Origin of the sequence: Kitasatospora sp. NPDC058063, from assembly GCF_042885395.1 — a bacterium.
GTDB lineage: Bacteria > Actinomycetota > Actinomycetes > Streptomycetales > Streptomycetaceae > Kitasatospora > Kitasatospora lactacystinica.
Genome location: NZ_JBHVSD010000013.1, coordinates 139,585 through 197,255 on the forward strand (window position 1 = coordinate 139,585; position 57,671 = coordinate 197,255).

The window sequence follows — 57,671 nt, forward strand, 5'->3', positions numbered from 1 at the left end:
CGACGGCGGCCGGGACCGGCTGCTGGCCTCACTGACCGAGGCGTGGGCGGCCGGCGGCGGTCCGGTGGACTGGTCGCCCTGGACGGGGGCCCCCGGGCCGGGCGGCCCGGCACCCGTCCTGCTGCCGACGTACCCCTTCCAGCGCGACCGGTACTGGCTGCCCACACCGGGCCGGACGGCCGCCGCGGCCACCACCGCGGCGCCGGCCGAGGAGACTCCGCAGACCGCAGGCGACGAGGACGGTACCCCCGCCGCACGACTGGCCGCCCGGCTGGCCCCACTGGACCGGCCGGCACGCCGTCAAGTGGTGCTCGACCTGGTCATCCGGCACGCGGCCGCGGTCCTCGGCCATTCCGGAACCGGTCCGGTGCGCCCGGAACGCGCCTTCTCCGAGATCGGCTTCGACTCGATGCTCGCGATGCGGTTCAGGAACGCGCTGTGCGAGGCCACCGGGCTGGCCGTCCCGCCGACGGTCGTCTTCGACCACCCGACGCCCGAAGTGCTCGCCGCCCACCTGGACGCGGAGCTGTCCGCCGCGCCCGAACCGCCCTCGCCGCTGCTGGCCGAGCTGGACCGGCTGGCCGCGCTCCTCGCGGCCGTCCCGCCCGGAGCGGCCGACACCGACGGGGTCGGCGAACGACTGAACGAACTGCTGCGCGGCTGGGGCCGGCGCGCCGGCGCACCGGGCGGCGAGGCACCACCGCCAGGACCGGTGGGCGACATCGCCACGGCGATGGAAACGGCGACAGCGGACGAGCTGTTCGCCCTGATCGACAACGACTTCGGCAACGCCTGAGAGAGAGCTGGCACTGATGTCCGACGACAAGAAGCTGCTCGACTACCTCAGGCGCGTCACCGCGGACCTCGGTGACGCCAGGAGGCAGCTGCGCGAGGCCGAGCAGGCCCGCCACGAACCGATCGCCATCGTCTCCATGGCCTGCCGCTATCCCGGCGGCACCGACACGCCCGAACTGCTGTGGGACCTGGTCTCCCGGGGCGCCGACGCGATCTCCGCCTGGCCGGTCAACCGCGGCTGGGACCTGGAGGGCCTCTACGACCCGGACCCCGAGCGGTCCGGCACCTCCTACACCCGCAACGGCGGCTTCCTGCACGACGCCGCCGAGTTCGACGCGGAGTTCTTCGGCATCTCGCCGCGCGAGGCCCTGGCCATGGACCCGCAGCAGCGGCTGGCCCTGGAGACCGCCTGGGAGGCGGTCGAGCGGGCCGCGATCGACCCCCGCACGCTGCGGCGCACCGGCACGGGTGTCTTCCTCGGGGCGATCGGCAACGGCTACGGCGCGGGTTCGCGCCACCTCCCCGAGGTCCAGGGCCTGCTGGACACCGGGACCGCGAGCAGCGTGGTCTCCGGCCGGATCGCCTACACCCTGGGCCTGGAAGGGCCCGCGGTGACCGTGGACACGGCCTGCTCCTCCTCTCTGGTCGCCCTGCACCTGGCGATCCGGGCCCTGCGGGCCGGCGACTGCACGCTTGCCCTGGCCGGCGGGGTGTCGGTGATGGCGACCCCCGACGCGTTCGTGGCGTTCAGCCGCCAACGCGCGCTGTCGGCCGACGGCCGCTGCAAGGCGTTCGGGGCCGACGCGGACGGAACCGGCTGGTCCGAGGGTGCCGGCGTCCTGGTGCTGGAGCGCTTGTCGGACGCGCGGCGCAACGGGCACCCGGTGCTGGCCGTCGTCCGGGGTTCGGCCACGAACCAGGACGGTGCGAGCAACGGACTGACCGCGCCGAGCGGTCCGTCGCAGCAGCGGGTGATCCGGGCGGCGCTCGCGGACGCGGGCCTGTCGGCGTCCGAGGTGGACGTGGTGGAGGCGCACGGCACCGGCACCACCCTCGGCGACCCGATCGAGGCGCAGGCCCTGCTGGCCACCTACGGCCAGGGGCGGCCCGCCGAACGGCCTTTGTGGCTGGGCTCGTTGAAGTCGAACATCGGCCACACCTCGGCGGCGGCCGGAGTGGGCGGCGTCATCAAGATGGTGCTGGCGATCGAGCACGGCGAGCTGCCCAGGACCCTGCACGCGGACCGGCCGACGCCCATGGTGGACTGGTCGTCGGGAGCCGTGGAAGTCCTCTCCGAGGCCCGCGCCTGGGACGACACCGGACGCCCGCGCCGGGCGGGCGTGTCCGCCTTCGGCGTCAGCGGCACCAACGCCCACCTGATCCTGGAACAGGCCCCGGCGGAGGAAGCCGAACCGGTGGCCGACACCGCGGCCGGCGGCGACGCGTACCCGCTGCCCTGGGTGCTGTCGGGGCGTACCGACGAGGCGCTGCGCGACCAGGCGGCCCGGCTGCTGGCGCACCTGAGCGCCGACCCCGCACCCCTGCGGGCCGCCGACACCGGCCGCGCCCTCGCCCTCACGCGGACCGCCTTCGAACGGCGCGCCGTGGTGGTGGGCACCGACCCGGACCGGCTGCTCGACGGCGTGAAGGCGCTGGCGGAGGGCCGCTCGGTGCCGGGGCTGGTACAGGGCGACGGTGTGTCCTCGGGCCGTTCGGTGCTGGTGTTCCCGGGTCAGGGTTCGCAGTGGGTGGGGATGGCCGCGGAACTGCTGGCCGGATCGGCTGTGTTCGCGGAACGGATGGCCGAGTGCGAGCGGGCTCTGGCGCCTTACGTGGACTGGTCGTTGGCGGAGGCGCTGGGTTCGGAGGCGCTGCTGGCGCGGGTCGATGTGGTGCAGCCGGTGCTGTGGGCGGTGATGGTGTCGCTGGCGGAGGTGTGGCGCGCGTTCGGCGTCGTTCCGGACGCGGTGGTCGGCCACTCCCAGGGCGAGATCGCCGCGGCCGTGGTGGCGGGCGGTCTGAGCCTGGACGACGGGGCGCGGGTGGTCGCGCTGCGTTCCCGTGCGGTGGGTGCGCTGGCGGGCCGTGGCGGGATGGCGTCGGTTCCCCTACCGGTGGAGACGGTGCGGGAGCGGATCACGGGCCGGTTGTCGGTGGCGGCGGTGAACGGTCCGTCGTCGACCGTGGTGTCGGGTGACGCGGACGCGGTGGCGGCACTGGTCGAGGACTTGGTCGGGGAGGGGGTGCGGGCGCGGTTGATCGAGGTCGACTACGCGTCGCACTCCGCGCACGTCGAGGAGGTCCGCGAGCAGCTGCTCTCCGACCTGGACGGCATCGCACCCCTGTCCGGCACGGTGCCGTTCCTCTCGACGGTGACGGGCGGCTGGCTGGACACGAAGTCCCTGGACGCCGAGTACTGGTACCGCAACCTGCGGGAGACCGTCGAGTTCGAGCAGGCCACGGCGGCGCTGCTGGGGGAGGGCTTCCGGTTCTTCGTCGAGTCCAGCCCGCACCCCGTGCTCACCTTCGGCGTCCAGCAGACCGCCGACGCGGCCGACACCGCCGGCTCCGCGCAGGGCCCCGCCGTGGTCGTGGGCACGCTGCGGCGCGGCGAGGGCGGCCCCGACCGCTTCCTGACGTCCCTGGGAGAGGCCCACGCGGGCGGCCTGTCGCCCGACTGGGACCGGGTGTTCGCCGGACACCGTCCGGACGGCATCTCCCTGCCCACCTACCCCTTCCAGCGTCGCCCGTACTGGCTGGAGGACACCGGCCCCGCGGCGGGCGGTCCTTCCGGAACGTCCTCGGACGGCGACGACTTCTGGGAGGCCCTGGGCGGAGGCGACCTGGACCGGTTCACCACGACCCTGGGGGTGACGCCCGAGGACCCGCTGAACGTGGTGCTCCCCGCGCTCGCCACCTGGCGCACCGAGCGCACCGAGCGTTCGGTGGTCGACTCCTGGCGCTACCGCGTGACCTGGCGAGCCCTGCCCGAGGGTCCCCCGGTCGCACTGGACGGCAACTGGCTCGTGCTGTCGTCGGACGGTTTGCCCGAGGACGGGGTGCGCCGATCGGAGACGACCGTCCAGGTCATGGAGCAGGCCGGGGCTTCGGTGGTCCACCTACGGATCGCCGAGGCGGAGGCCGACCGCGCCGTGCTGACCGACCGGGTCCGCGCGTCCCTCGACGCGCTGCCCGGCCCGGTGACGGGAGTGCTGTCGCTGCTGGGCCTCGACGAGCGCCCGCACTCGGCGCACCCCTCCGTCCCGCTGGGCGCCGCGCTCAACCTGGCCCTGGTGCAGGCCCTCGGAGACGCCGGGATCGACGCGCCCCTGTGGTGGGCGACCCGGGGTGCGGTGTCGGTCGGGGGCACGGACACCGGGAGCGCGGTCAGCGCCGCGCAGAACCTGCTCTGGGGTCTGGGCCGGGTCGCCGCGCTGGAGTTCCCGCAGCGCTGGGGCGGTCTGATCGACCTCCCGGAGGTCCTGGACACGGACACCGCCCCGCAGCTGTGCCGGGTGCTGGCCGGCGGCGCCGGGGACGAGGACCAGGTCGCCGTACGGGCCACCGGCTGCCACGGCCGGCGGCTGGTCCGGTCCGCCCTGGGCGACACCGCGCCGCGGCGCAGCTGGCGGCCCGGGGGCACCGTGTTGATCACCGGCGGCACCGGTGGGATCGGCGCGCAGATCGCGCGCTGGCTGGCCCGGCGGGGAGCCGGGCACCTGGTGCTGGTCAGCCGGCGCGGCACGGATGCGCCGGGTGCGCCGGAGCTCTCCGAGGAACTGGCCGCCCTCGGCACCCGGGTCACCCTGGCCGCGTGCGACGTCGCCGACCTGGAGGCCCTGCGCGAGCTCAAGGACGGCCTCGAACAGGACGGCCACCGGATCAGCACCGTCTTCCACGCCGCAGGGGCCGGGCTGCTGGTGCCACTGCCCGACACCGACGCGGACGAGTTCGCCGACACCTTCCACGCCAAGGTCGGCGGGGCCAGGAACCTGGACCTGCTCTTCGACCGGGACACGCTCGACGCGTTCGTGCTGTTCTCCTCCATCTCCGGGGTGTGGGGCAGCGCCGTCCACGGCGCCTACGCCGCCGCCAACGCCTACCTCGACGGCCTCGCCGAGGACCGCAGGAGCCGCGGCCTCGCCGCGACCTCCGTGGTGTGGGGCATCTGGAGCCCCGAGGGCGGGGCCGGCGGGATGGCGGCCGAACTGGCGGAGGAGACCCTGCGCGGCCACGGCGTGCTCTTCATGCCGCCCGCGGTCGCGATCACCGGGCTCCAGCAGGTCCTGGACCACGACGAGACGGTGGTCGTGGTCGCCGACATCGACTGGGACCGCTTCGCGACGGTCTTCACCTCGGCCCGCCCCAGCCCGTTGATCGGGGAACTCCCCGAGGTGCGCACCGCGCTGGCCGCCGAGCCGGAGACCGGCGGGACCGGGGCCCAGGGAACGCCCTCGGCGCTGCGCGACCGGCTGGAGCCGCTCCCGGCGGCCGAGCGGACCCGGGTGCTGGTCGACCTGGTCCGGACCCACGCGGCCGCCGTTCTCGGCCACGACTCGCCGGACGCGGTCGCCCCCGGCCGTGCCTTCCGCGACCTGGGCTTCGACTCCCTGACCGCCGTGGACATGCGCAACCGGCTCAACACCGCCACCGGCCTGCGGCTTCCGGTCACCGTCGTCTTCGACTACTCGTCGGCGACCGCGCTGGCCCGGCGCCTGGAGACCGGGCTGCTGGGCGCCGCCGAGGAGCCCGCCACCGTCCGGCCGCTCCCGTCGTCGGCACCCGCCGCGGACGACGACCCCGTCGTGATCGTCTCCATGAGCTGCCGCTACCCCGGCGGCGTCCGCAGCCCCGAGGACCTGTGGCGCCTGGTCGCCGACGGACGCGACGCCGTCTCCGGGCTGCCGTCCGACCGGGGCTGGGACCTCGACGCGCTGTACGACGCGGACCCCGACCGGCCCGGCCGGAGCTACGCCGCCGCGGGCGGATTCGTCACGGACGCGGACCGGTTCGACCCCGGGTTCTTCGGGATCTCGCCGCGCGAGGCCCTGGCCATGGACCCGCAGCAGCGACTGCTGCTCGAAACCTCCTGGGAGGCGATCGAGCGCGCCGGCATCGACCCGGCGTCCCTGCACGGCACCCCGACCGGCGTCTTCGCCGGCGCCTCCTACCAGGGCTACGGCGGCACCCTGCGCGACGTCCCCGAGGAACTGGAGGGCCTGTTCATCGCGGGCATCTCCACCAGCGTCCTGTCCGGGCGGGTCGCCTACCAACTCGGCCTCCAGGGGCCCGCGGTGACCGTGGACACGGCCTGCTCCTCGTCCCTGGTGGCGGTCCACCTCGCCGCGCAGTCGCTGCGCTCGGGCGAATGCGCGCTGGCCCTGGCGGGCGGCGCCACGGTGATGGGCACCCCGCTGTCGTTCACCGGCTTCAGCCGGCAGCGCGGGCTCGCCGAGGACGGGCGCTGCAAGTCCTTCGCCGCCTCGGCGGACGGCTTCGGCATGGCCGAGGGCGTGGGCCTGCTGCTCCTGGAACGGCTCTCGGACGCCCGCCGCAACGGCCACCCGGTGCTCGCGGTGCTGCGCGGCTCGGCGATCAACCAGGACGGTGCGAGCAACGGGCTGACCGCGCCCAGCGGCCTGGCCCAGCAGCGGGTGATCCGCGACGCGCTGGCGAACGCCGGGCTGACGGCCGCCGACGTGGACGCCGTCGAGGCGCACGGCACCGGCACCCGGCTGGGCGACCCGATCGAGGCCGACGCGCTGCTGGCCACCTACGGCCAGGACCGGCCGGCCGACCGGCCGGTGCGGCTCGGGTCGCTGAAGTCGAACATCGGGCACACCCAGGCCGCCGCCGGGGTCGGCGGCATCATCAAGATGGTGCTGGCGATGGGGCACGGCGAGCTGCCGCGGACCCTGCACATCGACCGGCCGTCCCCGAACGTCGACTGGACGGCGGGCGCCGTCGCCCTGCTGACCGAGGCCGCCCCCTGGCCGGAGACGGGACGGCCGCGCCGGGCGGGCGTGTCCTCGTTCGGCCTGAGCGGCACCAACGCCCACGTCGTCATCGAGCAGCCGCCCGCCGAGCCCGAGCCCGAGCCCGAGCTCGTACCCGTACCCGCGCCCGTACCCGGGGCGTCCGCCGTCCCGTGGGTCCTGTCCGGGCGGACCGCCGAGGCGGTGAAGGCCCAGGCGGAGCGGCTGCACGCGTACCTGACGGAGCACCCGGAGCTGTCGTCCGTCGACGTCGGCCACTCCCTGGCCACCACCAGGACCGCCTTCGAGCACCGCGCAGCCGTCGTCGGTGACGACCGCGCGGCCCTGCTGGGCGGCCTGGCCGCGCTGGCCGCGGGAGACCGCGCACCCGGCCTGGTCGAAGGCGCCGTCGCCCGATCGGCCCGGACCGTCTTCGTCTTCCCCGGCCAGGGATCGCAGTGGGCCGGCATGGCCCGGGAACTGCTCGACCACGCCCCGGTCTTCGCCGACCGGATCGCGGCCTGCGCACGCGCCCTCGCCCCGCACCTGGACTGGTCGCTGCTCGCCGTCCTGCGGGACGAGCCCGACGCGCCCCCGCTGGACCGGGTGGACGTGGTGCAGCCGGTGCTGTGGGCGGTGATGGTGTCGCTGGCCGAGCTGTGGCGGGCGCACGGGATCGTCCCGGACGCCGTGGTCGGACACTCCCAGGGGGAGATCGCCGCCGCCTGCGTGGCCGGCGCGCTCTCGCTGGACGACGCGGCCCGGATCGTCGCCCTGCGCAGCCGGGCCCTGCTGGCCCTGACCGGACGCGGCGGCATGCTGTTCGTGCCGCAGCCGGTCGAAGCCGTCCGCGAAGCACTGTCCGCCCACGACGGGGCACTCGACGTCGCCGCGGTCAACGGGCCGACGTCGGTGACGGTCTCCGGCGACCCGGCGGCACTGGAACGACTGCGCGAGCAGTACTCCGAGGCGGGCGTCCTGGCCTGGCCGGTCCCCGGCGTGGACTTCGCCGGGCACTCGCCCCAGGTGGAGGAGCTCCGGGAGGAACTGCTCACCCTCCTCGGCGGCACCGCGCCGCGGACGTCCGACATCCCGTTCTACTCCACGGTCAGCGGCGGCCCCGTGGACACCCTGGGCCTGGACGCCGCGTACTGGTACGAGAACCTGCGCCGGCCGGTCGAGTTCGGACGGGCGGTCGAGGCGCTCATCGCCGACGGACACCACACCTTCGTCGAGTGCAGCACCCACCCCGCGCTGACCGTCTGGCTCCAGGAGGCCGTCGAAGCGGCCGGAGCCGGCGACGGAGCCGTCGTCGGCACCCTGCGGCGCACCGAGGGCGGCCCCGGCCGCTTCCTCTCCGCGCTCACCGAACTCCACGTCCGCGGACTGCCGGTGGACTGGGGCACGGTGTTCGCCGGAACCGGCGCGCGCAAGCGGCCCCTGCCCACCTACGCCTTCCAGCAGCAGCGCTACTGGCTGGACACCACCCCCGGCCGCCCCGCCGACGCCCTGACCGGCGCCGACGCCACGACCGGCGCCGGCCCGGCCGACTCCGGCTTCTGGGAGGCGGTCGACCACGGGGACCTGGACGCTCTCGCCAGCACCCTGCGGGTCGAGGACGGGGAACTGAGGGCCTCCCTCGCCTCCCTGGTGCCCACCCTCGCCGAGTGGGCGCGCGGCCGGGCCGGCGACCGGACCGCCGACAGCTGGCGCTACCGGGTCGCCTGGAAGCCCCTTCCGGCACCCGAGCGGCCCCGGCTCACCGGCAGCTGGCTCGTCGTCGCCCCGGCCGGCGCCGCCGACGACCCGGCCGTCGCGTTCGCCGCGGACTCCCTGCGCGGACACGGCGCCACGCCCGTGCTGGTCGAGGCGGGCCCCGACGCGACCGACCGGACCCGGTTCGCCGCACTGCTCCGCGACGCCCACGACCACCCCGACGGGCCGCCCGCCGGAATCCTGTCACTGCTCGCCCTGGCCGAGGAACCGCACGGCGACGGATCGGCGCTTCCCCGCGGCCTCACCCTGACGGTCGCACTCCTCCAGGCCCTGGGCGACCTCGGCACCGACGCCCCGCTCTGGTGCGCCACCCGGGGCGCGGTGTCGGTCGGCCGCTCCGACCGGATCGACAGCACGCTCCAGGCCCTGGTCTGGGGCCTCGGCGGGGTCGCCGGTGTCGAGTACCCGCAGCGGTGGGCCGGCCTGGTCGACCTGCCGCGCCGGCTCGACGACCGGGCCGCGACCCGGCTCGCCGAAGCACTGACGAGCCCCGACGGCGAGGACCAGCTGGCGGTGCGCGCCACCGGCCTCTACGGCCGCAGGGTCGTCCACGCCGGACTCGGCGACACCGCCCCCGTACGCGACTGGACACCCGAGGGCACGGTCCTGATCACCGGCGGCACCGGCGGCCTCGGCGCCCAGATCGCCCGCTGGCTCGCCCGCACCGGCACCGCGCACCTGCTGCTCACCAGCCGGCGCGGCGCACAGGCCCCGGGCGCCGACGCCCTGCTGGCCGAACTGCGCGGACTCGGCGCCGCCGCCACCGCGGTGGCCTGCGACGTCGCGGACCGCGCCGCACTGTCCGAACTGCTCGCCGGCATTCCGGCCGAGCGCCCGCTGCGCGCCGTCCTGCACACCGCGGGCGTCCTCGACGACGGGGTGATCGACTCGATCACCCCCGAACGCGCGGCCGGCGTCCTGCGCCCCAAGCTCGACGGCGCACGCAACCTCGACGAGCTCACCCGTGAACTCGACCTGACCGCCTTCGTGCTGTTCTCCTCGCTCGCCGGCACGCTCGGCGGCACCGGCCAGGGCAGCTACGCCGCCGCCAACGCCTACCTCGACGCCCTGGCCCGGCAGCGCCGCGACCTCGGACTGCCCGGCACCTCGGTGGCCTGGGGCCTGTGGGGCGGCGACAGCCTCGCCTCCGGAGCGGTCGCCGAACGGCTGATCCGCGACGGCCTGCCCGCCATGGATCCCGCCACGGCCACGACCGCGCTGCGCCAGGCCCTCGACCACGACGAGACGGCGGTCCTCGTCGCCGACTTCGCCTGGGACCGCTTCACCCGGGCGTTCACCGCGCTCCGGCCCAGTGCCGCCCTCGGGGACCTGCCCGAGGTACGGGACGTGCTCGCCGCCGCGGGCGGGTCCCGGGGCACGGCCGACGGCGCCGAGCCGCCGGCCCTGCGGCTGGCCGCACTGCCCCCGGCGGAACGGGACCGGGCCCTGCTGGACCTGGTCCGCCGCGAGGTCGCCGCCGTGCTCGGCCACCCGGGGCCCGAGGCGGTGGGACCGGACCAGGCGTTCAAGGAGATCGGCTTCGACTCGCTGATCGCCGTCGAACTGCGCAACCGGCTCGCCGCAGTCACCGGCCTGCGCCTGTCGGTGACCCTGGCCTTCGACTACCCCACGGCCACGGTCCTGGCAGGACACCTGCGCACCGAACTGCCGGGGGCGCCCGCCACGGAGACGACCGACGCTCCCGGGCAGAGGCCCGCGGCCGCCGCGGTGCCCGAGGACGAGGCGATCGCCGTGGTCGGCATGAGCTGCCGCTACCCCGGCGGCGTCAGCACCCCCGAGGAGCTGTGGGAGCTCGTCGCGGGCGGACAGGACGCGATCACCGGCTTCCCCACCGGACGCGGCTGGGACCTGGACGGCCTCTACGACCCGGACCCGGACCGGGTCGGCAGCACCTACGCGCGGGAGGGCGGCTTCCTCCACGACGCCGACCGCTTCGACCCGGCCTTCTTCGGGATCTCCCCGCGCGAGGCGCTGACCATCGACCCCCAGCAGCGGCTGCTGCTCGAACTCTCCTGGGAGGCGTTCGAGCGGGCCGGCATCGACCCGCTGTCACTCAAGGGCAGCGCGAGCGGCGTCTTCGTCGGATGCAGCCACCACGACTACGGGTCGCGCGTCACCGAACCCTCCGAAGAGTTCGAGGGCTACCTCGGCATCGGCAGCGCGGGCAGCGTGGCGTCCGGGCGGATCTCCTACAGCCTCGGCCTCGAAGGGCCCGCGGTGACCGTCGACACGGCGTGCTCCTCGTCGCTGGTCGCGGTCCACCTCGCGGCCCGGTCGCTGCGGGCCGGCGAATGCTCGCTGGCGCTCGCCGGCGGGGTGACCGTGATGTCGACACCGGGCGCGTTCGTGGAGTTCAGCCGGCAACGGGTGCTCGCCGAGGACGGCCGCTGCAAACCGTTCGCCGCCGCCGCCGACGGCACCTCCTGGGCCGAGGGCGCCGGACTGCTCGTCCTGGAGCGCCTCTCGGACGCCCGGCGCAACGGCCACCCGGTGCTCGCCCTCGTACGCGGCTCCGCCGTCAACCAGGACGGCGCCAGCAACGGCCTGACCGCCCCCAACGGACCGTCCCAGCAGCGGGTCATCCGGGCGGCCCTCGCCGACGCCGGACTGACCGCCTCCGAGGTCGACGCGGTGGAGGCGCACGGCACCGGGACCCGGCTGGGCGACCCGATCGAGGCCCAGGCACTCCTGGCCACGTACGGCCGGGAACGCGGCGCGCAGCCGCCGCTGTGGCTGGGGTCGCTGAAGTCGAACATCGGGCACAGCCAGGCCGCCGCCGGAGTCGCCGGCATCATCAAAATGGTGCAGGCCATGCGGCACGGGGTGCTTCCGCGCACCCTGCACGTCGACACGCCGACACCCCATGTCGACTGGTCGGCCGGCGCGGTCCGGCTGCTCACCGACGACACCCCGTGGCCGGAGAGCGGCCGCCCCCGGCGGGCCGCGGTGTCCTCGTTCGGAGTCAGCGGCACCAACGCCCACACCATCCTCGAACAGCCCACCGAACCGGCCCCGCCCGCCGCGCCCGCGCCGACCCCGGCGACCACCCCCGACACGCCCGCCCTGCCCTGGCTGCTCTCCGCCCGTGGCGCGGACGCGCTGCGGGAGCAGGCCGCCCGGCTGCTCCGGCACGTGGAGCAGGCCCCGACCCTCGCCGTCGCGGACCTGGGCCGCTCCCTGGCGCTGAACCGCAGCGCCTTCGAGTACCGGGCCGCCCTCACCGGTACGGACCGGCAGACCCTGCTCCAGGGGCTCACCGCCCTCGCCGCCGGCGAGCCGTCGGCGGACCTGGTGAGCGGTGTCACCGGCCCGGCCGCGAAGACCGCCTTCCTGTTCCCCGGCCAGGGCAGCCAGCGCACCGGGATGGGCGCCGAACTGTACGCGCGGTTCCCGGTCTTCGCCGACGCCTTCGACGCGGTCTGCGCGGAACTCGACCCGCTGCTCGACCACCCGCTGCGGGAGGTGATCGACGCGGCCCCCGGCGACCCCGGCCACGGCCTGCTGGACCGCACCGAATACACCCAGCCCGCCCTGTTCGCCCTCGGCGTCGCACTCTTCCGCCTCGTCGAGCACTGGGGCGTGCGTCCCGACCGGCTGCTCGGCCACTCCGTGGGAGAGCTGGCCGCCGCCCACGTCGCCGGGGTGTTCGCGCTGCCCGACGCCGCGAGGCTGGTGGTCGCGCGGGGACGGCTGATGCAGGCCCTCCCGGCGGGCGGCGCGATGGTCGCCCTCGCCGCCGGGGAGGAGGAGGTGCTGCCGCTGCTCGCGGGCCGCGAGAGCGCCGTCGGCCTCGCCGCGGTCAACGGCCCGGCCTCGACCGTGATCTCCGGCGACGCGGCGGTGGTGGACGAGATCGCCGCCGTGCTCGCCGCGCGCGGCCGCAAGACCCGACGGCTGCGGGTCTCCCACGCCTTCCACTCGCCCCTCATGGAGCCGATGCTCGCCGAGTTCCGCGAGGTCGCGGCCCGGATCGTCCCGGGGGAGGCCGCCATCCCCGTCATCTCCGACCTGACGGGCGAGCCGGCCACCGCCGAGCAGCTCGGCTCACCGGACTACTGGGTGGAGCACGTGCGCGGCACCGTCCGCTTCCAGGACGGCGTACGCCACCTGGAGCGCGACGGCGTCACCGCGTTCCTCGAACTCGGACCCGACGGCGCGCTCACCGCCATGGGCCAGGACTGCCTGACCGGCGCCACCGGCAGCCCCGTGCTGGTGCCCCTGCTGCGCAAGGACCGGCCCGAAGCCCCCGCGGCGACGGCCGCCCTGGCCCGGCTGCACGTCACGGGCGTCCCCGTGGACTGGAACGCCGTCCACTCCGGCGGCCCGTCCCGCTCCGCCGTCGACCTGCCGACCTACGCCTTCCAGCGCGGCAGCTACTGGCTGCCGGCCGGCCCGGCCAGGGCCGGCCTGCCCGCGGCCGGACTGCTGACGGTCGACCACCCGCTGCTCGGCGCCGGAACGGAACTCGCGGACTCCGACGGCTTCCTGTTCACCAGCAGGTTCTCGGTCCGCAGCCACCCCTGGCTGGCCGACCACGGCGTCTACGAGGGCGTGCTGTTCCCCGCCACCGCGTTCCTGGAACTCGCGGTCCGGGCGGGCGACCAGGTCGGCTGCGACCAGGTCGAGGAACTGACGCTGGAGGCGCCGCTGGTGCTCCCGGCGGGCGGAGCCGTCACACTCCAGCTCACCGTCGGAAGCCCGGACGCCTCCGGCACCCGCCCGCTGAGCGTCCACGCCCGGGCCGCCGACGACGGCCCCGACGCCCCCTGGACCCGGCACGCGAGCGGCCTGCTCGGCTCCGCCGCAGCCCCCGAACCGGCGGACCCGGCGGACCCCGAGGCGTGGCCGCCGCCCGGAGCCGTCCCCCTCGACACGGAAGGCCTGTACGACCGCTTCGCGGGCGGCGGATTCGCCTACGGCCCCGCGTTCCAGGGCCTGCGCGCGGCCTGGCGGCTCGGCGACGAGGTGTACGCCGTCGCGAGCCTGCCGGAGGAGCAGCAGCCGGACGCCGCCGCGTTCGGCCTGCACCCGGCCCTGCTCGACGCCGCCCTGCACGCGCTGGTGTTCGACGTACTGGAAGGACCCGGGCAGGGCTGGCTGCCGTTCTCCTGGAACGGGGTGCGCCTGCACGCCTCCGGCGCCACCGAACTCCGGCTGCGGCTGACCCCCACGGGCCGCGACGCCGTCGCCGTACGGGCGACCGACGCCACCGGCCGGCCGGTGGTCTCGGCCCGCTCCCTCGTCCTGCGACCCGTCACGGCCGACCGCTTCAAGGCCACCCGCGCCGGACACCACGAGGAACTGTTCCGCCCCGAGTGGCAGGCCCTGCCGGAGCGCGCCGCGACGGGCACCGCCTCCGGCCCGGAGTCCTGGACCGTGCTCGGCACCGGGACGCCCCTGCCCCCCGGCGCCGCGCCGCTCCCCGGCCGTACGGTCGCCGACTTCGCCGCGCTGTCCGCACTGCTCGACGCGGGCACCCCGGCGCCCCGGCTGGTCCTCGCCGCCTGCCCGCCCGTCCCGGCGCCGCCCGGCACCCTCCGCGACGCGGTCCACGACGGCCTCGGCACGGTCCTCGCCCTGCTGCGCGACTGGCTGGCCGACGAGCGCCTGACCGGCTCCAAGCTGGTCCTGGTCACCGCGGGCGCGGTCCCGGTGACCGGCGACGACGTCCCGGACCCGGCCCTGGCCGCGCTCTGGGGCATGGTCCGCTCGGCGCAGACCGAGAACCCCGACCGCTTCGTCCTGCTGGACCTGGACGCCCACGACACCCCGCCGGCCGTACTCGCCGAAGCCCTCGCCTCCGGGGAACCCCAGCTCGCGATCCGGGCCGGCGCCGTCCACGTCGCCCGGCTGGCCCGCGTACCGCTGGCCGCCGCCGGGCGCACACCCGGCTGGGGCGGCGACGGAACCGTCCTGATCACCGGCGGCACCGGCGCCATCGGCGCCCACGTCGCCCGCCACCTGGCCGCCGAACACGGCGTCCGGCACCTGCTGCTGACCAGCCGCAGCGGCCCCGCCGCCGACGGCGCGGCCGAACTCCTCGCCGAGCTCGCCGCGCTGGGCGCGCACGCCGAGATCGCCGCCTGCGATGCTGCCGACCGCGACGCCCTCGCGGCCCTGCTGGCCGCCCTGCCCCCCGCGCACCCGCTGACCGGGGTGGTGCACGCAGCGGGCGTCCTGGCCGACGGCGTCGTCGCCACCATGACGCCCGAGCAACTGGCCCTCGTCCTGCGCCCCAAGGTGGACGCGGCGGTCAACCTGCACGAACTCACCGCCGGCCTGGACCTGTCCGAGTTCGTTCTGTTCTCGTCCATCGCCGGCATCTTCGGCGGCATGGGCCAGGGCAACTACGCCGCCGCCAACGCCTTCCTGGACGCACTGGCCCACCGGCGCCGCGCCGACGGGCTGCCCGGCCGCTCCCTCGCCTGGGGCCTGTGGGCCAACAGCACCGGGATGACCGGCGGGCTCACCGAGGCCGACCTGCGACGGATCGCCCGGGGCGGGATCGTCGCCTTCGACCCGGCCCAGGGACTGGCCCTGTTCGACACGGCCGGCGCCCTCGACGAGCCGGTCGTCCTCCCGCTGCGGCTCGACACCGCGGCCGTCCGCGCCCAGGCCGGCGCCGGCGGCGTCCCCGCCCTGCTGCGCGGACTGGTGCGCCCCGGCGCCCGGCGCGGCGCCGCGGGCCCCGCCGCCGGCGCCGGCCCCGACGGGCCGGACGCCCTGAAGCAGCGCCTGGCGTCCCTCAACGACACCCAGCGCGGCCGGGTCCTCCTCGACCTGGTCCGCTCCCACGCCGCCCTGGTGCTCGGCCACAGCGGTCCGGCCGCGGTCGATCCCGGACGCGGTCTGCTGGAGGTCGGCTTCGACTCGCTGACCGCGGTGGAACTGCGCAACCGGCTGCGCGCCGCCACCGGCCACCCCCTCCCGGCCACCCTGCTCTTCGACCACCCCACGCCGACCGCGATCGCCGGACACCTCGCCGCCGAACTCGTCCCCGAAGGCGGGCCCGGCCCGGTCCCCGGCCTCGCCGAACTGGACGGCCTGGAAGGCGCCCTCGACGGCGCCCTCGACGACCCGGCGGACCGCGAACGGCTCGCCGACCGGCTCCGGGAACTCCTGCGCCGCGTCGACCCGGCGGCCACCGCGGCCGACGGCGACGGCACGGCGGCCGACTCCATCGAGGACCGGATGGACGGCGCCAGCGACGACGAACTCTTCGACCTCATCGACAACGAACTCGGCCTGTCATGACACCGACCCGACACCCGAACCAGGACGGCGGCTCCCGATGGTGAACGACGACAAGCTGAGGGACTACCTCAAGCGCGTGACGGCGGACCTGCACCACACCCGCCGGCGCCTGACCGAGGCCGAGGAAGCGGGCCGCGAACCGATCGCGGTCGTCGCGATGAGCTGCCGCTACCCCGGCGGCGTACGGTCCCCCGAGGACCTGTGGCGCCTGGTCACCGACGGCACCGACGCCATCACCGGCTTCCCCGGCGACCGGGGCTGGGACCTGGACCACCTGGACGACCCGGACCAGCTGCGCGAGGGCACCAGCCACACCGCCCTGGGCGGCTTCCTCGACGACGTCGGGCACTTCGACCCCGGATTCTTCGGGATCTCCCCGCGCGAAGCGCTCGCGATGGACCCGCAGCAGCGGCTCCTCCTGGAGACCACCTGGGAGGCGTTCGAACGGGCCGGCATCGACCCCGCGACCCTGCGGGGCAGCAGGACCGGCGTCTTCGCCGGCGTGATGTACCAGGACTACGCGGTACGGCTGCGCCAGGTCCCCGACGATGTGGCCGGCTACATCGGCAACGGCAGCTCCGACAGCGTCGCCTCGGGCCGCGTCGCCTACACCTTCGGCCTGGAGGGCCCGGCGGTCAGCATCGACACCGCCTGCTCCTCCTCGCTGGTCGCCATCCACCTCGCCGCCCAGGCCCTGCGGGCCGGCGACTGCACCCTGGCCCTGGCCGGGGGCGCGATGGTCATGTCGACACCCGTCCCGTTCGTGGAGATGAGCCGCCAGGGCGGCCTGGCCCGGGACGGCCGCTGCAAGTCCTTCGCCGCCGCCGCCGACGGCACCGGCTGGGGCGAGGGCGTCGGCATGCTCCTGCTGGAGCGCCTCTCCGACGCCCGGCGAAACGGCCACCCGGTCCTCGCCCTGATCCGCGGCACCGCCGTCAACCAGGACGGCGCCAGCAGCAGGCTCACCGCCCCCAACGGCCCCGCCCAGCAGCGCGTCATCCGCCACGCCCTGGCCAACGCCGGCCTCACCCCCGCCGACGTGGACGTGGTCGAGGCGCACGGCACCGGCACCCCGCTGGGCGACCCGATCGAGGCCCAGGCCCTGCTGGCCACCTACGGGCAGAACCGCGCCGACGGGCAGCCGCTGCTGCTCGGCTCGCTGAAGTCCAACATCGGGCACACCCAGGCGGCGGCCGGCGTCGGCGGCGTCATCAAGACCGTCCTCGCCATGCGGCACGGCACCGTCCCGCCCACCCTGCACGCGCAGGACCCGTCCCCGCGGATCGACTGGACCGCGGGCGCGGTACGCCTGGTCACCGCGAACACCCCCTGGCCCGAGACCGGACGGCCCCGCCGGGCCGCGGTGTCCTCCTTCGGCGTCAGCGGCACCAACGGACACGTCGTCCTGGAACAGGCGGACGAACCCGTCCTGGAACAGGCCGACGAACCCGCCGCCCCCGCCGTCCTCCCCTGGGTGCTCTCCGGACGCACCGCCGAAGCGCTGCGCGCCCAGGCCGCACGGCTCCGCGACCACCTCGACGCCCACCCCGGCCCCGGCCCGGCCGAGGTCGGCCACGCCCTCGCGACGACCCGCGCCGCGCACGAGCACCGGGCGGTCCTGATCGGCGCCCACCCCGACGAGTTCCGGGCCGGCCTCGACGCCCTGGCGGACGGCCGCACCGTCCCCGGCCTGGTCCTCGGCACCGCCGGAACCGGCGGCGAAGTCGCCCTGGTGTTCCCCGGACAGGGCTCCCAATGGGCCGGCATGGCCGTCGAACTCCTCGACTCCGCCCCCGCCTTCGCCGCCCGCGTCGCGGACTGCGAACGCGCCCTGACCCCCTTCGTCGACTGGTCCCTGGAAGCCGTCCTGCGCGGCGCCCCCGGCACCCCGCCGGCCGACCGCGTCGACGTGGTGCAGCCGGCGCTGTGGGCCGTCATGGTCTCCCTGGCCGAACTGTGGCGCTCCCACGGCATCACCCCCGGCGCGGTCGTCGGCCACTCCCAGGGCGAGATCGCCGCCGCCGTGGTGGCGGGAGCGCTGAGCCTGGAGGACGGGGCGAAGGTCGTCGCCCTGCGCAGCCGCGCCATCCGGGCGCTGTCCGGCCGCGGCGGCATGGCCTCGGTGGCCCTGCCCGCCGAACAGGTCGCCGAACACCTCGCCCCCTGGGACGGCCGGCTCTCCGTCGCCGCCGTCAACGGACCCGCCTCCACCGTGGTCTCCGGCGACACCGACGCGCTCGACGCGTTCCTCGACCGGACGGCGGCCCTGGACATCCGCAGCCGGCGCATCCCCGTCGACTACGCCTCGCACAGCGCCCACGTCGAGGACATCCGCACCGAACTGCTCGCCCGGCTCGACGGACTGACCCCCCGTCGGTCCACCGTCCCCTTCTACTCCACTCTCACCGGCGGCCTGCTGGAGGACACCACCGCCCTGGACGCCGACTACTGGTACCGCAACCTCCGCGGGACCGTCCGCTTCGAACAGGCGACCCGCGCCCTGCTCGCCGACGGCTACCAGGTCCTCCTGGAGAGCAGCCCGCACCCCGTCCTCACCGTCGGAGTCCTGGAGACCGCCGAGGACGCCGGCGCCGACGCCACCGCCGTGGGCACCCTGCGCCGCGACGACGGCGGCCCGCGCCGGTTCACCGAGTCCCTGGCCGAACTCCACCTGCGCGGAGTCTCCCCGGACTGGGACACCGTCTTCGCCGACCGCCGCCCCGGACGGGTGGAACTGCCCACCTACGCCTTCCAGCGCGACCCGTACTGGCTGGAGGACGGCGCCGCGCCCGACGCCGACGTCACCTCCGCCGGACTGACCCCCGCGGACCATCCGCTGCTGGGCGCCGTCGTGGTCCTCGCCGACAGCGACGGCCTGCTCCTCACCGGCCGCCTGTCGGCCCGCACCCACCCGTGGCTCGCCGACCACGCCGTCGGCGGCCGGGCACTGCTCCCGGGCACCGCCTTCCTGGAACTCGCGCTCCAGGCCGGAGCCCGCGTCGGCTGCCCCCGGGTCGAGGAATTCACCCTTGAGGCGCCCCTGGTGCTGCCCGAACACGGCGGCACCGTGCTGCGCCTCACCGTGGGCGCCCCCGACTCCCTGGGCCGCCGCCCGCTCAGCCTGCACTCCCGGCCGGACGCACCCGCCGACGGCGACCTCGACGGCGCCCTCGACGAGGAGTGGACCAGGCACGCCGAAGGCGTCCTGGCCCAGGACGGCGCGGAAAGCGCCGAGGCCGACGGGCCGATGCCCTGGCCGCCGCCCGGCGCCGAAACCCTCGCCCTCGACGGACTGTACGACCGCTTCGCGGCCGGCGGATTCGCCTACGGTCCCGCCTTCCAGGGCCTGCGCGCGGCCTGGCGGCGCGGCGACGAGCTGTTCGCGGAGGCCGTCGTGCCCGCCGGGCCCGCACCCGACGCCGCCCGCTTCGGCCTGCACCCGGCCCTGCTGGACGCGGCCCTGCACGCCACCGGCGTGCCCGGCACCCCCGGTGCGGACGCCCACCCCGAGGGAAGGCTGCCGTTCTCCTGGAACGGCGTGACCCTGCACGCCGCCGGCGCCGACGCGATCCGCGTCCGGCTCGCCCCGGCCGGACCCGACACGGTGACGCTCGCCGTCGCCGACGCGACCGGCGCCCCCGTGGCGACCGTGGACGCGCTGGTCCTGCGGCCCGCGGGCACCGCCGGCCCCGGCACCGACCGCACCCCCCACGGCCGCCGCCACCAGGACCTCTACGCGACGGAGTGGGTCACCGCACCCCCGCGCGGCAGCGGCGCACCCGTCCACCGCACCGCGGACCTGGCCACGCTGCTGGCCGCCGTCGACGCCGGAGCCCCGGTGCCCGAGACGGTCCTGCTCGCCTGCGCGGAGCCCGCGGAGCCCGTGGAGCCCGCGGATGCGGCCGGAGCGGCCGCGGCGGTCCGCGCGGCCGTCCACCAGGCCCTGGCCGACGTCCGGACCTGGCTCGCCGACGACCGCTTCGCCGGCTCGCGCCTGGTGTTCGCCACCCGGGGCGCGGTCAGCACCGGGGAGGGGGAGGACGTCCGCAACCCCGCGCACAGCGCGCTCTGGGGCCTGGTCCGCTCGGCCGGGTCCGAACACCCCGGGCGCTTCGCCCTGCTCGACCTCGACGCCGACGACGAGCACGGCACCTCCGCGGGCGTCGCCGCGGCCCTCGCCTCGGGAGAACCGCAGTCCGCGGTCCGCGGCGACGACGTCCGCACACCCCGCCTGGTCCGAGTCCTCAGGAACGACCCGGACCTCCCGGACGACGCGGCAGGGCGCCTCCCGGCCTTCGACCCGGACGGCACGGTCCTCATCACCGGCGGCACCGGCCTGCTCGGCTCCCACGTCGCCCGCCGCCTGGTCACCGGGCACGGCGTCCGGCACCTGCTGCTGCTCTCCCGCAGCGGCCCGGCCGCCGCCGGAGCCGAAGAACTGCGGGCCGAACTCGCCGCGCTGGGAGCCGAGACCGCCGTCGTCGCCTGCGACGCCGCCGACCGGACCGCCCTGGCCGCCGTACTCGCGGACCTGCCGGCCGCGCACCCGCTGACCGCCGTGGTCCACACCGCGGGCACCCTCGACGACGGCGTCGTCACCGCACTCACCCCCGAACGGGTGGACGCCGTGCTGCGCCCCAAGGTCGACGCCGCCCTCCACCTGCACGAACTGACCCGCGACCTCGACCTCACGCACTTCGTGCTCTTCTCCTCGGCCGCGGGCACCTTCGGCGGCCCCGGACAGGCCAACTACGCCGCCGCCAACGCCTTCCTCGACGCCCTGGCCACCCGGCGCCGGGCGGCAGGGCTGGCCGGCCAGTCCCTGGCCTGGACCCTGTGGGAGCAGCCCAGCGCCCTCACCGGACACCTCGACGAGGACGACGTACGACGCCTCGCCCGGTCCGGGATGCCGCCGCTCTCCACCGAGCGAGGACTCGCGCTCCTCGACACCGCCCTCACCGTGGACCGGGCCGCCCTGGTCCCGATGCGCCTCGACGCTGCGGCCCTGCGGTCCGCGGCGGCGGACGGCACCCTGCCGCCGCTGCTGCGCGGCCTGGTGCGCACACCGCCGCGCCGGGCGGCCACGGCCGCGGAGGCGACGGCCGACGACAACGCCCTGCGCCTGCGCCTCGCGACCCTCGACGGCACCGGACGGACCCGGCTGCTCGTCGAACTCGTCCGCACCCACGCGGCAGCGGTCCTCGGCCACGCCTCCCCGGACACCCTCGACCCCGGACGGGCCTTCCGCGAACTGGGATTCGACTCACTGGCCTCGGTGAACCTGCGCAACCGCCTGAACGCCGCCACCGGCCTGCGGCTCCCCGCCAGCCTGGTGTTCGACCACCCGACCCCGGCGGCGCTCGCGGACTTCCTGCGCGCCGGGCTCACGGACCCGGAGACGGCCACCGCCGTCCTGCCCGCCGTACCCGCGGGGCCGGCCGACCGGAACCGGGACGCGGACGACGACCGGATCGCGATCGTCGCCGCGGCCTGCCGCCTCCCCGGCGGCGTCCGCTCACCCGAGGACCTGTGGCGGATGCTGTCCGAGGGCCGCGACGGCGTCTCCGGGTTCCCCACCGACCGCGGCTGGGACGTCGAAGCCCTCTACGACCCCGATCCCGACCGCATCGGCACCTCCATCACCCGCGACGGCGGCTTCCTGTACGACGCCGCCGAGTTCGACGCGGAGTTCTTCGGCATCTCGCCGCGCGAGGCCCTGGCCATGGACCCGCAGCAGCGGCTGCTGCTGGAGACCACCTGGGAACTCTTCGAGCGCGCGGCCATCGACCCGGCCGCCCTGCGCGGCGCCCCCGTCGGCACGTACGTCGGCCTGATGCAGCAGGACTACGCAGCCCGGCTGCTGCCCTACATCCCCGAGGACGTCGAAGGATTCCTCGGCACCGGCAACTCGGGCAGCATCGTCTCCGGACGCCTGGCCTACTTCTTCGGCCTGGAAGGCCCCGCGGTCACCGTCGACACGGCGTGCTCGTCCTCGCTGGTGGCCCTGCACCTCGCGGTACGGGCGCTGAGGTCCGGCGAGTGCTCGCTGGCCCTGGCCGGCGGCGTCAACGTGATGTGCAGCCCCGAACTGTTCGTCGAGTTCAGCCGACAGGGCGGACTCGCCCCGGACGGCCGCTGCAAGTCCTTCGCCGCGGCGGCCGACGGGACCGCCTTCGGCGAGGGCGTCGGCATGCTGCTGGTGGAGCGGCTGTCGGACGCGCGGCGCAACGGGCATCCGGTGCTGGCGGTGGTGCGGGGTTCGGCGGTGAATCAGGACGGTGCGAGCAACGGTCTGACGGCGCCGAACGGTCCGTCGCAGCAGCGGGTGATCCGGGCGGCGCTCGCGGACGCGGGGCTGCCGGCGTCCGCGGTGGACGTGGTGGAGGCACACGGTACGGGGACGCGGCTGGGCGACCCGATCGAGGCGCAGGCCCTGCTGGCGACGTACGGGCAGGACCGTCCGGCGGACCGTCCGGTGTGGATCGGCTCGCTGAAGTCCAACATCGGACACGCCTCGGCTGCCGCCGGTGTGGCGGGGGTCATCAAGTCGGTGCTCGCCCTGCGGCACGGCGTGATGCCCAGGACGCTGCACGTGGACGGGCCCACGCCCGAGGTGGACTGGTCGGCGGGAGCCGGCCGACTGCTGACGGAGGCCCGTACGTGGGACGACACGGGCCGCCCGCGGCGGGCCGGCGTGTCCTCCTTCGGCGTCAGCGGCACCAACGCCCACGTCGTCCTCGAACAGGCCCCGGACGACCCGACGGCTTCCGCGGACACGCTCGTCGACCAGCCCGGGACACCGGAGACCGCACCCGCCGCCGTCCCCCTGCTCCTCTCGGCGCGCACTCCGGAGGCGCTGCGCGCCCAGGCCGCCGCGCTGTCGGCCCGGATCGGCGACGGTTCGGGCGTCCGCGCCGCGGACGTGGCCTTCTCCCTGGCCACGGGCCGCAGCGCGCTGGCACACCGTGCGGTGCTGGTGGGCACGGAGGAGAACCTCGCCGAGCACCTGACCGCGCTGTCGCAGGGTGCTGCGGTGTCCGGCGGCGGGTTGGTTTCCGGTCGTTCGGTGCTGGTGTTCCCGGGTCAGGGTTCGCAGTGGGTGGGGATGGCTGCGGAGCTGTTGGCCGAATCTGAGGTGTTCGCGGGGCGGATGGCGGAGTGCGAGCGGGCTCTGGCGCCTTATGCGGATTGGTCGTTGGGGGAGGCGCTGGGTTCGGAGGCGCTGCTGGCGCGGGTGGACGTGGTGCAGCCGGTGCTGTGGGCGGTGATGGTGTCGCTGGCGGAGGTGTGGCGCTCGTTCGGGGTCGTCCCGGACGCGGTGGTGGGCCACTCTCAGGGCGAGATCGCCGCGGCCGTGGTGGCGGGTGGTCTGAGCATCGACGACGGGGCGCGGGTGGTGGCGTTGCGTTCCCGTGCGGTGGGTGCGCTGGCGGGCCGTGGCGGGATGGCGTCGGTTCCCCTGCCGGTGGAGGCGGTGCGGGAGCGGATCACGGGCCGGTTGTCGGTGGCGGCGGTGAACGGTCCGTCATCGACGGTGGTGTCGGGTGACGCGGACGCGGTGGCGGCACTGGTGGAGGCCTTGGTCGGGGAGGGGGTGCGGGCGCGGTTGATCGAGGTCGACTACGCGTCGCACTCCGCGCACGTGGAGGAGGTCCGTGAGCAGCTGCTCTCCGATCTCGACGGGATCACCCCGGTCTCGGGTTCTGTGCCGTTCTTCTCGACGGTGACGGGCGGCTGGTTGGACACGGAGGTCCTGGACGCCGAGTACTGGTACCGCAACCTGCGGGAGACGGTGGAGTTCGGGCGGGCCACGGCGGCGTTGTTGGGGGAGGGTTTCCGGTTCTTCGTCGAGTCCAGTCCGCATGCGGTGCTGGGTGTGGCGGTGGGGGAGTCGGTGGAGGCCGCGGGTGTGGATGCGGTGGTGCTGGGGACCTTGCGCCGGGGGGAGGGCGGTCCGGCGCAGGTGTTGCGTGCGGTGGGTCGTGCGTGGGAGTGCGGGCTGGGGGTGGACTGGTCGGGTGCGTTCCCGGGGGCGCGGCGGGTCGACCTGCCGACGTACGCCTTCCAGCGCAGCCGCTACTGGCTCGACGTCCCGACCACGAGCTGGGACGTCGCCTCGGCGGGTCTCGCCACGACCGGGCACCCGCTGCTCGGTGCGGTGGCGCAGGTCGCGGACTCCGACGAGCTGCTGCTCAGCGGCCGGATCTCGCTGCGTACCCACCCCTGGCTCGCCGATCACGCGGTGTCGGGCGTCGTCCTCCTCCCCGGCACGGCCTTCCTCGAACTCGCGCTGCGCGCCGGAGCCGAGGCGGACTGCCCGGTGGTCGAGGAACTCACCCTCGGATCGGCCCTCGTGCTCCCGGACGAGGGTGCCGTTCACCTGCAGCTCCGAGTCGCCGCGCCCGACGGCGACGGTCGGCGGAGGCTCAGCGTGTTCGCCCGCACGACCCGGGACGCCGACGCGCCCTGGACGGAGCACGCCACCGGCACCCTGGTGCCCGGGCCCGCCGGGGATCCGGTCGGAGCTTCGGCCGGCCTGCTGAGCTGGCCGCCGTCCGGTGCCGAACCCGTGGACACCGGCGACCTCTACGAGCGCTTCGCCGAGGCCGGCTACCACTACGGCCCCGCCTTCCGCGGCATCCGTGCCGCGTGGCTCCGCGACGGCGAGGTGTTCGCCGAGGTGGTGCTGCCGGAGCCGCAGCACGCCGACGCCGCCGGGTGCGTGCTGCACCCCGCGCTGCTGGACGCGGCCCTCCAGATCGCCGCACTGCTGCCCGACCAGGACGGCGGGGCCCGGTTGCCCTTCAGCTGGAACGGTGTGACCGGCGGGATCACCGGCGCCACCACGCTGCGGGTGCGGCTCGCCGCCGGCGCGCCGGACTCCGTGACCCTGCACGCCCACGACCTGTCGGGACGGCAGGTGCTCGGCGTGGAGGGCCTGCTGCTGCGGCCCCCGGCCGCGGGCGGGCCGCTCTCCGCGAACGCCCACGCCGACCTGCTGTACCGCCTCGACTGGACCCCGGCCGCCGACCCGGCCGACAGTGCCGTGCCCACCTGGGCCGCCCTCGGCGGTGCCGTCCCCGGCGCGGCGACGTTGCCGGACCTCGACGCCCTGGGAGCCGCGCTCGAAGCGGGCGCCGCCCTCCCCGAGGTGATCGTGGCGGCCGTCGCCACCGCCGACCTGCCCGACCCCGCCGACCGGGTCCGCGTCACCGCGCACCGGGGCCTGGCCCTGGTACAGCAGTGGCTGGCCGACGAGCGGTTCGCCGAGGCCAGGCTGGCCCTGCTCACCAAGGACGCGGTCCGTACCGGACCGCTCGACCGTCCCGTCGATCCCGCCCAGGCCGCCCTGTGGGGCCTGGTGCGCAGCGCGCGGGCCGAGCACCCCGGGCGCTTCGTCCTCGTCGACGCGGCCGGGACGGGCGAGCCGGCGGACGCCCTGCCTGCGGCGCTCGCCACCGGGGAACCCGAGCTGGCGTTGCGGACCGGCCCGCCGCTGCTGCCGCGGCTGGTCCGCGGCGGACGGCCGGACGGCACGCTGTCCCTGCCGGACGGCGCGGCCTGGCGGCTCACCGCCGACGGCCGGGGCTCCGTGGAGGACATCGCGGCGGAGCCCGCGCCTGCGGCCCTCGCCCCGCTGGGCAAGGGCGAGGTGCGGATCGCGGTGCGCGCCGCCGGGCTGAACTTCCACGACGTCATCGCCGCGCTCGGCCTGGACCCCGACCCCGAACAGCAGGGCCTGGGCAGCGAGGGCGCCGGAACCGTCATCGAGGTCGGCCCGGGTGTCGACGACCTGGTGCCCGGGGACCGGGTGATGGGGATCTTCGGGGGCGCGTTCGGCCCGACCGCCGTCGCCGACCGCCGCACCGTCGCCCGGATACCGGCGGGCTGGTCCTTCGCCCGCGCCGCATCCGTGCCGGTGGTGTTCCTCACCGCCTACTACGGTCTGTTCGATCTCGGCGGACTGCGGCGCGGCGAATCGGTGCTGGTCCACGCCGCGGCCGGCGGTGTCGGCATGGCGGCGGTACAGCTCGCCCGGCACGCCGGTGCGCGGGTGTTCGCGACCGCCTCCCCCGCCAAGTGGGACGTCCTGAAGGCCGGCGGACTGGACACCGAGCACATCGCCTCGACCCGTACCACCGACTTCGCCGAGAAGTTCCTGACGGCCACCGGCGGGCGGGGCGTCGACGTCGTACTCGACAGCCTGGCGCGGGAGTTCGTCGATGCCGGTCTGCGGCTGCTGCCGAACGGCGGCCGGTTCGTGGAGATGGGCAAGACCGACGTCCGCGACCCCGGGACGGTCGCCCGGCAGCACCCCGGGGTGCGCTACCGGGCGTTCGACCTGATGGAGGCCGGTCCGGAGCGGATCGGCGAGATGCTCGCCGACGTCCTGGACCTGTTCGAGCAGGGGGTGCTGCGTCCCCTGCCCGTCACCGGCTGGGACGTCCGGCAGGCACCGGCCGCCCTGCGCTCGCTCAGCCAGGCCCGGGGCGTCGGCAAGAACGTCCTGCTGCTGCCCGCTGCGCCGGACCCCGAAGGGACCGTCCTGGTCACCGGGGCCACCGGCACCCTGGGACGGCTCCTTGCCCGGCACCTGGTCGTCGCGCACGGAACCCGGCACCTGCTGCTGGCGGGCCGCCGGGGCGGATCCGCCGACGGGATGCCGGAGCTGGTGCGGGAACTGACCGGGCTCGGGGCCTCGGTGACCGTCGCCGCCTGCGACGTCGCCGACCGCGCCGCGCTCACCGCCCTGCTCGGGTCGGTGCCTGCCGCGCACCCGCTGACCGCCGTCGTCCACGCGGCCGGTGTCCTGGACGACGCCACGATCGCCGGGCTGACGCCGGACCGGCTCGACCGCGTCCTGCGGCCCAAGGCGGACGCGGCGCTGGCCCTGCACGAACTCACCCGGGACCTCGACCTCGCGGCGCTGGTCCTGTTCTCCTCGGGCGCCGCCCAGTTCGGCGCGGCCGGGCAGGCGAACTACGCCGCCGCCAACGCGGTCCTCGACGCCCTCGCCGCCGAACGCCGGGCCGAGGGGTTGCCCGGCCTGTCCATCGGCTGGGGCCTGTGGGAGGAGCGCAGCGGGATGACCGCCGCGGTCACCGCGGGTCGGGGCGCCGGGGCGGGCGCGCTGACCTCGGCGGAGGGCCTCGCCCTGTTCGACGCGGCGCTGGACTCCCCGTACGCCTACCGGCTCGCGGCCAGGATCGCCCCGTCCGTGCTGCGGGCGGACGACCGGCTGCCCGCCGTGCTCCGCGGGCTGGCCCGCCCCGCCCGTACGGCCGCCGCCTCCGCCGCGGCACCGGCCCGTTCGATGGCGCAGCAGCTTGCCGAGCTGCCCGAGGCCGAGCTGCACCGGACCCTGCTCGACCTGGTGCGCGGCAACGCGGCGGCGGTGCTCGGCCACAGTTCGCCGAACCTGATCCGCCCGGCCCGCCCGTTCAAGGAGGTCGGCTTCGACTCCCTCACCGGGGTCGAACTGCGCAACCGGCTGGTGTCCTCGACCGGGCTGCGGCTGCCGGCCGCGCTGGTCTTCGACCACCCCACCCCGGAGGCACTGGCACGCCACCTCGCCGAGCGGGTCACCGCCGCCCGCCCGACCGGCGACGCGGCGGTCCGGGCCGGGCTCGACACCCTGGAGACCCTGCTCGACGCCCTGCCGCCGGACGGCGTCAGCGACGAACTCGCCGCCCGGATAAGGGAAGTGCTGTCCCGCCCGCTGCCCGGCGGGACACCGGCCGCCGCCGCCCGCCCCACGGGCGATGTGGACGACCTGGCCCCCGAGCTGATCGAGGCGGCCAGCGACGACGAGATGTTCGACTACATCGACCGGCAGCTGGGATCCGCATGACCAGGGCACCGTTCCGCGCACCCTGCGCACCCTGCGCGTCCCGCGCAGTCCGAGACGAGACCCGAGCGGCCCGAGACGAAAGCAGCGGTGTCCAGTGAGCGACCAGAGGATGCGCGACTACCTCAACCGGGTGACCATCGACCTTCGGGACACCCGGCAGCGGCTCCGGGAGGCCGAGGCCCGCACGAGCGAGCCGATCGCGATCGTGGCGATGAGCTGCCGCTTCCCCGGCGGTGTCCGCACCCCCGAGGACCTGTGGGAACTGCTCGCCGAAGGCCGCGACACCGTCGCGCCCGTCCCCGGCGACCGGGGCTGGGAGACCGCCTGGCCGTCCGGCGGCACCGTCCCCGGGCGGGGGGCGTTCCTGGACGGCGCGGCGGACTTCGACCCGGAGTTCTTCGGCATCTCGCCCCGCGAGGCGGTCGCGATGGACCCGCAGCAGCGGCTGCTGCTTATGGCGTCCTGGGAGGCCGTCGAGCAGGCCGGCATCGACCCGTTCTCCCTGCGGGGCAGCCGCACCGGGGTGTACGCCGCGGCCATCGACCAGGGGTACGCGACGCTGGGCTCCGGTGCCGCCGAAGCCGTCCAGGGGTTCCTGATGACGGGGAACTCGATGAGCGTGATGTCCGGGCGGGTTTCCTACGCGCTCGGCCTCGAAGGCCCCGCCGTCACCGTGGACACCGCCTGTTCGGCTTCGCTGGTGGCGCTGCACCTCGCGGCGCGCGCCCTGCGGGCCGGGGAGTGCTCGCTCGCCCTCGCCGGCGGGGTCAGCGTGATGGCGCTGCCGGCGGTGTTCGTCGAGTTCAGCCGGCAGGGCGCGATGTCCGCCGACGGCCGCTGCAAGCCGTTCGCGGCGGCCGCGGACGGCACCGGCTGGGGCGAGGGCGTGGGGATGCTGCTGCTGGAGCGGCTGTCGGACGCGCGCCGCAACGGCCACCCGGTGCTGGCCGTGCTGCGCGGTTCGGCGATCAACCAGGACGGTGCCAGCAACGGCCTGACCGCCCCCAACGGCCCCTCCCAGCAGCGGGTGATCCGGGCGGCGCTCGCGGACGCGGGGCTGACGGCGTCCGAGGTGGACGCGGTGGAGGCGCACGGCACCGGCACCACCCTCGGCGACCCGATCGAGGCCGACGCGCTGCTGGCCACCTACGGCCAGGACCGGCCCGCCGGGCGTCCGCTGTGGCTGGGGTCGCTGAAGTCCAACATCGGGCACACCCAGGCCGCCGCCGGGGTCGCCGGGGTCATCAAGACGGTGCTCGCGCTGCGGCACGGCGTCCTGCCCCGCACCCTGCACGTGGACGCGCCCACCCCGCACGCCGACTGGTCCTCGGGCGCCGTCGAACTCCTCACCGAGGCCCGCGAGTGGCCCGCCGTCGACCGGCCGCGCCGGGCCGGGGTGTCCTCGTTCGGCATGAGCGGCACCAATGCGCACGTCGTCCTCGAACAGGCACCGGAGCCGGAACCGGCCGACGGACCGGAAGCGGCGACCGACGGCCCGGACACCGCAGCCGGGGCGGGTGCGCCCGGGGCCGTGCTGCCCTGGGTGCTGTCCGGCCGCACCGCGTCGGCGCTCGGGGACCAGGCGGCCCGGCTGCGCGCCCGGCTGGCCACGGACGCGCCCGCACGGGCGGCCGACATCGGGTTCTCGCTGGCGACCACCCGGTCCGCCTTCGAACACCGGGCCGTGGTGATCGGCGACGGGTGCCCCGCACTGCTGGACGGCCTCGCCGCCCTGTCCGGGCCGGGCACGGACCTCTCCACCGCCCCGGCCCCGGCTCCCGCCCCGGCCACGCCCGCCGACGTCGTCGCGGGCACCGGCCGGGCCGTCCAGGGCCCGACGGCCCTGGTGTTCCCCGGCCAGGGCTCCCAGTGGGCCGGCATGGCACAGGACCTGCTCGCCACCAGCCCCGCCTTCCGGGACCGCCTCGCCGCCTGCGACGCCGCCCTCTCCGCCCATGTCGACTGGCGGCTCCCCGCCGTCCTGGAGGGCGCGCCCGGGGCACCCTCCCTGGAACGGGTGGACGTGGTGCAGCCGGTGCTGTGGGCGGTGATGGTGTCACTGGCCGCGCACTGGGAGTCCTGGGGCGTCCGGCCCGACGCCGTGGTCGGGCACAGCCAGGGCGAGATCGCCGCCGCCGTGGTGGCGGGAGCGCTGAGCCTGGAGGACGGGGCGAAGGTCGTCGCCCTGCGCAGCCGGGCCATCCGGGCGCTGGCCGGACTCGGCGGCATGGTCGCGGTGTCCCTGCCCGAGGACCGGGTCCGCGCCGAGATCGCCCCCTGGGCCGAGAAGCTGTCGGTGGCCGCCGTCAACGGGCCCGCCGCCGTGGTGGTCTCGGGCGAGACCCGGGCCCTGGCCGAACTGCTCGCCCACTGCGCCGCACAGGGCGTACGGGCCCGGTCCGTACCCGTGGACTACGCCTCGCACTCGGCCCAGGTCGAAGGGATCAGGTCCGAGGTGCTGGCCGCGCTGGCCGGCGTACGCCCGCTCCCGGCCCGGATCCCGCTGTTCTCCACCGTCACCGGCGACCGGCTCGACACCACGGTCATGGACGCCGACTACTGGTACCGCAACCTCCGCGGGACCGTCCGCTTCGATGCCGCCGTCCGCTCCCTGATCGAACAGGGCCACGAGGTCTTCGTCGAGGTGTCGCCGCACCCGGTGCTGACCATGGCCCTCCAGGACACCGCCGAGGCCACCGGCGCCGAGGAGCCGCCCGTGGTCGTCGGCACCCTGCGCCGCGACGACGGCGGACTGCGCCGGGCCCTGCGCTCGGCCGCCGAACTGTGGGTGGCCGGCGCGGCCGTCGACTGGTCCGCGGTGTACGCCGGCACCGGCGCCCGCCCGACCGCCCTGCCCGGATACCCCTTCCAGCTGCGGCACTACTGGCTGGAGCCGGAGGCGGCGCCCGGCACCGGACCGGCCGCCGCCGACCCGCACGACACGGCCTTCTGGCACATGGTCGACCACGACGCCCCGGCCGAGATCGCCGCCCACCTCGCCGTCGACGAGGACGCCCTCGCCCCCGTCCTGCCCGCCCTGCGAGGCTGGCGCAAACAGCGGCGCGACGAGAGCGTCATCGACTCCTGGCGCTACCGCATCGGCTGGCAGCCCCTGCCCGACCCGCCGGCCGCCACCCCCGCCGCCGGCACCTGGCTCGTCGTCCTGCCCGCCGGACACGACGACGCACGGGTACGCGGCCCGCTCCTCGCCCTCACCGAAGCGGGCGCCACCGTCGTCACGGCCGAACTCACCGCCGACGCCGTCCGCCGCACGGACCTCGCGGACACGCTCGCCACCGCCCTCGGCGACCGCGTCCCGACGGGCGTGCTGTCGCTGCTGGCCGCCGAGGACCGGCCCCACCCCGACCACCCGGCCCTGCCCACCGGGACGGCACTCACCGTCGCCCTGGTGCAGGCCCTGGGCGACCTCGCCCTCACCGCACCCCTGTGGTGCGCCACCGCCGGGGCCGTGTCCACGGGCCCGGACGACCCGGTCACCGACCCCCGCCAGGCACTGGTCTGGGGCACCGGACTGGTGGCCGCGCTGGAACTGTCCGCCCGCTGGGGCGGACTCATCGACCTGCCGCCGGACCTCGACGCCCGCGCCAGGACCCGCCTCGCCGCCGTCCTGACGGCCCCCGGCACCGGCCCGGACGGCCCCGGCCGCGAGGACCAGCTCGCCCTGCGCCCCACCGGCCTGCTGGCCCGCCGCCTCCGGCGCGCCCCCCGGGACGACAGCCGTACGAAGCACTGGAAGCCCCGCGGCACCGTCCTGCTGACCGGCGGCACCGGAGCCGTCGGCCCGCACCTCGCCCGCTGGCTGGCCCGCAGCGGCGCCACCCACCTCGTCCTGCCCGGCCGCCGCGGCCCCCAGGCACCCGGCGCGGCCGAACTCGCCGCGGAACTGGCCGCCCTCGGCGTACGACTGACCCTGCCCGTCTGCGACCTGGCGGACCGTCAGGCCGTGGCGGAACTGCTCACCGGCCTGGACACGGCGGGCGACCCGGTCACCGCGGTCGTCCACGCGGCCGCGTTCGTCGCGCTCGCCCCCCTGGACGGCACACCGATGTCCGCGTTCGAACAGATCGTCGCCGCCAAGGCCGCCGGCGCCGAACACCTCGACGCCCTGCTGGACCGCGAACTCGACGCCTTCGTCCTGTTCTCCTCGATCGCCGGAGTCTGGGGCAGCGGCGACCACGGCGCCTACGCCGCGGCCAACGCCTACCTCGACGCCCTGGCCCAGCACCGCCGGGCCCGCGGCCTCACCGCCACCACCGTCGACTGGGGCATCTGGCAGGCCGAGAACCCCTTCCAGGACCGCATCGCCGGAGCGGACGCCGACCTGTTCAACCTGGAGCAGCACGGCCTGCCCCGGATCGCCCCCGACCTCGCGGTCCACGCCCTGCAACAGGCACTCGACGACGACGAGACCGTACTCGCCGTCGCCGACGTCGACTGGGAGCAGTTCGCCGCCGTCTTCACCTCCACCCGCCGCAGCCCGCTGCTCACCGGCATCCCCGAAGCGCGCCGCGCCCTGGAAGCCGCGACCGGCGACACGGAGGCACCCGCCGCCGCGCTGCTGCGCCAACGGCTCGCCGCCCTCGCCGAATCCGAACAGCACCGCCTGCTGCTCGACCTGGTCCGCACCCACGCGGCAGCCGTCCTCGGCCATCCCTCGGTGGACGCGATCCGGCCCGGCAGGGCCTTCCAGGACATGGGCTTCGCCTCCCTCACCGCGGTCGAACTCCGCAACCGGCTCAACACCGCCACCGGACTGCGGCTGCCGTCCACGCTGATCTTCGACCACCCGTCGTCCACCGCGCTCGCCCGGGAGATCCGCGCCGAACTGCTCGGCCGGCAGGCCACCGACCCGGACCCGGCCGCCCCGGACGCCGCCGCGCACCCGCCCGCGCCCGACGACGAGCCGATCGCGATCGTGTCCATGGCCTGCCGCTTCCCCGGCGGCATCGGCACCCCCGAAGACCTGTGGCGCCTGCTCGCCGACGGCGGCGATGCCGTCTCGGACTTCCCCACCGACCGCGGCTGGGACATCGAAGCCCTCTACGACCCCGACCCCGACCGCCCCGGCACCTCGACCACCCGGCGGGGCGGCTTCCTGCACGACGCCGCCGAGTTCGACGCGGAGTTCTTCGGCATCTCGCCGCGCGAAGCCCTGGCCATGGACCCCCAGCAGCGGCTGCTCCTGGAAACCACCTGGGAGGCGATCGAACGCGCCGCCATCGACCCGGCCGCCCTGCGCGGCAGCCGCACCGGAGTGTTCACCGGCGTCAACTACGCCGACTACGCGGCCGTCGTCGCCCAGTCGGAGGAAGGAGAGGGCCACCTGCTCACCGGCAGCGCACCCAGCGTCGTATCCGGCCGGGTCGCCTACACCCTGGGCCTCGAAGGCCCCGCCGTGACCATCGACACGGCCTGCTCCTCCTCACTCGTCGCCATGCACTACGCCGGCCGGGCCCTGCGCGGCGGCGACTGCTCCCTCGCCCTGGTCGGCGGCGTCGCCCTGATGGCGACCCCCGGCGCCCTGATCAGCTTCTCCCGGCAACGGGGACTCGCCGAGGACGGCCGCTGCAAGGCCTTCTCGGACGACGCGGACGGCATGGGCATGGGCGAAGGCGTCGGCGTCCTGCTGCTGGAGCGGCTGTCGGACGCCCGCCGCAACGGACACCCGGTACTGGCGGTGGTACGCGGCTCCGCCGTCAACCAGGACGGCGCCAGCAACGGACTCTCCGCCCCCAACGGTCCGTCGCAGCAGCGGGTGATCCGGGCGGCGCTGGCGGACGCGGGCCTGTCGGCCTCCGAGGTGGACGTGGTGGAGGCGCACGGCACCGGCACCACCCTCGGCGACCCGATCGAGGCGCAGGCCCTGCTGGCCACCTACGGCCAGGACCGGCCCGCCGAACGGCCCCTGCTGGTCGGCTCCCTCAAGTCCAACCTCGGCCACGCCCAGGCGGCATCGGGTGTGGCGGGGGTCATCAAGACGGTGCTGTCCATGCAGCACGGGCAGGTGCCCCGCACCCTGCACGTCAGCAGGCCCTCCGGCCACGTCGACTGGACGCGCGGAGCGCTGGCCCTCGCGACCGAGCAGCAGCCCTGGCCGTCCCACGGCCGCCCCTTCCGGGCCGGAGTGTCCTCCTTCGGCCTGAGCGGCACCAACGTCCACACCATCCTCGAACACACCCCCCTGGAGGACGACGGCCCGCCGGCCGAGCGCACTCCCCTGCCGGCGGTGCCCTGGCTGCTGTCGGCGAAGAGCCCGCAGGCACTGCGCCTCCAGGCCGACCGGCTGCGCCGCCACCTGGATGGCAACCCCGGGGTCGACCCGCGCGACACCGGATCCGCCCTGCACGCGCGCACCGCCTTCGAGTACCGGAAGGCACTGGTCGGGGACCGGGACCAACTCCACACCCTGCTGGGCCGGATGGCCGACGACGATTCGGGAGCGTGGGACGGCGGTCGCCCGGTCGACGGTCGTTCGGTGCTGGTGTTCCCGGGTCAGGGTTCGCAGTGGGTGGGGATGGCCGCGGAGCTGCTGGCCGGATCGGCTGTGTTCGCGGAACGGATGGCGGAGTGCGAGCGGGCTCTGGCGCCTTATGCGGACTGGTCGTTGGGGGAGGCGCTGGGTTCGGAGGCGCTGTTGGCGCGGGTCGATGTGGTGCAGCCGGTGCTGTGGGCGGTGATGGTGTCGCTGGCGGAGGTGTGGCGCGCGTTCGGCGTCGTTCCGGACGCGGTGGTGGGCCACTCGCAGGGCGAGATCGCCGCGGCGGTGGTGGCGGGTGGCCTGAGCATCGACGACGGAGCGCGGGTGGTCGCGCTGCGTTCCCGTGCGGTGGGTGCGCTGGCGGGCCGTGGCGGGATGGCGTCGGTTCCCCTGCCGGTGGAGGCGGTGCGGGAGCGGATCGCGGGCCGGTTGTCGGTGGCGGCGGTGAACGGTCCGTCGTCGACGGTGGTGTCGGGTGACGCGGACGCGGTGGCCGCGCTGGTGGAAGAGCTCGTGGGGGAGGGGGTGCGGGCGCGTCTGATCGAGGTCGACTACGCGTCGCACTCCGCGCACGTCGAGGAGGTCCGCGAGCAGCTGCTCTCCGATCTCGACGGGATCGCCCCTCTCGCGGGTTCTGTGCCGTTCTTCTCGACGGTGACGGGCGGCTGGCTGGACACGGAGGTCCTGGACGCCGAGTACTGGTACCGCAACCTGCGGGAGACCGTCGAGTTCGAGCAGGCCACCGAGATGCTGCTGGGGGAGGGCTTCCGGTTCTTCGTCGAGTCCAGTCCGCATGCGGTGCTGGGTGTGGCGGTGGGGGAGTCGGCGGAGGCCGCGGGTGTGGAGGCCGTGGTGCTGGGGACCTTGCGTCGCGGGGAGGGCGGTCCGGCGCAGGTGTTGCGTGCGGTGGGTCGTGCGTGGGAGTGCGGGCTGGGCGTGGACTTCTCGGGTGCGTTCCCGGGCGCGCGGCGGGTCGAGCTGCCGACGTACGCCTTCCAGCGCAGCCGCTACTGGCCCGAGCCGGCGCCCACCGCGGCGGCCGATGTGGGCGCGGCCGGGCTCGATCCGGCCGACCACCCCGTCCTCGGAGCGGCCGTCGAACTGGCCGACACGGGTGAACTGCTGCTCACGGGCCGGATCTCGCTGCGTACCCACCCCTGGCTCGCCGACCATGCGGTGGCCGGTACGGTCCTGCTGCCCGGCGCGGCCTTCGCGGAACTCGCGGTACGCGCCGCGGACGAGGCCGGCTGCCACACGGTGGAGGAACTGACGCTCCAGTCACCGCTGTTGATACCCGCCGACACCGCCGTCCGCCTGCAGGTCCGGGTCGGCGCCACGGACGCGCACGGCAGCCGCTCACTGGACCTGTTCTCCTGCCGCGAGGACGCGGCGACCCCGCACTGGACCGCGCACGCGACCGGCAGGCTCACCGCCGACGCCACGACCCGCGAGCCGTCGTCCTCGGCCGTACCGGACGACGCCGGCTCCTGGCCCCCGCCCGGCGCCGTCCCGATCCCCGTCGACGACCTGTACGAGCGGTTCCGTGCCTCCGGTTACGGCTACGGACCCGCCTTCCGCGGGCTCACCGCTGCCTGGCGCCGGGGTGACGAGATCTTCACCGAGGTACGTCTGCCCGAGGACCAGCACCGGTCCGCCTCCGCCTTCGGCGTGCACCCCGCCCTCCTGGACGCCGCCCTCCAGGGGCTGTTCCTGCGGGCTCGGCCGGACACCGAATCGGGCGCGGACCGGCCGTCCGCCGGACTGCCGTTCTCCTGGAGCGGAGTCGGGCTGCACGCCTCCGGAGCCACGGCGCTCAGGGTACGGCTCGGCTTCCGGCCGGACGGATCGGTGTCGATCGACGCGACCGACCCGAACGGCCTCCCGGTCGCGTCGGTCGAGGCGCTCGCCGTCCGCCCGATCGACCTCGACACCCTCCGCCCGGGCGGCGGCCCGGAATCCCTCTACCGGGTGCGATGGTCGGCGGTGCCCGCCACCGCACCCGCCGACCCCCTCGGACACTGGGCTGTCCTCGGCGGCCGGGAACTCTTCCCGGACAGCCATCCGGACCTGGCCGCGCTCGGTGCCGCGCTGGACGGGGGAGCGCCGTCGCCCGCCGCCGTGCTGGCCTGGTGCGACCACACCCCGGACCTTTCGTCCCCGCCCGACGCCGCATCCGTGCACACCGCACTGGAAGACGCCCTGCGGCTCGTCCAGGACTGGCTGGCCGACCCGCGGTGGGACGACGGCACCCGGCTCGTGCTCGTCACCCGGGGCGCGGTCTCCACGACAGCCGGCGAGGAGGTCACCGACCTCACCGGCGCCGCGGTCCGCGGCCTCGTCCGCTCCGCCCAGTCCGAGCACCCGGACCGCTTCCTGCTGATCGACACCGACGACCCGGCCGCCGTGGCCGGCCTGCTGCCCCGGGCACTGGCCGGAACGGAACCCCAACTGGCGATACGCGGCGGAGAGCTCCTCGCCGCCCGCCTCACCAGGGCCACCGTCGCCACGGACCCGAATCCGGGCCCGGACGCGCTCTCGGGCTCGGACCCGGACACACCGTCCGGTATCGCCGCGGCCGGGGGAACCGTCCTCGTCACCGGGGCCGGCGGCGCGCTCGGCGGCCTGGTGGCACAGCACCTCGTGACCGCGCACGGCGTACGGAACCTGCTGCTCGTCGGCAGGCGCGGCACGGACGCCCCGGGCCTGGCCGACCTCGCCGCCGAACTGCGCGGCCTCGGCGCCCGGGTGGACGTGGAGGCCTGTGACGTCGCCGACCGGGACGCGCTCGCCGCGCTGCTCGCCGGCATCCCCGCCGACCGCCCGCTGAGCGCGGTCGTCCACGCGGCCGGCGTCCTGGACGACGGGACGATCGAGTCGCTGACCCCCGGGCGGATGCGCCACGTCCTGCGGCCCAAGGTCGACGCGGCCCTCAACCTGCACAACCTCACCCGTGACCTGCCGCTGTCGGCCTTCGTCCTGTTCTCCTCCGCGTCCGCCACGGTCGGCAACGCCGGGCAGGGCAACTACGCGGCCGCCAACGCCTTCCTCGACGCGCTCGCCCAGCACCGCCGTGCCCTGAAACTGCCCGCCCAGTCGCTCGCCTGGGGCCTGTGGGCGCGCCGCAGCACCATGACCGGCACGCTCACCGCCGCCGACCTGCGGCGGATGTCCCGGGGAGGCACCGCGGCCATCGGCAGCGAAGAGGGCCTGGCCCTGTTCGACGCGGCACTCACCCTGGACGAACCGCTGCTCGTCCCGGTCAAGATCGACCTCGGCCGGCTCCGGACGGCAGCCCGGACCGGACCCGTCCCGGCCCTGCTCGCCGCCCTGGTCCCCGGTACCGCACGCCGCCCCGCCTCCGGGGCGGACGCCGCCGAAGCGGACTCGCTGCGCCGCCGGCTGGCCGGCCTCACCCCGGAGGAACGCGTCGCCACCCTGCTCGACCTGGTACGGAGCCGGGTCGCCGACATCCTCGGCCACGGCGGACCCGAGGCCGTCGACCCGGACCAGGCGTTCAAGGACCTCGGCTTCGACTCGCTCACCTCCGTCGAACTCCGCAACCGGCTCGGCGCCGCCACCGGCCGCCGGCTGCCCGCCACCCTGGTCTTCGACCACCCCACCCCGGCCGCCGTCGCCGCCCACCTCACCGGGCGCCTGGTACCCGACGGGCCGGGCGACCCCGCCGGCACCGGGAAGGCCGCCGGGGCGCACCTCGCCGACCGGCCGGAGACACCGGACACGCCGGCTCCCGCCGCCGACATCAACGCCATGGCCGTCGACGAACTCGTCCGGATGGCCCTGGGCGGCGAACGTGACTGACCGACAGCCGCAGAAGGAGACGCCCAACCCCATGCCCACCGACACGGACCAGGTGGTCGCCGCCCTGCGCGCCTCGCTGGTGGACAACCAGCGCCTGCGGCAGGAGAACCGACGGCTCCGCGACGACTCCGCCGAGCCCATCGCCATCGTGGCGATGAGCTGCCGCTACCCCGGCGGCGTACGCACCCCGGAAGACCTGTGGGAGCTGCTGGTCAAGGAACGCGACGCGGTCTCGCCGTTCCCCACCGACCGCGGCTGGGACGTCGAGGGCGGCTTCGACGCCGACCCCGACGCCCCCGGCACCTTCTACGTCAGGGAAGGCGGCTTCCTCCACGACGCGACCGGCTTCGACCCCGGCTTCTTCGGCATCTCGCCGCGCGAGGCCCTGGCCATGGACCCGCAGCAGCGGCTGCTGCTGGAAGCGTCCTGGGAAGCGGTGGAACGCGCGGGCATCGACCCGGCGACCCTGCGCGGCAGCCGCACCGGCGTCTACACCGGAGTGATCTACAGCGAATACGGGTCCCGGCTCGGCCGGGTGCCCGACGAAGTGGAAGGCTTCCTCGGCACCGGCACCATCCCCAGCGTCGCCTCCGGCCGGATCGCCTACACCCTGGGCCTGGAAGGCCCGGCGGTCACCCTGGACACCGCCTGCTCGTCCTCCCTGGTCGCCGTCCACCTCGCCTGCCAGGGGCTGCGCTCCGGCGACACCACCCTCGCCCTGGCCGGTGGGGTGACCGTGATGTCCACCCCCGGCCTGTACGTCGGATTCAGCCGCCAGCGCGGCCTGGCACCCGACGGACGCAGCAAGTCCTTCTCGTCCGCGGCGGACGGAGCCGGGTTCGGGGAGGGCCTGGGCCTGCTCCTGCTGGAACGGCTCTCGGACGCCCGGCGCGCGGGGCACCCCGTCCTGGCCGTCATCCGCGGCTCGGCCGTCAACCAGGACGGCGCCAGCAACGGGCTGACCGCCCCGAACGGGCCCGCGCAGCAGCGCGTCATCAACGGGGCGCTCGCCCGTGCCGGACTCGACCCGTCCGAGGTCGACATGGTGGAGGCGCACGGCACCGGCACCGTCCTCGGCGACCCCATCGAGGCGCAGGCGCTCATGGCCACGTACGGGCAGGACCGGCCCGCCGGGCGGCCGTTGCGGCTGGGCTCGCTGAAGTCCAACCTGTCCCACACCCAGGCCGCCGCGGGCGTCGGCGGGGTGATCAAGTCGGTGCTCGCGATGCGGCACGGCGTGATGCCGCGCACCCTGCACGTCGACCGTCCCTCGCCCCAGATCGACTGGACCGAGGGAGCCGTCTCCCTGCTCACCGAGGCCGCCCCCTGGCCGGAGACGGGACGTCCGCGCCGGGCCGGGGTGTCCTCCTTCGGCGCCAGCGGCACCAACGCCCACGTCATCCTCGAACAGGCCCCGGCCGACCCGGCAGCCTCCGACGGGCCCGCCACGCCGGAACCGGTGCCCGCCGCCGTCCCCTGGATCCTGTCGGCGCGTACTCCGGATGCGCTGCGCGCCCAGGCGACGGCGCTGTACGAGCGGGTGGTGGCGGAACCGGGCCTGAGCGTGACGGACGTCGGCCACTCGCTGGCGGCGGGGCGTTCGCGGTTCGCGGAGCGCGCGGTGGTGGTGGGGGCGGACCAGGGCGAACTGCTGGCCGGTGTCGCCGCCCTGTCGCGGGGCGTGCGTGCGGCGGGCGTGACCGTCGGCAGCGGGCTGCCCCCGGGCCGTTCGGTGCTGGTGTTCCCGGGTCAGGGTTCGCAGTGGGTGGGGATGGCCGCGGAGCTGCTGGCCGAATCGGCTGTGTTCGCGGAACGGATGGCCGAGTGCGAGCGGGCTCTGGCGCCGTACGTCGACTGGTCGTTGGCGGAGGCGCTGGGTTCGGAGGCGCTGCTGGCGCGGGTGGACGTGGTGCAGCCGGTGCTCTGGTCGGTGATGGTGTCACTGGCGGAGGTGTGGCGCGCGTTCGGCGTCGTTCCGGACGCGGTGGTGGGCCACTCCCAGGGCGAGATCGCCGCCGCGGTGGTGGCGGGTGGTCTGAGTCTGGAGGACGGGGCGCGGGTGGTCGCGCTGCGTTCCCGTGCCGTGGGTGCGTTGGCGGGGCGTGGCGGGATGGCGTCGGTTCCCCTGCCGGTGGACGTGGCACGGGAGCGCATCGCCCCGTGGGCGGGCCGGCTCTCGGTGGCGGCGGTGAACGGCCCGTCGTCGGTGGCGGTGTCGGGCGACGCCGACGCGGTCACGGCCCTGGTGGAGGAACTCCTGGAGGAAGGGGTGTGGGCGACTCGCATCGAAACCGACTTCGCGTCGCACTCCTCGCACGTGGAGGAGATCCGCGAGCGCCTGCTCTCCGACCTGGACGGGATCACCCCCCTCGCGGGTGCGGTGCCGTACTACTCCAGCGCGACCGGCGGCCTGCTGGACACGAAGTCCCTGGGCGCCGAGTACTGGTACCGCAACATCCGGCAGACCGTCGAGTTCGAGCGGGCGACCCGCTCGCTCCTCGCGGCCGGGCACCGCGTCTTCATCGAGTCCGGCCCCCAGCCCGCCCTGATGTACGCGATCGAGGACACGGCCGCCGACGCGGGCGCCCCGGAGACGCTGGTGCTCGACACCCTGCGGCGCGGGGCCGGAGGGCTCCGCCGACTCCAGCTCGCGCTCGCCGAGGCACACGTCCGGGGCCTGCGCGTCGACTGGGAGCGACTCTTCGCGGGAACCGGTGCCCAGCGGGTGGACCTGCCCACCTACGCCTTCCAACGACGCCGCTACTGGCTGGACGCCCTGCCGGCCGACCGGGACCAGGCGGCCACCGGCCAGTCCGCCGCGGACCACCCGCTGCTCGGCGCCGCGGTCGAACTGCCCGACGACGCGGGCACCCTCTTCACCGGCCGGCTCTCCTCGGCCACCCACCCCTGGCTCGCCGACCACGCCGTGGCCGGAGCCGTGATCCTGCCCGGAGCGGCCCTCGTGGAGCTGGCCGCGCACGTGGGCCGCCGCCTCGGCTGCGCCCTCGTGGAGGAGCTGACCCTCGCCGCCCCGCTGCTGCTGCCCGACGATCAGGCCGTGCAACTGTGCGTACGGGTGGGCGCCGAAGACGGCACGGGACGGCGCCCGGTGGAGTTCCACTCCCGGCCCGAGGCCGCCCCCGGCTCCGCCGACCGGCCCTGGACCCGGCACGCGACCGGCGCGGTCGGACCCCGGGACCCCTCGGCCGACCGGGACGACACGACCGAACCGGCCGGCACCTGGCCCCCGCCCGACGCGGTCCCCCTCGACGTGGACGAACTGTACGGGCTGCTCGAAACCCGGGGCGTCGCCTACGGCCCGGCGTTCCGGGGCCTGCGCGCCGCATGGCGCACCGCGGACGCGATCCACGCCGAAGTGGCCCTGCCCGACGGCCTCCCCGCCGGCGGAGCGGGCGGCTTCGGCGTGCACCCGGCCCTCCTGGACGCGGCCCTCCAGACGACCGGTCTGCGCGAAGGCGCCGCGACCGCGGAGCCCGCCGACGGCGTCCCCCTGCCGTTCTCCTGGCAGCGCGTCGCGATCGAAACCTCCGACGCGCCGGTCCTGCGCGTCCGGCTGCGCCCCGACGGCCCGGACGCCGTCACCGCGCGGATCACCGATCCCTCGGGGCGCACGGTGGCGACGGTCGGCTCGCTCACCCTGCGCACGGCGTCCACCGCCGCACTGCGGGCGTCCTCCGGCTCCGTCTTCCACGTCGGCTGGACGCCGGTCACGGCCGGGCCCGGCCCGCGCCCGGTCACCCGCTGGGGCCTCCTCGGCCCGCGGGACGAGCGGCTGCTGCCGGCCGCCTTCCCCACCGAACCCCCGTCCGCGACGCCCGACGCGATGCTGCTGACCTGCCCCCCGTCCGCCGACACCGTGACCGCGGACGCCCCCGCCCGGGACGCGGACCCCGTGGCGGTGCACGCGGTCGCGTCCGGGGTCCTGGACCGCGTCCAGGCCCACCTGGCCGACGACACCACGGCCCGGACACCCCTGGTGGTGCTCACCCGGGGTGCGACCGGCCCGTTCGGCGCGCAGCCGCAGCCGCAGCCGCAGCCGCAGCCGCAGTCGCAGCCGGCGGACCTCGGCGCGGCGGCCGTGTGGGGCATGCTCAGGGCCGCTCAGCTCGAACACCCCGACCGGTTCGTGCTGCTGGACGTCGAAGGGCCGGAGCCGGACGGTCTCGGCGACGCGCTCGCCGACCTGCTCGCCACGGGCGAACCACAGGCGGCCCTGCGCGGCGGCGTCCTGTACACGCCCCGACTGGTATGGCCGCCGGCCGCCACCGCCACCGCCACCGCGGCCACCGTGACGGGCACCCGGCCGGTCGGCGCGTTCGGGCCGGCCGAGGGGACGGTCCTGCTGAGCGGCGGCGGCGCTCTCGCGGCCGTCCTGGCGCGCCATCTGGTCGCCGCGCACGGGGTGCGCCACCTCCTCGTGCTGAGCCGCCGCGGCGCCGACGCCCCCGGCATGCCGGAGCTGACGGCGGAGCTGGCCGAGACAGGAGCCGAACTGACCGCCCTCGGCTGTGATGTGACGGACCGTCAGGCTCTGGCCGCCGCCCTGGCAGGCATCCCCGAACGCCATCCGCTGTGCGCCGTGGTCCACACCGCCGGAGTGCTCGACGACGGCCTGCTGGACGGGCTGACGGGGGAGCGGATGACCGCCGTCCTGCGGCCCAAGCTCGACGCCGCCCACCACCTCGACCGGCTGACGCGCGGAGCGGACCTCGCCGCGTTCGTCGTCTTCTCCTCCGCCGCGGGCGTGCTGGGCAGCCCCGGCCAGGCGTCCTACTCGGCCGCCAACGCCGCGCTCGACGCCCTCGCCGCGGAACGCCGACGGCTCGGGCTCCCCGGCCTGTCCCTCGCCTGGGGGCCCTGGGAGCGGGTGAGCGGAATGACGGCGGAGCTCGGCGGCGCCGAACGGCAGCGCATCGACCGGCGCGGCGCCCGCGGACTCTCCGACCAGGAGGCCATGGCCCTGCTGGACACCGTGTGCGCCCCGGACGCCGCCCCGCCGGGAGACGGGAGCCCCGTCGTCCTGGCCCACCTCGACCTCACCGTGCGCGGCGACGGCCCGGTGCACCCGATGCTGCGCTCCCTGGTCCGGCGCGGCCCGACCGCGACGACCGGGGCGAAGGGGACGCCGACCGCCCCCGCAGCGCTGCGGCACCGGCTCGACGCCGCCGCCGACGAACAGGGACGCGAGCTGGTCCTGCGCGAACTCGTCCTCGCCGAGGCCGCCGAAGTCCTCGGCCACACCGACTCCGGGGCGCTGTCCGCGACGGTGCCCTTCCTCTCCGTCGGATTCGACTCCTTGACCGCGGTCGAACTCCGCAACCGGCTGGCCGCCGCCACCGGACTGCGGCTACGGCCCTCCGCCGTCTTCGACAGCGGCACCCCTGCCGCGCTCGCGGCGCGCCTCGCGGCCGAGGCCCGGGCGGAGGACACCCCCCGGCCCGGAACGGCACCCGCAGCCGGAACCGGAGCAGCCGCGCCCGGCGCCGACACCGCCGACACCGCCGACACCGACCCGGTCAGCGTGCTGTTCCGCCAGGCCTGCGCACTCGGCCGGATCGACGAGGGCATCGCCCTGCTCAAGAACGCCTCCGCCCTGCGCCCGGCCTTCCACAGCGGCAGTGACCTCGCGGCCGCCGGCACCGGCCCGCGGCTGCTGCGCCTGAACGAGCGCGCCGACGCCCCCGTACTCGTCTGCTTCGGCTCCATCGTCGCGCTCGGCGGCGCCCACCAGTACGCCCGCTTCGCCGCCCGCTTCCGGGACCGTTACGCCGTCGCCGCCCTCGACGCCCCCGGATTCGTCCCCGAGGAGGAACTGCCCGCCGACATGTCGGCCCTGCTGGACTTCCAGGCGACGACACTGCTCCGGGAACTGCCCGGACGGACGCTCGTGCTGGCCGGCTCCTCCTCCGGCGGCACGCTCGCCCACGGCGTGGCCGCCGCGCTGGAACAGCGCGGCGAGGGCCCGGCGGCCGTGGTGCTCCTGGACACCTACCTCTCCGACAACCAGGGCATCACCCAGTTCAACGACGTCCTGCTGGGCGGCATGTTCGCCCGCGAGGACCGGGCGGCCCCGATGGACGGGGCCCGGCTGACCGCGATGGGCGGCTACTTCCGTCTGCTCGACGACTGGAAGCCCCCGGCGGTCCGCGCCCCGCTGCTGCTGGTCCGCGCCTCCACCCCGCTCGGCCGCCCGTCCGCCGAAGCCGGCGACTGGCGCTCGACCTGGGCCGGCGCCGACACCGTCGTCGACGTCCCCGGAGACCACTTCTCGATCATGGAACAGCATGTCGCGACCACCGGCGACGCCGTCGCCGACTGGCTCGACAGCACCCTCCGCACCCCCGGTGCCCGGTGAAAACGAAGGAGAACCCGTTGACCACAGCCCCGTACGACGATTCCCCCCCGCGACAGGCCCTCACCGTGCTGGGAGCCGGGGTGATGGGCGTCGGAATCACCGTCCTCGCCCTCGGACACGGCCTGCCGGTCCACCTGGTCGACATCGACCGGGAACGGCTCGACCGGGCCGCGGACCTGATCGACGGCGAACTCCGGCTGGCCGAACTGATGGGCGCCCTGCCCGACGGGACGCCCCTCGGCGCCCTGGCCACCGGCACCTCGCTCAAGGCCGCCGCCGGAGCCACCGCCGTCGTCGAGGCGGTCACCGAGAACGCCGCGATCAAGGCCGCCGTCCTGTCCGAGGTCTCCGGACTGGTCCGGCCCGGAACCCTGCTGATCACCAACACCTCCTCCATCCCCGTCGACGAACTGGCCGGGGCCCTGGAACGGCCGGAGGAACTGGTCGGCACCCACTTCATGAACCCGCCCTACCTGATCGGAACCACCGAAGTGGTCCGCGGCGCCAGGACCGGGGACGCCGCGATGGCCGCCGTGGCGGCCCTGCTCACGGCGCTGCGGCGGCGGGCGGTGGTCGTCCGGGACGCACCCGGCTTCGTGACCAGCCGCATCCTGCACCCGATGATCAACGACGCGGCCCGGGTCGTGGGCGAGGGCACGGCGAGCGCCGAGGACGTCGACGCCCTGATGCAGGGCTGCCTGGGACACCCCACCGGCCCGCTGCGCACCGCGGACCTGATCGGCATCGACAACCTCGTCGACTCCCTCACCGTGCTCCACGAACGGACCGGCGACGACGGCTGCCGCCCCACGGAACTGCTGCTCCGGCTGGTCCGCGAGGGCCGGCTGGGCCGCAAGTCCGGGCGCGGCTTCTACGACTACACCTGATCACCCCGACCGATCACCCCGAAGAGGAGACGGCCATGACCGCAGCGAACACGCCCAACACCCACGACCTGGAGAAGGAACTGCTCGGATTCCTGGAAGGACGCACCGGAACCGCCTGGGACGCCGACACCGACCTGTTCGGCGCCGGCGGCCTGTCGTCCCTCTTCGCCATGCAGGTGGTGGTGCACCTGGAGAAGACCTACGCCATCGCCGTCCGCGGCGCGGACCTGCGGCTGGACAACTTCCGCACCGTACGGCGGATGGCGGAGCTGGTGGACCGGCTCCGGGTGCCCGCCGCTGGGAGCCAGCATGGGTGAGGACCTGAGCAGCGCGATGACCTCCGTCACCCTGCGGGTCGGCGACCTGGCGGGGGAGTGGGACCGGACCGGCCTCATCCCGCCGGACCTGCTCCGCGAACTGGGCGCCGAGGGCCGACTGTGCGCCGAAGTCCCGGAGCAGTACGGCGGCTGGGGGCTCAGCAGCATGCACAGCGGCGCGTACACCGCCCACGTGGGAGGCCTGTGCAGCTCGCTGCGCAGCGTGATGACCTCCCAGGGCATGGCGGCCTGGACCATCCAGCGCCTGGGCACCGCCGAGCAGTCGGCCGCCCACCTCCCCCGGCTGACCGGCGGCGCACTGGCGGCGGTCGGCTTCAGCGAGCCCGGCGCCGGCAGCGACCTCGCGGCGATGACGACGACCGTCCGCCGCGACGGTGACGCGGTCGTCGTCGACGGACACAAGAAGTGGGTGACCGCCGCCCACTACGCCGACCTGCTGGTCATCGTCGGCCGCTACGAGGACGGCGCGGCGGCCGTCGTGGTGCCCGCCGACACGCCCGGCGTCCGGATCGAGCGGATCGCCGACCCGCTCGGCTGCCGCGCCGCCGGACACGCCGACGTCCACCTCGACGGGGTGCGGCTGCCGGCCGACAGCGTCCTGGGCGGTCACGCACTGCCGCCCGCCCTGCTGGTGACGACCGCGCTGGCCTACGGGCGGATGTCCGTCGCCTGGGGGTGCGTGGGCATCCTGCGGGCCTGTCTGGCGGCGGCCACCGCGCACGCCGCCGGACGGGAGCAGTTCGGCAGGCCGCTCGCGGAGCACCAGCTCGTCGCCGGACACCTCGCCGACCTCTACACGGCCGAGCAGGTGGCCACGCGGGTCTGCGAGCACGCCAGCCGCTGCTGGGACGAAGGGGCGCCGGACCAGGTGGTGGCGACCGTACTGGCCAAGCACGTCAGCGCGACCCAGGCCGCCCGGGGCGCGGCGACGGCCGTCCAGGTACTGGCCTCGGCCGGCTCCCGGGACGGGCACGTGGTGGCCCGGGCGTACCGGGACGCCAAGCTGATGGAGATCATCGAGGGCAGCAACGAGCTGTGCCGGCTGATGCTGGCACAGCACGCGCTCTCCGCTCCGGGGGCACCGTGATGCGGGCCCGCAGCCGACGAGACGAGGAAGGACGACATGGCTGAGACCGTCAAGTGCCTGGTCTGGGACCTGGACGACACCCTCTGGCAGGGCACCCTGCTGGAGGACGGCGAGGTGCACCTGCCGGACGAGGTGCGCAAGGTGGTGATCGAGCTCGACTCCCGCGGCATCCTCCAGTCCGTCGCCAGCCGCAACGACCACGAGCACGCCTGGGCCCGGTTGGAGGCGTTCGGCCTGGCCGAGTACTTCGTCCTGCCGGAGATCGGGTGGGGCGCCAAGTCCGAGTCGGTGCGCCGGATCGCCGATCGGCTGAACTTCGCGCTCACGGCCATCGCCTTCGTCGACGACCGGCCCGCCGAACGCGCCGAAGTGGCCTTCCACCTGCCCGACGTGCGGTGCTACCCGGCCGAGCAGGTCCTCGCTCTCCCCGAACTCGCCGAGTTCACCCCCGCGACCAGCACCGTCGACTCCCGGCGGCGGCGCCAGATGTACCAGGCGGGCTTCCTCCGCGAGGCCGAGCGGGCGGCCGCGCCCGGCCCCGACGAGGAGTTCCTGCGCTCCCTGGACCTGCGGATGCGCATCGGCCGGGCCACCGGCGAGGAGCTGTCCCGGGTCGAGGAACTCACCCTGCGCACCAGCCAGATGAACGCGACCGGGGTCCACTACCCGGACGCGGTGCTGCGCGGCCTGATCACCGACCCCCGGCACGAGGTCCTGGTGGTCACCCTCACCGACCGGTTCGGCCCGCACGGCGCGGTCGGCGTCCTGCTGCTGGAGCGGCACCCGGGCCTGTGGCACCTCAAGCTGCTCGCCACCTCCTGCCGGGTCGTCGCCTACGGCGCCGGTGCGACCCTGCTGAACTGGCTGGCCGACGCCGCCGCCCGGTCCGGAGTCCACCTGGTCGCGGACTTCCGGGCGACCGAGCGCAACCGGATGATGGAGATCGCCTACCGGTTCGCGGGCTTCGAGGGCCTGGACGAAGCCCCGTGCCCGTGCGCCGCCGTCCTCGCGCCGGCTCCGGAGGACACCGGACTCCAGCGCCTGCACCTGGTTCCCGGCCCGCGCGTGGTGTCCACCGTCATGAGCGTGGACGCACCCGACCTGAAGGTGCCGGAAGGGGGCCCGGGAACGTCGTGACCGCCGCGGGGCCCGGCGCTCCCGGGCCGGAGCCCGGTGCGCCGGGCCCCGGCCCGCGGCCTCAGCGCTTGCGGACGAGTGTGATCCCGTCGGCCATCACCAGCAGCGACAGCTCCACCCGGGGGTCCTCGAGCAGCAGCCGGTTCAGAGCCCGGACCCCGGCGGTCTCCGGGTCCACGGCGGCCGGATCGGCGACCCGGCCGAAGAAGAGGGTGTTGTCGACCACGATCAGACCGCCGGCGCGCAGCAGCGCCAGCGAACTCTCGTAGTAGCGGACGTAGTTGCTCTTGTCCGCGTCGATGAACACCAGGTCGAAGCTCTCCGGCCCGCGCTCCGCCAGCAGCGCGTCCAGGGTCGCGGTGGCATCGCCGATCCGCAGGTCGATCCGCGAGTCGACCCCGTCCCGCTTCCAGAAGTCGGCGCCGATGGCCGGCCACCGGTCGTCGATGTCGCAGGACACCAGCACCCCGTCGGCCGGGAGCGCGCGGGCCATGCACAGGGTGCTGTAGCCGGTGAAGGTGCCGATCTCCAGCACCGCCCGCGCCCCCGTCAACCCGACCAGCAGGGCGAGCAGTTGGCCCTCCTCCGCCATCACCTGCATGGCGGTCCCGCCCGGCAGGTCCGCGGTGGCCTCCCGCAGCTCCCTGAGCAGATCGTCGTCACGGAGGGAGACCTCCCGGACGTAGGCGAGCAGGTCGTGGGTGGCTTCTGTCTGGTGGGCCATGGCGCGGAGGTCCTCTCGGAGGAGATCGGGTTGAAGGAGATCGGGTCGAAAAGCATCGGGGGGAAGGGGGACCGGGCCGCCGAGTGCCCGTCGCCGGGCCGCCGGGACGGTCACCCGGCGCGCATGTACGGGTGACCGTGCTGCCGTACGGCGACCGCCTGCGCCCGCTCGCGGGCGTACGCCCGCAGCAGCGCGTCCAGCCGGTAGCGGCCCCCCGCCGGCGCACCCAGCAGATTCGCCTCGACCAGGGCGTCCAGGGCCTCCTCGGCCTGCGCCTCGGAGCAGCCGAACATCACCGCGACCCTACTGCTGGAGACCGAAGACGCTCCGGCAGTCCCCAGCGCGGTGAACACCTCGGCCGGGTCGACCGCGGCCGGAGCCGTCCGCCGGAGCCCGGCGTGCTCGGCGTCGAGGCAGGGCCGGACACCGAGGTTGCCCGCGCACAGTTCGTCCAGCAGCTGCGGGGCCTCCGTGAGCCGCTGGGCGAAGCGGCCGATGCTCCAGTGCGGGCGCTCCAGCAGCCGGGTCCCCGCGATCCGGATCGCCAGCGGCAGGCCCGCGCAGACCGTCAGCACCGAACGGGCCGACCGCGGTTCGGCTCCCACCCTGGCCGGGCCGACGATGCTGCCCAGCAGCTCCAGCGACCCGGCCTCGTCCAGCGGGCCGAGCAGAATGGGGCACGCCCCCTCCAGATCGGCCAGCCGCCGTCGGCTGGTCACCAGCAGCCTGCTGCCCCCGCTACCCGGTATCAGTGGCCGCACCTGGGCGGTGCTGGAGGCGTTGTCGAGTACCACCAGCAGACGGCGGCCCGCGGTGAGCGAGCGGTAGAGGCTCTCCCGTTCCGACTCCTCCTCGGGTATCTCGTCCCGGGGCACACCGAGGTCCGCCAGGAACCGCGGCAGCACCGCCCGGGCGGTCAGCGGCCGCGCGGCTCCGCCGAGATCCGCGTAGAGCTGGCCGTGCACCGAGGAACCGCGTACGGCGTGCGCCGCTTGCAGGGCCAGCGCGCTCTTGCCGACACCGCCCCGGCCGGTCACCACCGCCGTCGCCACCATGCCCGCGGGCATCGTGCCGGTCGTGAGGAAGTGCTGCAGCCGCGCCAGCGCGCCGGAGCGGGCCGACAGCGGCAGCGGCACCGAGGGCAGCTGCGCCGGGCTCGGCCAGCAGGACCATTCCCGGGCAGCGGCCGGCGCCGGCGCGACGGCCGCCTCCGGGGCCTTCTCGGGCTGCTCCAGCGGGTCGGGCGCGCGGGGCCGGTCGTGGGCCGAGAGGATGTGCCGGTGGACCTCGCGCAGATCGGTGCTCGGCTCGGCGCCGAGCTGCTCGACGAGCAGCGCCCGGGTGCGCTGGTAGAGGTCCAGGGCCTCCGACTGCCGTCCCGAGCGGCCCAGCGCCAGCATCAGCTTGCCCACCAGGGCCTCCCGTAAGGGGTGCTTCCGCACCAGCCGTACCAGCTCCGGCACGACCTCGGCGTGCCGCAGCAGCGCCAGCTCCGCGTCGAACCGCAGCTCCAGGGTCTGCAGGCGAAGCTCCTGGAGGTAGCGGCCCTCCACGTCGCGCAGCGTCTGCGACGGGATGTCCGCCAGCGGCTCCTCGCGCCACAGGGCGAGCGCCTCGGCCAGCTCGGCGGAGGAACCTTCCAGGTCTCCGCGCTCGGCCAACTCCGCGGCGCGCCGGCGGTGGGCCGTGAACTGCCCGAGATCGCTCTCGTGCTCGCCGAGTTCGAGGAGGTAGCCGGGCGCCCGGGTGAGGATCCGGGCGGAGGCGTGCTCGCCCAGCGACTGCCGCAGGCGCATCACATAGGTGCGGATGGTCGCGGCGGCACTCGGCGGCGGGGCGCCGTCCCAGACGTACTCGGCGATCCGGTCGACCGAGATCACCCGGTTGGCGTTGAGGAGGAGCGCTGCCAGGACCACGCGCTGCCTCGGCGCCGACACGTGCACCTCACGCGCGTTCAGCCGGACGGAAAGCGGACCCAGCAACAGGAAGTTCAACGGAGTCCTCTTCATCGCACGACCGGTGGGCAAGACTGCCTCCAGCGTCTTGGGTGGCTGTGTACGGGTCAACGCGGTCCTGTCGTATCTAGATGTATTCCTAGAGTGCGGCTCTTGCGCTCATGTCGGGTTTACGCTGCGCGGCACCATCACGGCGGTCGGGACCAGGCCCGCCCACCACGGCCCACCGGCCGGTGAAACCGATCGCTGCCGCACCGCCGTCGACCGGGGGTGATGCGGCGCTGCCGGCGCGGCCTGGAACATCCCCTCCGGCAGCGGACCCTCCGGTTCCGCGTCGATGCCGCGGAGGTCACCGACGGCGTGCAGCCTTGCCATGAGGTGCCCTCGCCTCCTCGGTCGGATCCGCGGTGCGCGGTCCGGCCGGACCGTTGCTGCCGAGTCGGAGCCAGGTAAATCCCACAGGATTGCTCCGCACCGCAACGTTCTCACCATTCACCAGGAGAGATGGCCGGAATTGAACCCGGACAGGAGCGGCCGGGCGCGATCAGGCGCGTACTTGCTGACATTCCGAGGGGTATGGCAGGGTGTCATATGCGGTGTCCGTGACTCGCTCGCCGGTCGCCGTCGATCGGGACTCCCCGTATTAGCGCGCACCAGGCAGCCTGCCGGTGCGGATGCTGTCCCACTCGATCACCACACCCCGCCCGTCGGCACTGCGCGGATTTCGAAGGGAATGAAAGGCCGCTATGACCTCCCTCTCTTTGGACAGCGACCTGTGGTGCCGTCGCTTCCATCCCTCGCCCATGGCCACGCGCCGACTGGTCTGCTTTCCGCACGCCGGCGGCTCGGCGAGTTTCTACCTCCCGGTATCCGCCGCACTGTGCGGCCCGGTCGACCTCCTGGCCGTGCAGTACCCCGGCAGGCAGGACCGCCGGAAGGAAGCCGGGGGCCGGGACCTGCACCGCATGGCCGACGAAGTGTCCGAAGCGCTGCGCCGCTGGGACGACCTCCCCCTGACTCTCTTCGGGCACAGCATGGGCGCGCTCGTCGCTTTCGAGGTGGCCCGGCGGATCGAGCGCGCGGGCGGCCGGATCGACCACCTCTTCGTCTCCGGCCGCAAGGGGCCGTCCGCGGACCGGCCCGAGCACACCCACCCACTCGACGACGAGGGCATCGTGGCCGAGGCCAAAGCCATGGGCGGCACCGACGCACGGCTCCTGGAGGACGAGGAACTGCTGCAGATGGTGCTGCCCGCGCTGCGCGGCGACTACCAGGCCCTGCGGGCCTACCGGGTCGACCGTGACGCCGCGGTCACCTGCCCGGTCACCTCCGTGGTGGGGGACCAGGACCCCTGGACGCCGGTCCCCGAGGCCGGGCGCTGGCGCGACCGCACGACGGGTGCCTTCGACCTCAAGGTCTTCCCCGGCGGGCACTTCTACCTCAGCAGCCGGGCGAACGAGGTGACCGGCATGCTCCGCGACCACCTCGCCGGCACGCTGCGCACCTGAGAGCACGGACGACAGGGAAGGGGGGACCGAGAAGTGACACTGTCAGCGACCTCTGAGGAGATCAAGCCCGCGCAGCGGCCGGCGCGGTCCGAGTCCGCCGCCCGTCCGGCGGACGGGGGCCCTGCCCGCGGCGCGGGCGTCCGGCGGCTGACCGACGTGGACGTCCGCATCCTGGAAGGCGTCGCGGTCGGCATCTCGACCGCCCGGCTGGCGGCATCGCTCTATCTGAGCCCGCAGGGCATCGAGTACCGCATCGGGCTGATGATGCGCCATTTCCAGGCCGCGAACCGGCCCGCTCTGGTCTCCCGGGCGCACTCCCTCGGAGTGTTGAGCGTCGGGACATGGCCACCTCGCGTTCTCCCGGAATTCCTTGAGTCCTAGAAGAGGGCGGGGCGCACTGTTCCCTGATCTCCCCCCGTGAGTTTCCTGTCGGAGGCGGGTCGAAAAAGTTCATTCCGAAGGCGGGGAATGCACTCCGCCGGTATGCTGGCAGATATTTTCCCAGATCCGGATACCGTATGGATATCGTGCCGCAAGACGGGTTCCCGATCCGGTCGAACGCCGGATTCTGCGGCATTGTGCTGTCGGTCCCACGTCTGCTGCACGACGCCTGGGCCGCACCGCCGTCCCCTCCTTTCACATTGTTCACAGGAGTGGTCACGAGTTCGGGGTACCTGTTCGGCGGCGGCGTCGGGACCGAGCCGCGCGGCCCGGAGCTCCACCGGGCCTACGAGGTCGTGCGGGGCCGGCACGAGCAGGGCTCCGGGGCACCGGGCTGACGGTCGGAGAGCTCCCGGAGGAAGGCCTCCCGACCGTCCGGGAGGAGCGCCGGAGCCCGGCACCCGGAGGCCCCGACGGAGCGGCTGCCGGCGAGGAACTCCCCGAAACGGCTCTGCCCGGATCGCCCGCACACCGCCCCTCGGATGCCTGACGGCCCATCAAGAGCTGTCGGCGCGGCACGCCTTGGCCTCTCCTCAGTCGATGCAGAACTCATTGCCCTCGATGTCCTGCATCGGGATGCACGCGTCGTTGCCGTCGTACAGCGTCCGCACGTGTACCGCGCCGAGCGGGACCAGCCGTGCGCATTCGGCCTCGAGCGCGGCCAGCCGCTCCTCACCCACCAGCCCGGTACCGACCCGCACATCGAGATGCAGCCGGTTCTTGGCGGCCTTGCCCTCGGGAACGCGCTGGAAGTACAACCGCGGCCCCACGCCCGACGGATCGACGCAGGCGAACCACGCGTCCCGCCGCTCGGCCGGCTGCGCGCTCCTGTAGTCCTCCCACGTGGCGAACCCCTCCGGTGGCGGCGGCACGACATACCCGAGCACCTCGCACCAGAAACGGGCGAGGCGCTCGGGTTCCGCACAGTCGAAGGTGACCTGGAACTGCTTGATCGATGACATCGGCCCACCCTATGGCCTGTCTTCAAACCCCCGCCTGCGGGGCGACGCCGGGGCACGCACCTCGCCGCGTTGTCGTCGGTCGCCAATGGCCCCCAGCCTGGCGGCCGGGAGGTGCCCCCACCGCAGTGGCTCCGCCCCCAGCCTTCGGCCGGGAGGTGCCCCCACCTCCGCCTTGCGATGCACGCACCCCAACGCCGCCCCGCCCGCCCTCCGGGCGGACGAGGGGAGTTTGAAGACAGGCCATAGTGGCGCGCACCGCCCACCGGGCCCCCTGGCGGCCGTTGATCGTTCCGCTTCTCGTCGGGGACGCCGGGCCCTGCGGTGGGATCAGGTCGTGCGCTTCAGGTAGGCCTCGATCTCGTCGGCGGCGCGGGTGGCACCGCCCGCTTCCCGGGTGAGCCGTTGCGCCTCGGCGCCCCGCTCCCGCACGGCCGCGTCGGCGGCCACCTCGGTGATCGCGGCCCGCAGCAGGCTCACGTCGGCCTCCGCCGGCAGCAGTTCCCGGCCGAGGCCCAGCTCGGCCACCCGCGCGGTGTTGGCCGCGACGTCCGGCCAGGACGGCAGGGCGAGCATCGGGCAGCCGGCGTCCAGGGACTCCAGCACGCCGCCCATGCCGCCGTGGGTGATCACCAGCCGGGCGTGCCGGAGCACCGCCAGGTGCGAGACCCAGCGGTGGACCTCGACGTTGTCCGGCAGCGGACCGAGGTCGGCCGGGTCCATCCCTTCGCCGACCGAGACGACGGCGTGCCAGGGCAGCTCGGCGAAGGCGTCCACGCACAGCCGGAAGAACTCCGGATGCTTGTTGTGCACGGTCCCCATCGAGACCAGCGCCACCGGCAGGCCGCTCGCCGGGGGCTGCCACTCCCCCAGGAAGGAGCGGTCCGCGAGGCACGGTCCGACGAAGGCGAAGCGCTCGTCGAAGCTCTCGCCGTGCGGCTGGAAGAACCGCGGCACGTGGACGAGGTTGAGGGCCTCGGTGCGCATCATGAACTCGTGCGCCGGCTCGTCGATGCCGTGCGAGGCCAGCAACTCGGCCATCCGCCCGCCGAATTCGACCAGCACCTCCTCGGTGAGCGGGACCGCGCCGTCCGCCTCCATCATCTGCTGCACGAAGGAGTAGGTGTCGTTGGAGGCGAAGAACGGCGTCGACTGGACGGCCGGGAGCCCCCAGGTGTGGGCCAGTACCCGACCGGCCTGGAAGGCCACGGCGTCGTAGACCACCGCATCGGGCCTGTCGTCGCCGAACCACTCCTGGACCGCGCGCAGGATGGCGATGTTCTCGTCCAGGAAGATCAGCGGGGTGCGCCCGTTCTCGGGACCGCCCACGCTGTCCAGCGGCTGGGTGGAGTCGTAGCGCAGGTGTTCGGCGCCGACCTCGGCCAGGGCCTGGGCGAAGTCGTCGACGGCCGCGTAGGTGACCCGGTGCCCGCGGCGTACCAGTTCACCGACGACCGCCAGGGTGGGGAAGACATGGCCGTGGGCCGGGATGTTGACCATCAGGATGTGGCTCACTGCTACTCCTTCGGTATCGGGAGGAGGAACGAGGGAAGAGGGAAGCAAGAAGCGCGATGTGGGAGGGGGAAGGGGCGCGGCAGGCCGCGCGGCTCAGCTGGGGTCCTGGTCCGGGCCGGCCTCGGGCTGCGGCTCGGACTGCAGCTCGGCGGCCCACTGGGCGCCCGCGATCTCCTCGGCGCTCAGCTGCCGGCGCGGGATCCAGGCGGGGACGGTGCCCTCCTCGTTGCGGCCTTTGTCGAGGATCGCCAGGTTGTGGTAGAAGTGCGCGCCGGCCAGCGTCCGGTCGGTCCCGCTCGGGCGGTGCGCGGTCGGCGGCTCGTGCTCCTCGTGGTTGAGGCCGTCGAGCAGCTGCTTGAGGAAGCCCATGCTGGTGGTCGGGTCGTCGAGCCGCTCCGAACTGCCGCCGTAGCCCGGCCAGTAGGAGGTCTGCAGGTCCTCGATCACATAGAGCCCGCCCGGGACCACGTGCGGGAAGAGCGCGCCGAAGGCGGCGATGACGTCCGGGCAGTAGTGGCTGCCGTCGTCGATGACGATGTCGATCGGCCCGATCCGCTCGGCCAGCGCGGTGAGGAAGGCCGGGTCCGCCTGGTCGCCCTGGACGGTGTGGATCCGCTGCTCGCGCAGCGCCGTCTTGTCGTAGACGTCGACCCCGTAGACGAGGCCCCGCCGGAAGAAGCGCTTCCACATCCGCAGCGAGCCACCGCCCGCCGCCGGGTCGGCGTAGCCGCCGATCCCCAGCTCCAGGATGGTGAGCGGCCGGTCCCGCAGCGGGGCGAAGTGCCGGGCGTAGTGCTCGGTGTAGTAGTGCAGCCCCCACTTGTCCGAACCGTGGCGCAGCGACAACTCGGCCAGGTCGAGCGGCTGTTCCGCCAAGCCGCGGAGCAGCTGCTGGACGACCGGGAAGCCCGCCAGCGCGGGCATCAGCCGAGCCGGGTCCTCGATGCCGTGCCAAGTGATCCGGGGCGTGCGGTGGCCTGCGGTGTGCCGGGCGCCGAAGACGGCGCGGGCCAGGTCGAGCAGGTCCAGCTCGACGGTGGCGCTGGGCTCGTCGGCCGGCCCGGTGCGGTGCTCGGCCTTGGGGCCGGTCAGCAGGTGGTGCCGGAGCACCTGGCCGTCGAAGGCGAGCTCGAACTGCACCACCGCCGCCGCGGCGGCGAGTTGCTCGCTCAGGTCGGCCCGGCTGAGCAGTTCGTCCACCAGGTCGGCGGCCGTCTGCTCGGCGCCCGCCGACCTGATCACCGCCGCAAGCTGCTCCTCGGGCCCGTCCGCCGCCAGGATCAGGGCGCGGATCCGGCGCAGGTCGGTCTCGTGCGGGTCCGAGTCGTGGTCCGACGGGCTGTTCACGTGCCGGCCGTTCTCGTGCTGTCCGGTGAGGGCGGTCATGCGTGAGCCTTTCCACGAGGAAGTCGAGAGGAAGGGGAACGGATCGGGGCTTCTTCCAGGCCGGGGTGACGCCGTCGGTCATCGCCGGCGGCGGGATCTCCACCCGACCGGGGAAGAGGGCGTTGTCCGCCACGATCGGACCGCCGGGCACCGAGTTCACGGCGGGACGCCGCTGCCACTCTCAGCTACTGGATCGACACGTCGTGAATCTAGGTGCGCATCCCTCCGGCCACAAGCACGACCTGGGGCCACGGGGTGCCGAGTGCGGGAAACGAGCCAGAATCGGGGCACCGCTGTTCCGCATGTTTGGACCCGTCACCCCGGTGTCGTTCGTGGCAGCGGCGGAGTCGGTGATCGTCGGGCGACCGGGCCCCGGCCCCGGATCCACCGGCCCCGCGGCCGGCCCCGGGCGGCACCGTCCCGCCGGCCGGGTCGGCCCGCCAGGGCACGAGGGGCGGTTCCACCCCCATGACCAGTGACCGAGCCGCCCGGGTCCGGCCCGGCCCCGAGGCCGGAGCGCCGCAGGTTCGGCCCCCGAGTCCGCACTGTGGATCGTGGCCGAGTACGACGCCGCCGGGAACGAGAAGGGCGCGATCCCGCGGATGCCGGTGATCTCGATGCAGTCGTCGTCCCGGCCGGGCTGTGTGCCGGGCCGGGAGCCGGTGGAGCGGTCGGCCGCCCCGGACCCGATCCCCCCGGCTGCAGGCCCTACTGCGGGGTGGGGGCGGTCAGCGGGGCGAAGGTCTGTCGGAGGTCGACGACCGTGGTCGGGCCCTTCACCCAGGCGAGCGGGGCATGGTGCACCCGGACCCCGGCCGGTTCCCGGAGCAGCGCTTCGCCGGCCGTGTTCTGCGGCCACTCCACCGAGCCGGTGGCGGTCCGTGCGGGGACGAGCCAGTAGTCGCCCCGGGTGTACGCGCCGCCCGGTCGGAAGTACACCTGGACGCCGTCCTCCAGGTCGAGCCAGGCGCCCTCCTTGAACTGCAGGGCGCCGCCGGCCAGCGGCAGGGCGTCCCGGCCGCGGGGGGCCCGGTGGTCCCAGCGGCGCAGGAAGGGGTGGCGCTCGGCCAGCCGCCCGACCTCCGGTACCGGTTCGGCGGACAGCCGCACCCGGCGCCCGGGCAGGTCGGTCTCCTCCACCTGGAGCAGGTTCGCTGCCTCGCTGCGGCTGACGTACGCGCTGTCCGCGACCTCGACCCAGTCTCCGACCGAGAGGCTGAGCTTGTCGTCGTCGCCCAGCGTGGTGAGGTCGACCCAGACGCCCTCGATCGAGGCGATCGGCAGGACGACCGAGCCGTTCTCCCGGGACCACTTGAACGTGGCGCAGCCCTCCGCCGAGCCGCCGTGGTGGACCTCCACCCGGTACAG

18 protein-coding genes (2 of these 18 only partly in view) are annotated in these 57,671 nt (G+C 75.1%); 12 read left to right on the forward strand and 6 right to left on the reverse strand.

What is annotated here, in order from left to right; genetic code table 11:
* The 9 genes from ACFVUY_RS23500 to ACFVUY_RS23540 all read left to right on the forward strand — a co-directional run.
* On the forward strand, positions 1-796 hold the 3' portion of the coding sequence (locus ACFVUY_RS23500; protein ID WP_387732814.1) for a type I polyketide synthase. 13,556 nt of this gene lie to the left of the window's left edge; 796 of the gene's 14,352 nt are visible here — the last part of the coding sequence; its start codon lies off the left edge, out of view; it ends in the stop codon at positions 794-796.
* A 16-nt stretch (positions 797-812) separates the two neighbouring features.
* Positions 813-15,821 carry a type I polyketide synthase gene (locus ACFVUY_RS23505; RefSeq protein WP_387732817.1) on the forward strand — a complete coding sequence of 5,003 codons (15,009 nt, stop codon included), beginning with the start codon at positions 813-815 and terminating at the stop codon, positions 15,819-15,821.
* 37 nt (positions 15,822-15,858) lie between these two features.
* Positions 15,859-27,672 carry an SDR family NAD(P)-dependent oxidoreductase gene (locus tag ACFVUY_RS23510; protein WP_387732820.1) on the forward strand — a complete coding sequence of 3,938 codons (11,814 nt, stop codon included), beginning with the start codon at positions 15,859-15,861 and terminating at the stop codon, positions 27,670-27,672.
* A gap of 94 nt (positions 27,673-27,766) precedes the next feature.
* Positions 27,767-37,990, forward strand: coding sequence for a type I polyketide synthase (locus tag ACFVUY_RS23515; RefSeq protein ID WP_387732823.1), 10,224 nt, complete (start codon positions 27,767-27,769; stop codon positions 37,988-37,990).
* 31 nt (positions 37,991-38,021) lie between these two features.
* Complete coding sequence (locus ACFVUY_RS23520; RefSeq protein WP_387732826.1) at positions 38,022-44,366, forward strand: type I polyketide synthase; 6,345 nt, start codon at positions 38,022-38,024, stop codon at positions 44,364-44,366.
* A gap of 17 nt (positions 44,367-44,383) precedes the next feature.
* Positions 44,384-45,253: a 3-hydroxyacyl-CoA dehydrogenase family protein gene (locus ACFVUY_RS23525; protein ID WP_380542649.1), complete on the forward strand. Its 870-nt coding sequence runs from the start codon at positions 44,384-44,386 to the stop codon at positions 45,251-45,253.
* A 35-nt stretch (positions 45,254-45,288) separates the two neighbouring features.
* The gene (locus ACFVUY_RS23530) at positions 45,289-45,570 is read left to right on the forward strand and encodes an acyl carrier protein (RefSeq protein ID WP_387732829.1); all 282 of its coding nucleotides are present in this window, start codon (positions 45,289-45,291) and stop codon (positions 45,568-45,570) included.
* On the forward strand, positions 45,563-46,678 hold the full coding sequence (locus ACFVUY_RS23535; RefSeq protein WP_387732832.1) for an acyl-CoA dehydrogenase family protein: 1,116 nt from the start codon (positions 45,563-45,565) through the stop codon (positions 46,676-46,678). Before ACFVUY_RS23530 ends, ACFVUY_RS23535 begins: the two co-directional genes overlap by 8 nt.
* A gap of 36 nt (positions 46,679-46,714) precedes the next feature.
* Complete coding sequence (locus tag ACFVUY_RS23540) at positions 46,715-47,815, forward strand: HAD-IIIC family phosphatase (protein WP_387732835.1); 1,101 nt, start codon at positions 46,715-46,717, stop codon at positions 47,813-47,815.
* A 61-nt stretch (positions 47,816-47,876) separates the two neighbouring features.
* On the opposite strand, the gene ACFVUY_RS23545 is transcribed toward ACFVUY_RS23540, so the two are convergent.
* Together ACFVUY_RS23545 and ACFVUY_RS23550 are read right to left on the reverse strand one after the other, a co-directional pair.
* A complete protein-coding gene (locus ACFVUY_RS23545; protein WP_387732838.1) occupies positions 47,877-48,539 on the reverse strand; it encodes a class I SAM-dependent methyltransferase in 663 nt (220 codons plus the stop codon).
* A 110-nt stretch (positions 48,540-48,649) separates the two neighbouring features.
* Entirely contained in the window at positions 48,650-50,533 is a 1,884-nt protein-coding gene (locus ACFVUY_RS23550; RefSeq protein ID WP_387732841.1) for a BTAD domain-containing putative transcriptional regulator, read from the reverse strand.
* Positions 50,534-51,240: 707 nt separating this feature from the next.
* Between ACFVUY_RS23550 and ACFVUY_RS23555 the strand changes: the two genes are divergently transcribed.
* The 3 genes from ACFVUY_RS23555 (at position 51,241) to ACFVUY_RS23565 (ending at position 52,781) form a co-directional block, all read left to right on the forward strand.
* Positions 51,241-52,002 carry a thioesterase II family protein gene (locus tag ACFVUY_RS23555; RefSeq protein ID WP_387732844.1) on the forward strand — a complete coding sequence of 254 codons (762 nt, stop codon included), beginning with the start codon at positions 51,241-51,243 and terminating at the stop codon, positions 52,000-52,002.
* A gap of 156 nt (positions 52,003-52,158) precedes the next feature.
* Positions 52,159-52,383: a hypothetical protein gene (locus ACFVUY_RS23560; RefSeq protein WP_380542633.1), complete on the forward strand. Its 225-nt coding sequence runs from the start codon at positions 52,159-52,161 to the stop codon at positions 52,381-52,383.
* A 272-nt stretch (positions 52,384-52,655) separates the two neighbouring features.
* Positions 52,656-52,781 carry a hypothetical protein gene (locus tag ACFVUY_RS23565; RefSeq protein WP_387732847.1) on the forward strand — a complete coding sequence of 42 codons (126 nt, stop codon included), beginning with the start codon at positions 52,656-52,658 and terminating at the stop codon, positions 52,779-52,781.
* A 195-nt stretch (positions 52,782-52,976) separates the two neighbouring features.
* On the opposite strand, the gene ACFVUY_RS23570 is transcribed toward ACFVUY_RS23565, so the two are convergent.
* From ACFVUY_RS23570 to ACFVUY_RS23585, 4 genes are all read right to left on the reverse strand, one after another.
* The gene (locus ACFVUY_RS23570; protein WP_360509319.1) at positions 52,977-53,405 is read right to left on the reverse strand and encodes a VOC family protein; all 429 of its coding nucleotides are present in this window, start codon (positions 53,403-53,405) and stop codon (positions 52,977-52,979) included.
* Between the two features lie 327 nt (positions 53,406-53,732).
* Positions 53,733-54,917: a macrolide family glycosyltransferase gene (locus tag ACFVUY_RS23575; RefSeq protein WP_387732851.1), complete on the reverse strand. Its 1,185-nt coding sequence runs from the start codon at positions 54,915-54,917 to the stop codon at positions 53,733-53,735.
* Between the two features lie 93 nt (positions 54,918-55,010).
* Positions 55,011-56,303: a hypothetical protein gene (locus tag ACFVUY_RS23580; protein ID WP_387732854.1), complete on the reverse strand. Its 1,293-nt coding sequence runs from the start codon at positions 56,301-56,303 to the stop codon at positions 55,011-55,013.
* Between the two features lie 708 nt (positions 56,304-57,011).
* A protein-coding gene (locus ACFVUY_RS23585; protein WP_387732856.1) for a DUF6519 domain-containing protein crosses the window boundary here: on the reverse strand, positions 57,012-57,671 show its 3' portion. The gene runs 756 nt beyond the window's last position; 660 of the gene's 1,416 nt are visible here — the last part of the coding sequence; its start codon lies beyond the right edge, outside the window — the gene reads right to left on this strand; it ends in the stop codon at positions 57,012-57,014.

Coding starts and splice junctions, on each gene's coding strand:
- ACFVUY_RS23505 (WP_387732817.1), top strand. CDS start 813: ATGTCCGACGACAAGAAGCTGCTCGACTACCTCAGGCGCGTCACCGCG.
- ACFVUY_RS23510 (WP_387732820.1), top strand. CDS start 15,859: ATGGTGAACGACGACAAGCTGAGGGACTACCTCAAGCGCGTGACGGCG.
- ACFVUY_RS23520 (WP_387732826.1), top strand. CDS start 38,022: ATGCCCACCGACACGGACCAGGTGGTCGCCGCCCTGCGCGCCTCGCTG.
- ACFVUY_RS23530 (WP_387732829.1), top strand. CDS start 45,289: ATGACCGCAGCGAACACGCCCAACACCCACGACCTGGAGAAGGAACTG.
- ACFVUY_RS23535 (WP_387732832.1), top strand. CDS start 45,563: ATGGGTGAGGACCTGAGCAGCGCGATGACCTCCGTCACCCTGCGGGTC.
- ACFVUY_RS23540 (WP_387732835.1), top strand. CDS start 46,715: ATGGCTGAGACCGTCAAGTGCCTGGTCTGGGACCTGGACGACACCCTC.
- ACFVUY_RS23545 (WP_387732838.1), bottom strand. CDS start 48,539: ATGGCCCACCAGACAGAAGCCACCCACGACCTGCTCGCCTACGTCCGG.
- ACFVUY_RS23555 (WP_387732844.1), top strand. CDS start 51,241: ATGACCTCCCTCTCTTTGGACAGCGACCTGTGGTGCCGTCGCTTCCAT.
- ACFVUY_RS23570 (WP_360509319.1), bottom strand. CDS start 53,405: ATGTCATCGATCAAGCAGTTCCAGGTCACCTTCGACTGTGCGGAACCC.
- ACFVUY_RS23580 (WP_387732854.1), bottom strand. CDS start 56,303: ATGACCGCCCTCACCGGACAGCACGAGAACGGCCGGCACGTGAACAGC.